The sequence below is a fragment of the Nonomuraea sp. B12E4 genome, assembly GCF_039871825.1.
In the GTDB taxonomy this organism is placed as follows: domain Bacteria; phylum Actinomycetota; class Actinomycetes; order Streptosporangiales; family Streptosporangiaceae; genus Nonomuraea.
The window spans coordinates 1-55,242 of the sequence record NZ_JBDPME010000010.1 but is presented as its reverse complement, the minus strand read 5'-3'; the positions used below and the strand labels follow the sequence as shown (position 1 = coordinate 55,242).

General features: G+C 69.5%; 56 protein-coding genes, 1 tRNA gene, 1 pseudogene and 1 riboswitch (1 of these 59 only partly in view). Of the genes and pseudogenes, 32 read left to right on the top strand and 26 right to left on the bottom strand.

Going from position 1 to position 55,242, the window contains the following annotated elements:
- Positions 1-195 carry the 3' portion of a hypothetical protein gene (locus ABGB18_RS23115; RefSeq protein ID WP_347697647.1) on the top strand. 33 nt of this gene lie to the left of the window's left edge, so only the last 195 of its 228 coding nucleotides appear in the window; the start codon falls outside the window, past its left edge; its stop codon occupies positions 193-195.
- Here ABGB18_RS23115 and ABGB18_RS23110 read toward each other — a convergent pair.
- Positions 161-976: a CPBP family intramembrane glutamic endopeptidase gene (locus ABGB18_RS23110; protein WP_347697646.1), complete on the bottom strand. Its 816-nt coding sequence runs from the start codon at positions 974-976 to the stop codon at positions 161-163. The genes ABGB18_RS23115 and ABGB18_RS23110 overlap by 35 nt on opposite strands.
- Before the next feature lie 659 nt (positions 977-1,635).
- On the opposite strand from ABGB18_RS23110, the gene ABGB18_RS23105 reads away from it, so the two are divergent.
- The 3 genes from ABGB18_RS23105 (at position 1,636) to ABGB18_RS23095 (ending at position 3,487) form a co-directional block, all read left to right on the top strand.
- Positions 1,636-2,658, top strand: a complete 1,023-nt coding sequence (locus ABGB18_RS23105) for an LLM class flavin-dependent oxidoreductase (protein WP_347697645.1) — start codon at positions 1,636-1,638, stop codon at positions 2,656-2,658.
- A 365-nt stretch (positions 2,659-3,023) separates the two neighbouring features.
- Positions 3,024-3,179 (top strand): hypothetical protein, encoded by a 156-nt coding sequence (locus tag ABGB18_RS23100; protein ID WP_347697644.1) that lies wholly within the window; start codon positions 3,024-3,026, stop codon positions 3,177-3,179.
- Positions 3,161-3,487 (top strand): LysR substrate-binding domain-containing protein, encoded by a 327-nt coding sequence (locus ABGB18_RS23095; protein WP_347697643.1) that lies wholly within the window; start codon positions 3,161-3,163, stop codon positions 3,485-3,487. Before ABGB18_RS23100 ends, ABGB18_RS23095 begins: the two co-directional genes overlap by 19 nt.
- Before the next feature lie 34 nt (positions 3,488-3,521).
- On the opposite strand, the gene ABGB18_RS23090 is transcribed toward ABGB18_RS23095, so the two are convergent.
- Complete coding sequence (locus ABGB18_RS23090; RefSeq protein WP_347697642.1) at positions 3,522-4,724, bottom strand: DUF1266 domain-containing protein; 1,203 nt, start codon at positions 4,722-4,724, stop codon at positions 3,522-3,524.
- A gap of 1,178 nt (positions 4,725-5,902) precedes the next feature.
- Positions 5,903-6,025, bottom strand: a complete 123-nt coding sequence (locus ABGB18_RS23085) for a hypothetical protein (protein WP_347697641.1) — start codon at positions 6,023-6,025, stop codon at positions 5,903-5,905.
- A 637-nt stretch (positions 6,026-6,662) separates the two neighbouring features.
- On the opposite strand from ABGB18_RS23085, the gene ABGB18_RS23080 reads away from it, so the two are divergent.
- The 7 genes from ABGB18_RS23080 (at position 6,663) to ABGB18_RS23050 (ending at position 13,779) form a co-directional block, all read left to right on the top strand.
- The gene (locus ABGB18_RS23080; RefSeq protein WP_347697640.1) at positions 6,663-7,478 is read left to right on the top strand and encodes a DUF899 family protein; all 816 of its coding nucleotides are present in this window, start codon (positions 6,663-6,665) and stop codon (positions 7,476-7,478) included.
- Positions 7,479-7,798: 320 nt separating this feature from the next.
- Positions 7,799-8,737 (top strand): STM4015 family protein, encoded by a 939-nt coding sequence (locus tag ABGB18_RS23075; RefSeq protein WP_347697639.1) that lies wholly within the window; start codon positions 7,799-7,801, stop codon positions 8,735-8,737.
- A 110-nt stretch (positions 8,738-8,847) separates the two neighbouring features.
- On the top strand, positions 8,848-9,786 hold the full coding sequence (locus ABGB18_RS23070; RefSeq protein ID WP_347697638.1) for an STM4015 family protein: 939 nt from the start codon (positions 8,848-8,850) through the stop codon (positions 9,784-9,786).
- On the top strand, positions 9,783-10,829 hold the full coding sequence (locus tag ABGB18_RS23065) for an STM4014 family protein (RefSeq protein WP_347697637.1): 1,047 nt from the start codon (positions 9,783-9,785) through the stop codon (positions 10,827-10,829). Before ABGB18_RS23070 ends, ABGB18_RS23065 begins: the two co-directional genes overlap by 4 nt.
- A complete protein-coding gene (locus ABGB18_RS23060) occupies positions 10,816-11,679 on the top strand; it encodes an STM4013/SEN3800 family hydrolase (protein WP_347697636.1) in 864 nt (287 codons plus the stop codon). The genes ABGB18_RS23065 and ABGB18_RS23060 overlap by 14 nt, the downstream gene beginning before the upstream one ends.
- The gene (locus ABGB18_RS23055) at positions 11,666-12,949 is read left to right on the top strand and encodes an STM4012 family radical SAM protein (RefSeq protein WP_347697635.1); all 1,284 of its coding nucleotides are present in this window, start codon (positions 11,666-11,668) and stop codon (positions 12,947-12,949) included. Before ABGB18_RS23060 ends, ABGB18_RS23055 begins: the two co-directional genes overlap by 14 nt.
- On the top strand, positions 12,943-13,779 hold the full coding sequence (locus ABGB18_RS23050; protein ID WP_347697634.1) for an STM4011 family radical SAM protein: 837 nt from the start codon (positions 12,943-12,945) through the stop codon (positions 13,777-13,779). The genes ABGB18_RS23055 and ABGB18_RS23050 overlap by 7 nt, the downstream gene beginning before the upstream one ends.
- 9 nt (positions 13,780-13,788) lie before the next feature.
- Here ABGB18_RS23050 and ABGB18_RS23045 read toward each other — a convergent pair whose 3' ends face one another.
- The 3 genes from ABGB18_RS23045 to ABGB18_RS23035 all read right to left on the bottom strand — a co-directional run bounded on the left by ABGB18_RS23045 (position 13,789) and on the right by ABGB18_RS23035 (position 16,811).
- The gene (locus ABGB18_RS23045; protein WP_347697633.1) at positions 13,789-14,871 is read right to left on the bottom strand and encodes a DUF6745 domain-containing protein; all 1,083 of its coding nucleotides are present in this window, start codon (positions 14,869-14,871) and stop codon (positions 13,789-13,791) included.
- Positions 14,871-15,167 (bottom strand): hypothetical protein, encoded by a 297-nt coding sequence (locus tag ABGB18_RS23040; RefSeq protein WP_347697632.1) that lies wholly within the window; start codon positions 15,165-15,167, stop codon positions 14,871-14,873. Before ABGB18_RS23040 ends, ABGB18_RS23045 begins: the two co-directional genes overlap by 1 nt.
- Positions 15,168-15,239: 72 nt before the next feature.
- Entirely contained in the window at positions 15,240-16,811 is a 1,572-nt protein-coding gene (locus ABGB18_RS23035) for a hypothetical protein (protein WP_347697631.1), read from the bottom strand.
- Positions 16,812-16,925: 114 nt separating this feature from the next.
- Here ABGB18_RS23035 and ABGB18_RS23030 point away from each other — a divergent pair, with 114 nt between their 5' ends.
- From ABGB18_RS23030 to ABGB18_RS23000, 7 genes are all read left to right on the top strand, one after another.
- The gene (locus ABGB18_RS23030; protein ID WP_347697908.1) at positions 16,926-17,717 is read left to right on the top strand and encodes an SDR family oxidoreductase; all 792 of its coding nucleotides are present in this window, start codon (positions 16,926-16,928) and stop codon (positions 17,715-17,717) included.
- Between the two features lie 263 nt (positions 17,718-17,980).
- Entirely contained in the window at positions 17,981-19,072 is a 1,092-nt protein-coding gene (locus ABGB18_RS23025) for an ABC transporter ATP-binding protein (protein ID WP_347697630.1), read from the top strand.
- Positions 19,065-20,171 carry an ABC transporter ATP-binding protein gene (locus ABGB18_RS23020; RefSeq protein WP_347697629.1) on the top strand — a complete coding sequence of 369 codons (1,107 nt, stop codon included), beginning with the start codon at positions 19,065-19,067 and terminating at the stop codon, positions 20,169-20,171. The genes ABGB18_RS23025 and ABGB18_RS23020 overlap by 8 nt, the downstream gene beginning before the upstream one ends.
- Entirely contained in the window at positions 20,168-21,133 is a 966-nt protein-coding gene (locus ABGB18_RS23015) for a sugar ABC transporter permease (protein WP_347697628.1), read from the top strand. The genes ABGB18_RS23020 and ABGB18_RS23015 overlap by 4 nt, the downstream gene beginning before the upstream one ends.
- Before the next feature lie 4 nt (positions 21,134-21,137).
- On the top strand, positions 21,138-21,956 hold the full coding sequence (locus ABGB18_RS23010; RefSeq protein WP_347697627.1) for a carbohydrate ABC transporter permease: 819 nt from the start codon (positions 21,138-21,140) through the stop codon (positions 21,954-21,956).
- Positions 21,957-21,958: 2 nt separating this feature from the next.
- Entirely contained in the window at positions 21,959-22,234 is a 276-nt protein-coding gene (locus tag ABGB18_RS23005) for a DUF2160 family membrane protein (RefSeq protein WP_347697626.1), read from the top strand.
- A gap of 18 nt (positions 22,235-22,252) precedes the next feature.
- Positions 22,253-24,022: an ABC transporter substrate-binding protein gene (locus ABGB18_RS23000; RefSeq protein WP_347697625.1), complete on the top strand. Its 1,770-nt coding sequence runs from the start codon at positions 22,253-22,255 to the stop codon at positions 24,020-24,022.
- Positions 24,023-24,166: 144 nt separating this feature from the next.
- Here ABGB18_RS23000 and ABGB18_RS22995 read toward each other — a convergent pair whose 3' ends face one another.
- The 5 genes from ABGB18_RS22995 to ABGB18_RS22975 all read right to left on the bottom strand — a co-directional run bounded on the left by ABGB18_RS22995 (position 24,167) and on the right by ABGB18_RS22975 (position 29,773).
- Positions 24,167-25,444, bottom strand: a complete 1,278-nt coding sequence (locus ABGB18_RS22995; RefSeq protein WP_347697624.1) for a Gfo/Idh/MocA family oxidoreductase — start codon at positions 25,442-25,444, stop codon at positions 24,167-24,169.
- A gap of 22 nt (positions 25,445-25,466) precedes the next feature.
- The gene (locus tag ABGB18_RS22990) at positions 25,467-26,756 is read right to left on the bottom strand and encodes an extracellular solute-binding protein (protein ID WP_347697623.1); all 1,290 of its coding nucleotides are present in this window, start codon (positions 26,754-26,756) and stop codon (positions 25,467-25,469) included.
- A 57-nt stretch (positions 26,757-26,813) separates the two neighbouring features.
- Positions 26,814-27,680 (bottom strand): carbohydrate ABC transporter permease, encoded by an 867-nt coding sequence (locus tag ABGB18_RS22985; protein ID WP_347697622.1) that lies wholly within the window; start codon positions 27,678-27,680, stop codon positions 26,814-26,816.
- Complete coding sequence (locus ABGB18_RS22980; protein ID WP_347697621.1) at positions 27,664-28,626, bottom strand: sugar ABC transporter permease; 963 nt, start codon at positions 28,624-28,626, stop codon at positions 27,664-27,666. Before ABGB18_RS22980 ends, ABGB18_RS22985 begins: the two co-directional genes overlap by 17 nt.
- A gap of 193 nt (positions 28,627-28,819) precedes the next feature.
- Positions 28,820-29,773, bottom strand: a complete 954-nt coding sequence (locus tag ABGB18_RS22975) for a LacI family DNA-binding transcriptional regulator (RefSeq protein WP_347697620.1) — start codon at positions 29,771-29,773, stop codon at positions 28,820-28,822.
- Between the two features lie 192 nt (positions 29,774-29,965).
- Between ABGB18_RS22975 and ABGB18_RS22970 the strand changes: the two genes are divergently transcribed.
- From ABGB18_RS22970 to ABGB18_RS22950, 5 genes are all read left to right on the top strand, one after another.
- Entirely contained in the window at positions 29,966-30,865 is a 900-nt protein-coding gene (locus ABGB18_RS22970; protein WP_347697619.1) for an NAD(P)-dependent oxidoreductase, read from the top strand.
- Entirely contained in the window at positions 30,862-31,734 is an 873-nt protein-coding gene (locus ABGB18_RS22965) for a 5-dehydro-4-deoxyglucarate dehydratase (RefSeq protein WP_347697618.1), read from the top strand. Before ABGB18_RS22970 ends, ABGB18_RS22965 begins: the two co-directional genes overlap by 4 nt.
- A complete protein-coding gene (locus tag ABGB18_RS22960; RefSeq protein ID WP_347697617.1) occupies positions 31,731-32,783 on the top strand; it encodes a mandelate racemase/muconate lactonizing enzyme family protein in 1,053 nt (350 codons plus the stop codon). The genes ABGB18_RS22965 and ABGB18_RS22960 overlap by 4 nt, the downstream gene beginning before the upstream one ends.
- Positions 32,783-34,702 carry a DUF6807 family protein gene (locus ABGB18_RS22955; protein ID WP_347697616.1) on the top strand — a complete coding sequence of 640 codons (1,920 nt, stop codon included), beginning with the start codon at positions 32,783-32,785 and terminating at the stop codon, positions 34,700-34,702. The genes ABGB18_RS22960 and ABGB18_RS22955 overlap by 1 nt, the downstream gene beginning before the upstream one ends.
- A gap of 298 nt (positions 34,703-35,000) precedes the next feature.
- Positions 35,001-36,074: an acyltransferase family protein gene (locus ABGB18_RS22950; RefSeq protein ID WP_347697907.1), complete on the top strand. Its 1,074-nt coding sequence runs from the start codon at positions 35,001-35,003 to the stop codon at positions 36,072-36,074.
- A gap of 450 nt (positions 36,075-36,524) precedes the next feature.
- On the opposite strand, the pseudogene ABGB18_RS22945 reads toward ABGB18_RS22950, so the two are convergent.
- Positions 36,525-36,698: pseudogene (locus tag ABGB18_RS22945) on the bottom strand (TetR family transcriptional regulator); the annotation flags it as partial.
- 519 nt (positions 36,699-37,217) lie between these two features.
- On the opposite strand from ABGB18_RS22945, the gene ABGB18_RS22940 reads away from it, so the two are divergent.
- Positions 37,218-38,441, top strand: coding sequence for an acyl-CoA dehydrogenase family protein (locus tag ABGB18_RS22940; protein WP_347697615.1), 1,224 nt, complete (start codon positions 37,218-37,220; stop codon positions 38,439-38,441).
- Positions 38,442-38,561: 120 nt separating this feature from the next.
- Here the strand turns inward: ABGB18_RS22940 and ABGB18_RS22935 are convergent, their stop codons facing one another.
- The 6 genes from ABGB18_RS22935 to ABGB18_RS22910 form a co-directional block, all read right to left on the bottom strand.
- Entirely contained in the window at positions 38,562-39,155 is a 594-nt protein-coding gene (locus ABGB18_RS22935; RefSeq protein ID WP_347697614.1) for a DUF6879 family protein, read from the bottom strand.
- Positions 39,156-39,436: 281 nt separating this feature from the next.
- Positions 39,437-40,252 (bottom strand): polyphosphate polymerase domain-containing protein, encoded by an 816-nt coding sequence (locus ABGB18_RS22930; RefSeq protein WP_347697613.1) that lies wholly within the window; start codon positions 40,250-40,252, stop codon positions 39,437-39,439.
- Positions 40,253-40,452: 200 nt separating this feature from the next.
- Complete coding sequence (locus ABGB18_RS22925) at positions 40,453-41,010, bottom strand: DUF4956 domain-containing protein (RefSeq protein ID WP_347697906.1); 558 nt, start codon at positions 41,008-41,010, stop codon at positions 40,453-40,455.
- Between the two features lie 88 nt (positions 41,011-41,098).
- Entirely contained in the window at positions 41,099-41,761 is a 663-nt protein-coding gene (locus ABGB18_RS22920; RefSeq protein WP_347697612.1) for a response regulator transcription factor, read from the bottom strand.
- Positions 41,758-43,158: a HAMP domain-containing sensor histidine kinase gene (locus ABGB18_RS22915; RefSeq protein ID WP_347697611.1), complete on the bottom strand. Its 1,401-nt coding sequence runs from the start codon at positions 43,156-43,158 to the stop codon at positions 41,758-41,760. The genes ABGB18_RS22920 and ABGB18_RS22915 overlap by 4 nt, the downstream gene beginning before the upstream one ends.
- A gap of 15 nt (positions 43,159-43,173) precedes the next feature.
- Positions 43,174-43,647, bottom strand: a complete 474-nt coding sequence (locus tag ABGB18_RS22910) for a hypothetical protein (RefSeq protein WP_347697610.1) — start codon at positions 43,645-43,647, stop codon at positions 43,174-43,176.
- A gap of 116 nt (positions 43,648-43,763) precedes the next feature.
- Here ABGB18_RS22910 and ABGB18_RS22905 point away from each other — a divergent pair, with 116 nt between their 5' ends.
- The 3 genes from ABGB18_RS22905 (at position 43,764) to ABGB18_RS22895 (ending at position 45,372) form a co-directional block, all read left to right on the top strand.
- Positions 43,764-44,576, top strand: a complete 813-nt coding sequence (locus ABGB18_RS22905) for an SDR family NAD(P)-dependent oxidoreductase (RefSeq protein WP_347697609.1) — start codon at positions 43,764-43,766, stop codon at positions 44,574-44,576.
- A gap of 62 nt (positions 44,577-44,638) precedes the next feature.
- The gene (locus ABGB18_RS22900) at positions 44,639-45,073 is read left to right on the top strand and encodes a hypothetical protein (protein WP_347697608.1); all 435 of its coding nucleotides are present in this window, start codon (positions 44,639-44,641) and stop codon (positions 45,071-45,073) included.
- Positions 45,070-45,372, top strand: coding sequence for a hypothetical protein (locus tag ABGB18_RS22895; protein WP_347697607.1), 303 nt, complete (start codon positions 45,070-45,072; stop codon positions 45,370-45,372). Before ABGB18_RS22900 ends, ABGB18_RS22895 begins: the two co-directional genes overlap by 4 nt.
- A 30-nt stretch (positions 45,373-45,402) precedes the next feature.
- On the opposite strand, the gene thiC is transcribed toward ABGB18_RS22895, so the two are convergent.
- The gene (gene thiC / locus ABGB18_RS22890) at positions 45,403-46,998 is read right to left on the bottom strand and encodes a phosphomethylpyrimidine synthase ThiC (protein WP_347697606.1); all 1,596 of its coding nucleotides are present in this window, start codon (positions 46,996-46,998) and stop codon (positions 45,403-45,405) included.
- A riboswitch (TPP riboswitch) is annotated at positions 46,991-47,103 on the bottom strand. (Overlaps the previous gene by 8 nt.)
- A gap of 160 nt (positions 47,104-47,263) precedes the next feature.
- On the opposite strand from thiC, the gene ABGB18_RS22885 reads away from it, so the two are divergent.
- The 4 genes from ABGB18_RS22885 to ABGB18_RS22870 all read left to right on the top strand — a co-directional run bounded on the left by ABGB18_RS22885 (position 47,264) and on the right by ABGB18_RS22870 (position 49,672).
- A complete protein-coding gene (locus ABGB18_RS22885; protein WP_347697605.1) occupies positions 47,264-47,611 on the top strand; it encodes a hypothetical protein in 348 nt (115 codons plus the stop codon).
- A gap of 11 nt (positions 47,612-47,622) precedes the next feature.
- Entirely contained in the window at positions 47,623-48,453 is an 831-nt protein-coding gene (locus ABGB18_RS22880) for a universal stress protein (RefSeq protein WP_347697604.1), read from the top strand.
- A gap of 162 nt (positions 48,454-48,615) precedes the next feature.
- The gene (locus ABGB18_RS22875) at positions 48,616-49,236 is read left to right on the top strand and encodes a GDSL-type esterase/lipase family protein (protein WP_347697603.1); all 621 of its coding nucleotides are present in this window, start codon (positions 48,616-48,618) and stop codon (positions 49,234-49,236) included.
- Positions 49,193-49,672 (top strand): cellulose binding domain-containing protein, encoded by a 480-nt coding sequence (locus ABGB18_RS22870; protein ID WP_347697602.1) that lies wholly within the window; start codon positions 49,193-49,195, stop codon positions 49,670-49,672. Before ABGB18_RS22875 ends, ABGB18_RS22870 begins: the two co-directional genes overlap by 44 nt.
- Positions 49,673-49,683: 11 nt before the next feature.
- Here the strand turns inward: ABGB18_RS22870 and ABGB18_RS22865 are convergent, their stop codons facing one another.
- From ABGB18_RS22865 to ABGB18_RS22855, 3 genes are all read right to left on the bottom strand, one after another.
- Positions 49,684-50,175: a YbaK/prolyl-tRNA synthetase associated domain-containing protein gene (locus tag ABGB18_RS22865; RefSeq protein ID WP_347697601.1), complete on the bottom strand. Its 492-nt coding sequence runs from the start codon at positions 50,173-50,175 to the stop codon at positions 49,684-49,686.
- A gap of 110 nt (positions 50,176-50,285) precedes the next feature.
- Positions 50,286-50,954, bottom strand: a complete 669-nt coding sequence (locus ABGB18_RS22860) for an AIM24 family protein (protein ID WP_347697600.1) — start codon at positions 50,952-50,954, stop codon at positions 50,286-50,288.
- An 84-nt stretch (positions 50,955-51,038) separates the two neighbouring features.
- Complete coding sequence (locus tag ABGB18_RS22855) at positions 51,039-51,425, bottom strand: response regulator (RefSeq protein WP_347697599.1); 387 nt, start codon at positions 51,423-51,425, stop codon at positions 51,039-51,041.
- Positions 51,426-51,541: 116 nt separating this feature from the next.
- On the opposite strand from ABGB18_RS22855, the gene ABGB18_RS22850 reads away from it, so the two are divergent.
- A tRNA-Arg gene (locus ABGB18_RS22850) sits at positions 51,542-51,616 on the top strand.
- A gap of 34 nt (positions 51,617-51,650) precedes the next feature.
- On the opposite strand, the gene ABGB18_RS22845 is transcribed toward ABGB18_RS22850, so the two are convergent.
- From ABGB18_RS22845 to ABGB18_RS22830, 4 genes are all read right to left on the bottom strand, one after another.
- Positions 51,651-51,845 carry a hypothetical protein gene (locus ABGB18_RS22845; protein WP_347697598.1) on the bottom strand — a complete coding sequence of 65 codons (195 nt, stop codon included), beginning with the start codon at positions 51,843-51,845 and terminating at the stop codon, positions 51,651-51,653.
- A gap of 131 nt (positions 51,846-51,976) precedes the next feature.
- Entirely contained in the window at positions 51,977-52,792 is an 816-nt protein-coding gene (locus tag ABGB18_RS22840; RefSeq protein ID WP_347697597.1) for an AAA family ATPase, read from the bottom strand.
- A gap of 32 nt (positions 52,793-52,824) precedes the next feature.
- A complete protein-coding gene (locus tag ABGB18_RS22835) occupies positions 52,825-54,228 on the bottom strand; it encodes a DDE-type integrase/transposase/recombinase (protein ID WP_347697596.1) in 1,404 nt (467 codons plus the stop codon).
- A 50-nt stretch (positions 54,229-54,278) separates the two neighbouring features.
- Positions 54,279-54,680 (bottom strand): hypothetical protein, encoded by a 402-nt coding sequence (locus tag ABGB18_RS22830; RefSeq protein WP_347697595.1) that lies wholly within the window; start codon positions 54,678-54,680, stop codon positions 54,279-54,281.
- Positions 54,681-55,242: the final 562 nt, after the last annotated feature.

Below are 55,242 nucleotides of genomic sequence, written 5' to 3'. Positions count from 1 at the left end.
CTGCTGTCCCCCCTCCGCCTGGCCGACTACGAGCACCGCTGCGGCGGCGACCCGGTCGCTGCGCTTCGACTGCACTGCTGGAACACCGAGATCAGCGAGGCGTTCTACGGGCCGCTGCAGTACCTGGAGGTGGCCCTGCGCAGCGCCATGACGCGCGGTCTTACATCGAGTAGGCGCCGGAGGCGAGGGCGATGACGCCGCCTACGCTCAGCAGCAGCGTCGAGCCGGGGTGCATGGCGATCGAGATGCGGATGTCCTGCTTCTTCCAGGCGAGCCAGACGCCCGGGTAGATGAAGACGAGCTTCGACAGGACCGTCCAAGGGGCCCAGAAGTGGTACACCGAGAAGAAGAAGGTGTTGAAGAACGGGGCCCACTTGCCGAGCTGCGGGAGGCGGGGCAGCAGGAAGCCGCGGAAGTAGTACTCCTCGATCAGGGGCAGGGTGAAGCCGGTGAACGGCGCGCAGATGAGCAGCGTGGTGAGCACGAGCTCCTGCGGGTAGCCCTGGAGGTAGGTAGTGCCGTCGGGGCCGGCGCCCTGGTAGTCCACCCAGGTGAAGAACCAGTCGTAGACGATGTTGTTCAGCGGGGTCAGCGAGAGCGAGACCACGGTCATCCACACCAGGCACGCGGCCCCGAGCCAGAAGACCTTGCCGCGCGAGACCGGCTTGTCGCGGTAGCGGACGACGCCCTTCATCGTGAAGCGGCCGGTCTGTTTCTTGCCCAGCCACAGCAGGAAGAGCTGGAGCGGGAAGAGCACAACCGCGAGGGCGATGGCCCAGGCCAGGAAGATCGGGAAGTCCATCGCCCGGACCAGGGGGGCGGCGATGAACGCGTACACGGCGACAATGACCGCGCCGGGCACCAGGTGCAGTGCGATGGAGAACGGGACGGAGTGACGGTCGGCGAGGAGCTTCGCGACGAAGCCCTTCGGCTGGCCGCCTTGGGTGTCGGCCGGGGGCCGCATTGCTACATCCATGCCGAGAATCGTGGCCCCCCGACCCAACACGGAGCTGACATCGCGCTGACACGGCTTCGAGTCCCCGGGAAAGGCGTAGGTCACGGCCCGTGCGGACCGCGCGGGAGCTATCGGGTCGCTCCGCGTCGCGGGTTCGACGGAGATCGGAATTATCTCCAGGAGCTGCTGTACGGCGACGCCGCCCCCGACGCCGAGACCGTATGGCAGATCACCGCAGACGACAGCGCTCCGGTCACTGACCTTCAGATCCGTGCGAGCCATAGACATTCTGTCCGCGCCGCGCTCAACAGCTGGGACATGGCTGGGGCTGATCGGAGCCGCAGGACCTCCTTCGTCGGGCCCACGGCATCGAAACGCGGCATGCTGCTCTCCGTGGAGTTGTTGATGGCGGTGCGGGTCGATGATCAGCCAGCCTCGTCTGAATCGGCACCCCAGCGTGCAAGAGGCCGTCGTGTACTGCAGAAACAACAAGTGCAGCATCCCGTTCCCTCACATCTCCCTCGGCGATCGGCACATCATCGCACTCGTTGATCCATTTTTTGAAACAGGCCCAAAGATGATTCACGTTGGCTGGATCGCCAGGCCGTGTTCACCGTGTCGGAGCCGCCTGCCGTCTGGAGTCGCGGAATGTCCTTGACGCCAGAAAAGTTGACGAGCGTATGAAGAAGATCGGTTTCCTGAGCTTCGGGCATTGGTCGTCGTCGCCGCATTCGAAGGCACGAAGCGCGTCCGACACCCTGCTGCAGTCGATCGAACTGGCGGTGGCCGCCGAGGAACTCGGTGCCGACGGCGCCTACTTCCGCGTCCACCACTTCGCCCGGCAGCTCGCCAGCCCGTTCCCGCTGCTGGCGGCCGTCGGCGCGCGGACGAGCCGGATCGAGATCGGCACGGGCGTCATCGACATGCGCTACGAGAACCCCCTCTACATGGCCGAGGACTCCGGCGCGGCCGACCTCATCGCGGGCGGGCGGCTCCAGCTCGGCATCAGCCGCGGATCACCCGAGCAGGTGATCGACGGCTGGCGCTACTTTGGCTACGAGCCGGCCGAGGGTGAGACGGAGGCGGACATGGCGCGCAGGCACGCGGAGGTCTTCCTCACGGCGCTGGAGGGCGAGGGGTTCGCCCAGCCGAACCCGCGACCGATGTTCCCCAACCCGCCCGGCCTGCTGCGCCTCGAACCGCACTCGGAAGGACTGCGACAGCGCATCTGGTGGGGTTCCAGCTCGAACGCCACCGCCAAGTGGGCCGCCGGGCTCGGCATGCACCTGATGAGCTCCACCCTCAAGAACGACGAGAACGGCAAGCCGTTCCACGTTCAGCAGGCCGAGCAGATCGCGGCCTACCGGGAGGCGTGGAAGGAGGCCGGTCACGAGGGCGAACCGCGGGTGTCGGTGAGCCGTTCGATCATGCCGATCGTCAACGAGACGGACCGCGCCTACTTCGGTCACGAGCGCGCCGGCTCCGACCAGATCGGCTTCATCGACGCCACCACCAGAGCCATCTTCGGGCGCACATACGCCGCCGAGCCCGACGTGCTCGTCAAGGAACTGGCCACCGACGAGGCGATCGCAGCGGCCGACACGCTCCTGCTGACGGTGCCCAGCCAGCTCGGCGTGGACTACAACGCCCACCTGCTCTCATCGGTCCTCACCCACGTCGCCCCCGCACTCGGCTGGCGCTGACGGCGACGCCTGCCGCCGGCGTCGCACCGTCGACGCACGTTCAACGTTTCCAGTCGCCCTCGAGTGTTGTCATCGTCAGCGGCACCCGTCCTTCGCCGCGGGCCGACGTAGCGGAGGATCCACAGTCCCTGGCCGCCCTTCTCCTGGCCGGGGACCCGCCAGCGGCCTGCCTCGACCGGGTTGGCTGGGTCGGTCACGTCGACGACACTCCAGCCGGGGTCCCAGAAGTGACCATGTAGAGGTACCAGCGGCCGGCCTTCTACCGGATCGCCATCTTGAACCCTGGGTGCTCGTCGAGATCGCAGTAGCCGACCACTGCGACGTTGCGGGCGTACGCGCCCTTGGGCGGGCTGACCTTCACATCGGTGTCAGCGCTCGCTGGGTTCGTTCATCCGCCGGTCGATCATCCCGACCTGGCTGTGGAGGACGTCCACCACCAGCCGTTCGTGCTCGCCGTGCCCGAGGGACAACCGCTGGCCGAGGACGTAAGCCTCGCGCAGGCGTGCGCGCTCAATCGCTGATCCAGCCGCCCAGGGAACTGAACCCGATCGGGCACGACAGCCTGCTGGCCGCCTGCCACCAGCACGGGGTGTACCCGGTGATCGCCCGCGAGGCGTCGCCCGAGCAGACGATCATCGCGCTGGTGGCCGCGGGACTTGGCTGCTCGGTGCTGCCGGAGGCGGTGCGGAACTCCGGCTATCCCGGCGTGGTCTACCGCCCGGTCGGAGGCGGGCGCTTCGGCATCACCACCTCGTCATCTGGTCGCGGCACACCCTCGAACCGTCCGTCCGTCCGGCTCTTCCTCGAACTGTTCCGTCAGCCGGTGTAGCGCAGGGTGTGAACGAGGAGCGACCGGTCATCCCTCACTGCGGGCCGCCGTCGAGCGCGAACGGGATGTTACGCCATGGGCTGCCAGGGACATGGGTGAGAATGCGATGCGGGGTGAGCGCAGAGGCGTACATGTGACCGAACGCCTCCTCATCGAAGCGCAGCACTCGCCCCAGGATGTATCCTGCGGAATATTCCCCCCACGTGCGGTAGACCCGCCGGGCCAGCTCGCCAGCCTTGATCACCACCTGCTCTGTCTCGTACGGCTCGGCGAAACGGGCGCTCAGCCCCCAGCGCGCGAAGTTCACCGCTCGTCCGAAGTCGTAGGCGAGTGCTGAGGCCACGAGGCCGTCAGGTGGCAGGATGCCGTCCGCGCGGAAGCGCTCCTCGTACCGCGTGATCTTCCCGATCAGCTGCATCAGGGCCTCGATGCCGGGCCCGCCCACGCCCCGCTGGGCGAGCACGTCTGCCGCCGCCTGCCGCCAGAACGACGGATCCCGGTGTGAGCCCGGATACTGCCGGGCGAGATCGCTCCTCAGCCGCAGCAGGAACTCGGGCTCGGGCGGGCTGTTGCGCCCCTCAAGCAGCGCCGTCACCTGCGCCTGCCAGTTGGGCCGATCGGTGACCCCCCAGGACTCGCGAAGCGTCTCGACGTCCGCTTCGTAGCTGGTGTAGATGTCGCCGACCTCGTTCCAGATCACCCCGTTGTGCACGGCGAGATGCCCGCCGCAGGCCAGCCCGTGGGCGAGGCTCCCGTTGAGCGGTCCGGTGTACTTGGTGAGCAGCAGGTCGGCGTCGTGCCCTTTCTTGAGCACGTTCTTCTTCAGGGATTTCCAGTGGCGGCGGTTGCGCCTGGCGTCGGGAAAATACGTCCCCGACGGGCTGCCCGGGTTGACCAGCAGCCCCTGCAACTCGCCGCCCCACCATTCCTCGGGCGGGAAGGGCAGCGAGACCGCGCAGGCGACGACGTCGGGCCGTCTCCTGGGCAGTTCGCCGCGCGTGTAGACGACCAGGCAGTCCTTGCCTTCCGGTCCTTGTTCGGTCAGCCAGTTCACGACCAGCTTCCTGCGGTCGACCCTGTCCTTCGGCTTGTAGGAGAACGTGTCCACGCTCAACAGGACCTTCACGTAGCCGTCCCAGTCGCCGCGCGACTTGGCGTCGAACAGCACGCGTTCGACATCCGTGGACGGCACCCAGGTCGACCCGTCGCCTGCCGCGTTCTTAATCGACATTCCCATGAAGGCACACCTTATTGGCTGATTTCAACCGGCACCGGCCCAACTTCGCTGGTCGCCGGTCACTCGATGGCTCCGGCGACCTGCTCCCAGCGCTTGTCCAAGGCAGTTGCGAACGCCTCACCGGCGCAGCGCCTCGGCCGCCTTCTGCACGGCCCACCTTGACGTATCCGCCGAGATCCACCCGTGCGCCTCGGCGCGGCCGGGCGGTCGGCCAGGGCGATGCTTCGTGTGCGCTTCCAAACCGATGTAGAGGCAATGTCAAAGAACTGTGCATCACACGACAATAGGCTTCCCTGCTGCTTGATTAGGCTTGCGGCAGTTGTTTCGAGTTGAACAAGCAATGAAGGGAAGCGGCATGAAGCTCGCATTATTTGCGACTGTCGTAGCGGCAGCGGGGATTGTTGCCCTTACACCTGGCGCGGCCCACGCCGACCCTCCGCCGACTGGGTGTAGCAGCGGGTTCCTCAGCGGCTTCGAAACCTGGGCCGTGTGTACTCGTGGGGCAGGGTACTACCGTGCCGTCGCCGTCTGCACTAACTCCCTCGGGGATTCGATCCCGATCGCCAGCTTTTGGATGGAGGTCGGCGGCCCCAGGGTATCGGCCAAGTGCCCTGGCAACTATCCGAGGGCCACTGGCCACAAATACAACGTCAGAACGTACTGATCACCAGATCGGTGAATGCGAGCATCGCCGCTGGTGGCGCCAGGTGCGGCCTGGTGGTCACGCGCCCTGTGCGTGACCACTCGCGGCGGGTGTACTCCACTCGGACCGCGGAGTACGCCGCTGGCCGCTACCAGGACCCATACCAGTGATTACGCGTGGTGCGGCCGATGGACCGGGTCGGCTGCACGCTCGGCAACGTGGCGGCAGAGGCGTTCAACAGCGGCCCGTTCGCCGCCTCAACGTCGCGGGTGGCGGCGTCACCGGCGAGGTACACCGCCGGCACCGCGCCGCCGAATTCAAGAAGTTCCCGGCCACGATCGATCAGACGGTTCCGGCCGAGCTGGACGTCCGCCTGATCCCGCCGCGAGGTTCACAAGAGCGTCCAAAGCGGACATGGCCATTCCCATGCCGGAAGTCGGCGCGGGCCCGGACCTCGATATCCGCCACACGACGCAGTTGCTCCGTGTCGGCAGACTCGTCTGTCGTGCTGGATCGCGACCTGCGGTGTGCCCGGTCACGCCTTGGCCGCCAGGGGTCGCCATGCGTTCCAGGTGTCGAGTCGCTGCCGGTAGGCGGCTTCGACGACGGGATAGGGATAGGTGCCGAGGAAGAGCCGCAGGGGCGGCTGCTCTGACACGCGCCGCCCTTCGGCGAGCATGGTGAGTGCCCGCAGGCGATCTTGCTCCGGGCCAGTGCGACGCACCTGCCGGTTACCGGTGACGGAGCGTCCCCGGCCTGCGCAGCCGATCGGGTGAACGGCCGGCTGAGAACCTGTCGGGTAGCGGCGGCACGTTGCCGTGCCGCCGCCCCCTCAGAATCGGGCGAGCAGGCTTTCCCCGCACCACGGCTCAAGCAGGCCCCGAGGGCTCGACGGGTGAGAATGTGGCCGGTCTCCCGCGGTTGCGTGACCGGAGGCTGTGGTAGCGGGAGGTGTGCACCATGCGTGTTCGCTTGCTGTCCGGCGTGCGGTGCCGCTCGTGGGTGAGATAGTCGGCGGCAATCGCCCGCCGAGCAACACCCAGCCACCAGCGTTCCCATTGGTTCGGGGACTGTGGCGGCTGGTCAGCGGTCAGAAGATGCTCCCCGCTGACTCCCCTGGCGCTCGCGACATCATTCCAAGGCCCTGAGACTTGTCAGCCCGGCGTGATCCGTACAGGCTCGGGCGAGGGCGCCCCTGCCGCGATGAGTTCAGGCCGGGTCGCGAGTCTGTTCTGCTAACCGTCGGAGGACGGTCGTACGACGCTGCCCGGCAACGAGACACCACGGAGGACACCATGACGACCACGCCGGACGACCCGACCACCGCTCTGCCCGGCCGCCCGCCTGTCGTTGACCTGGCCACCTGGCAGGCCGCCCGTGACAAGCTCCTGGTCCGCGAGAAGGCCCACACCCGTGAGGGCGACGCCCTCGCCGCGGCCCGCCGCCGGCTGCCGATGGTGGAGTTCGACGGGACGGTCGAGGTCGTCGGACCCGACGGCCCGGTCCCGTTCCTGGACCTGTTCCAGGGCCGCGAGGAGCTCCTGGTCTACAAGCACATGTGGTACGACGGCGCGCCGCACCAGGGGCAGTGCGAGGGCTGCACCAACGCGGCCTGGCACCTGAGGGACGCCGTCTACCTCAACGCCCGCGGCATCTCGTTCGCCATCCTGACCACGGGCCGGTGGGACGAGGTGGCCTCCTATGTCGAGTTCATGGGCTACACCCAGCCCTGGTACTCGGTGCGCGACGTGGACGCGCCGGTCGGCGACAGCATGGGCTCCATCACCTGCTTCCTGCGCGACGGCGACCGTACGTTCCTCACCTACTCCACGACGGGCCGTGGCAACGAGCCGACCAACGGGTCCTTCGGCCTGCTGGACATGACGCCCTACGGCCGCCGCGAGGGGTGGGAGGACAACCCCGAGGGCTGGCCCGAGGCCCCTCAGGCCGGCTCGCCGGTCGGTGGGCATGGCGCGCCGATCTGCTGGTACTGGCGCTCCGACGCCGACGGGAACGCCACCTGGGGCCCGACCAGCCGCCCCGTACCGCAGTGGACCCGCCCCGGCGCGACCCCCGTGGAGACCCTAGGCCGGCAGGGCCATCACCACTGACGTCCCCTGCCACCGCCGTGCCGCCCCCGCCGGCGTACTTGTCGGCCTCGGGCTTGCCGGGCTTGATGGGCTCGTCCTTCTTCCCGCCCGCATGCTTCCCGCCCACGCGTGCCCCTCATCTCAGGTGATCGCCTACCGTGAGGGTAAGGCTACGCAGAGACGGGCAAGGTGAGGTCGCGTACCCGCCCGCTGACGACCGTCCAGCGACGGGTTCGTCCCGGATCAGCCCCGCTGGGGCGGGGGATTTCGCGACATGATCCGAAAATGTCGGGTGGATCTGGTAGGACAGGAGCCCCGACCCCCCGACATGAGGACCTCTCATGACCGCTTTGGAGCTCTACCAGCAGTACGCCGGGATGCCCTCGGCCTCCGTGCCGTGGGAGGAGCAGTCGGAGCCGCAGCCCGAGGCGGGCGCCGTCGTGTGGACGTTCGGTGCCGGCGACTGGTACGACGACAGCTTCGAGACGATCGGTGAGTGCTTCGACTGGTTCTTCGAGCACGTGGACACCGCCAAGGTCCGGGCCATCAAGGTCGAGGACTGGGGCGAGTGCTACTCCGAGGACAGCGCGCCGGTTGTCAGGCGGCTGGTGGAGGAGGCGGCCAGGCTGCCTGAGCTGCGTTATCTCTTTCTCGGCGAGATCGCCTCCGAGCAGGCCGAGATCTCCTGGATCCAGCAGTCCGACGTCACGCCGCTGCTGGAGGCGTACCAGGGGCTGGAAGTGTTGATGGTGCGCGGCGGATCGGGGCTACGGCTCGGGCCGGTGCGGAACGAGTCGCTGCGGATGCTCGGCATCGAGACCGGCGGCCTGCCCGGAGAGGTGGTGCGCGGGATCGGCGATTCCGATCTGCCCGCGCTGGAGCATCTGGAGCTCTGGCTCGTCGTCAGCCACTACGGTGGTGACACCACAGTCGGCGACTGCGCCGGGATTCTGAGCGGCGAGCGCCTGCCCAAGCTGCGCTATCTGGGGCTGCGGGACAGCGAGATCGCCGACGAGATCGCCGCCGCCGTGGCCGCCGCCCCCGTCGTGGCCAGGCTGGAGACGCTGAGCCTGGGGATGGGCACGCTCGGCGACGACGGGGCGGAGGCGCTGCTCAGCGGCCAGCCTCTCACCCACCTGCGCACGCTCGACCTCCAACACCACTTCATCAGCAAGGCCATGAGGGCCCGCATCACGGCGGCGCTGCCCGAGGTGGTGGTCAACCTTTCCGACGCCCTGCAGGAGCAGTATCACTCGCCTTACGTCGCGGTGAGCGAGTGAGTGACCGACCCCCTACCCGCCCGGGGTGAGGACTTTTCGGGGGGTGATCCGGAATGTCGGGTGGATCTGGTAGGACAGGACCCACCGATCCCCCGATATGAGGACGTTCCATGGCCTACGACGGCGACGAGCCGCCCCACAAGCGCTACGCCGGTTTGCCCACAGCCCATGTGCCACGGCGCCGGACCGACGCGGGTGCCGTGGCGTGGTATCTCAGCGCCAGCGAGTGGAGTCCTGATGGTCCCACGGCCATCGCCGAGTCCTTCGACTGGTTCTTCGAGCACGTGGACACCGCCAAGGTCAAGGCCATCGTGATCGGCGGTTGGGAGGAGTGCTACTCGCGGGACAGCGCGCCGATCGTCAGCCGCCTGGCCGGCAATGCCGACCGGCTGCCCGGGCTGCGCTCGCTCTTCCTCGGCGACATCGACTCCGAGCAGGCCGAGATCTCCTGGATCCAGCAGTCCGACATCACGCCGCTGCTGGAGGCGTACCCGAAGCTGGAGCGCCTGGAGGTGCGCGGCGGCACGGGGCTGAAGATGCGGCCCGTGCGCCACGAGTCGCTCAAGAATCTCAGGATCGAGACCGGCGGCCTGCCCGGAGAGGTGGTGCGCGCGGTCGGAGACTGCGATCTGCCCGCGCTGGAGCACCTGGAGCTCTGGCTCGGCGTGGACGAGTACGGCGGTGACGCCACGGTCGCCGACTGCGCCGCGATCCTGAGCGGCGAGCGCCTGCCCAAGCTGCGCTATCTGGGGCTGCGGGACAGCGAGATCGCCGACGAGATCGCCGCCGCCGTGGCCGCCGCCCCCGTCGTGGCCAGGCTGGAGACGCTGAGCCTGGGGATGGGCACGCTCGGCGACGACGGGGCGGAGGCGCTGCTCAGCGGCCAGCCTCTCACCCACCTGCGCACGCTCGATCTCGAATACCACTACCTCAGTGAGGCCATGGCGGCCCGCGTCAAGGCGGCGCTGCCCGGGGTGGCGGTGGACCTCTCCGACGCCCAGGAGGAGGACGGCGAGGACGACTGGCGTTACGTCGCGGTCAGCGAGTGAGCGTGCGTTTCGCCGTGGTCGGCACGCCCGGTGACCGGCGGGTCGGCCTGTTCCGTGACGCGGTGGTCGGGCAGGGGCTCGCCGAGCCGTACGTGGTCCCGTGGGTGGACGTGCTGGCCGGGTGCCCGCTCGGGGTGCCCGAGGGGGCGCTGCTGCGGATCGACTCGCCCGGGGAGGACGCCACGGCCGACGAGTTGCTGCGCGGGCCGGGTGATCCCGCGCGGGTCGGCGGGGGCGCGGCCTGGTACAAGGCGTTCACCGCCGGGCTGGAGCGCCTCGCCACGCTCCCGGGGGTCCGGTTGCTGGGGGACGTGGGCGAGATCGGGGTGATGTTCGACAAGCGGCGCTGCCACGCGGCGCTGGCGGGGGCAGGCGTGCCGGTGCCGCCCGCGTTCGAGGCCGGTTCGTACGCGGACCTCCGCGAGGGCATGGCCGGGCCCGGCTGGGCCAGGGTGTTCGTGAAACCGGCGCACGGCTCGTCGGCCTCCGGGGTGATCGCGTTCCAGACGCACGGCGGCCGGGTCAAGGCCGTCACGTCGGCCTCCTGGATCGACGGGGTGTGGTGCAACTCGCTGCGGGTGCGGACCGTCACCGACGAGGCGGAGGTCCGGCGGCTGGTGGACTTCCTGGGGGCCGACGGGCTGCACGTGGAGCGCTGGTTCCCGAAGGCGTCCGTCGGCGGCGCCGCGTTCGACCTGCGGGTGGTGACCGTGGCCGGGACGCCGACGCATGCCGTGGTGCGCGTCGGCCGCGCTCCCATGACGAACCTGCACCTCGGCGGGATGCGCGGGGATCTGGACGTGGTGCGGGGGCGGGCGGCGCTGTGGAAGCGCGTGCTGGACGTGTGCGGTCAGGCGGCGGCGTGTTTCCCGGGCAGTCTGAGTACGGGGGTGGATGTGCTGGTCGGGGCGGACTGGCGGTCGGTGGTGGTGGCGGAGGTCAACGCGTTCGGAGACCTGCTGCCCGGTTTGACGGATTTTTCGGGACATGGGCGCGACACCTATGCCGAGCAGGTCAGGGCGGTCCTCGATGGCCGGCACTGACAACGCGACGGCCGGCACGGCACCCGACCTCAACACGACGGCCGGCGCCCAGCTCGACCTCAACCGCATTGTCGGCACCCACGACCTCCTCCTGGTCACGCTCGACACGCTCCGCTACGACGTCGCCGCCTCCCTGGCCGACGCGGGCCTGCTGCCGAACCTCCTGCCCCCCGGCGTGCGCTGGGAGCGGCGGCACAGCCCCGGCAGCTTCACCTACGCCGCGCACGCCGCCATCTTCGCCGGCTTCCTGCCCACCCCCGTCGCCCCAGGCCCACACCCCCGCCTGTTCGCGGCCACGTTCCCGGGCAGCGAGAGCACGGCGGGCGGCACCTGGGTGTTCGACGCGCCCGACCTGCCCACCGGCCTGGCGCGAGCCGGCTACCACACCGTGTGCGTGGGCGGCGTCGGGTTCTTCAACAAGCTGACCCCGCTCGGCTCCGCCCTGCCCGGCCTGTTCGCCGAGAGCCACTGGGAGCCGGAGTTCGGCGTGACGGACCCGGCCTCGCTGGAGCGCCAGATCGACCGCGCCGGCGAGGTGCTGCGTGACCGGCCGGAGCCGGTGTTCCTGTTCGTCAACGTCTCGGCCCTGCACCAGCCGAACCACTTCTACCTGCCCGGCGCCACCGGCGACTCCCTGGAGAGCCACGCCGCCGCGCTGCGGTACGTCGACCGGCACATCGGCCGGCTCTACTCCCTCATGAGCAGCCGCCGCCCGTGCCTGGTCATCGTCTGTTCCGATCACGGCACGGCGTACGGCGAGGACGGGCACGTCGGTCACCGCATCGGCCACGAGGTCGTGTGGACTGTCCCCTATGCCGAGTTCATCCTGGAGTGCAATGCGGCCGCCTGAAGGGCCCTACACAAGCTACGTCTACGCCTACCCGCACAAGACCGCCTACCGGCCGCTCGACCCGCGCCCGCACCTCAAGGAGGTCTGGGCCGGGGAACGCCCGGGAGCGCTGTACGTGCACATCCCGTTCTGCGAGATGCGCTGCGGCTTCTGTAACCTGTTCACCCGCACCGGCGCCCCGGAGGAGCTCGTCACGGCCTACCTCGACGCCCTGGAGCGCCAGGCGACGCAGGTGCGCGACGCGCTGGAGGAGACCGCCTTCGGCACGGCCGCGTTCGGCGGCGGGACGCCGACGTATCTCAGCGCCCGCGAGCTGACCCGGCTGTTCGACCTCACCGAACGCACGATGGGGGTGGACCTGGCACGGATCCCCCTGTCGGTGGAGACCTCCCCCGCCACCGCCACGCCCGACCGCCTGTCGGTGCTGGCCGAGCGCGGTACGACCCGGGTCTCGATCGGCGTGCAGAGCTTCGTGGACGCCGAGGCCCGCGCCGCCGTACGCCCGCAGAAACGCGCCGAGGTGGACGCGGCGCTGGACGCGATCAGGGCGGCGGGCGTGCCGGTGCTGAACATCGACCTGATCTACGGCATCGACGGGCAGACGCCCGAGTCGTGGGCGTACTCGCTGGACGCCGCGCTCGGCTGGCGACCCGAGGAGCTCTACCTCTACCCGCTCTACGTCCGCCCGCTGACCGGGCTCGGCAAGCAGGGGCGGGCGTGGGACGACCAGCGGCTGGAGCTGTACCGGGCAGGGCGCGACCACCTGCTGGCCGCGGGGTACGAGCAGGTCTCGATGCGGATGTTCCGCCTCCCAGGCTCGCCGGCGACGACCGGTTACTGCTGCCAGACCGACGGCATGGTGGGGCTGGGCTGCGGCGCGCGGTCGTACACGAGCGGGTTGCACTACTCCTTCGACTACGCCGTCGGGGCCCGGCCCGTGCGGGCGATCATCGACGACTACGTGGCCGGCACCGAGTTCGGCACGGCGGATGTGGGCTTCGCGCTTTCGGCCGAGGAGCGCAAGCGGCGCCACCTCATCCAGTCGTTACTGCAGGCGGAGGGCCTGTCGCGGCAGCTCTACGCCGAGCACTTCGGGAACGACGTGCTGGCGGACTTCCCCCTGGACGAGCTCGGCGAGCGCGAGTGGCTGACCGTCTCGCCCGCGACGATCTCGCTCACCCCCGAGGGGCTGGCCCATTCCGACGCGATCGGGCCCGCCCTGTTCTCACCGGAGGTCAGGCGGCTCATGGACGAGTACGCCGCATGCTGACCATCCTCTATCGCGGCCCGCTCGCCAGTTGCGACTACGACTGCTCGTACTGTCCGTTCGCCAAGCGGCGCGACACTCCCGAGCGGTTGCGGGCGGACCGGGCCGCGCTGGAGCGGTTCGCCGGGTGGGTGGCGGCGCAGGACTTCGAGGTGTCGGTGCTGTTCACGCCGTGGGGCGAGGGGCTGGTCAGGTCGTGGTATCGGCGGGCGCTCGTCGAGCTGTCCTGGCTGCCGAACGTGGCCAGGGTCGCCATCCAGACCAACCTGAGCTGCCGCACGGAGTGGCTGGCCGAGGCGTCGGACCGGGCCGCGTTGTGGGTGACGTATCACCCGACGCAGGTCCCCTACGAGCGGTTGCTGGGCAAGCTTCGTTCCTTGCCGGTGCGGCACAGCGTCGGCATCGTCGGCGACCCCGCGCACCTGGAGGACGCCCGGCGGCTCAGGGCGGATCTGCCCCGGGAGACGTATCTGTGGGTCAACGCCGAGGAGGGCCGCCGCTACACCGACGCGGAGGCGGCCGAATGGTCGCGGATCGACCCGCTCTTCCGCCACAGCCGCTTCGCCCACCCGAGCGCGGGGCTGCCGTGCCGGACCGGGGACAGCGTGATCTCGGTGACCGGCGACGGCACCGTCCGCCGCTGCCACTTCGTCCCCGAGGTGCTGGGCAACCTGTATGACGGCTCATACAGGGAGGCGTTGCGGCCCAGGCCGTGCCCCGCGACGGCGTGTGACTGCCACATCGGATATGTCCACCTGGAGCCGCTCGGTCTCTACGACGTCTTCACCGGCGGGATCCTGGAGCGGATCCCCGCCGCCTGGCCCGGAGCCTGACCCGGAGGCTCAGGTCTCGCGTTCGGGCCGGTAGTCGGCCTCGGCCACGCCGAACGTCCACGCGACCCCCTCCCGCGCCCGCCGGACCCACGGCGGCACCCGCAGGAAGTAGGTGCGGCGGGTGCCGTCGGGCTCGGGCGTGGAGTTGACCACCTCCACCATGACCAGCGGCTCGTCATCGGGCAGCTCGACCCGCCACAGCTTGCCGGTCTCGTCGGCGTGCACGGGCCGCGCACCCGACGCGGCGAGGTAGCGGTCGAGCCCGAAGTGCTCCAGCATGACGCGGCGCAACTCGGCGTTGGACTCGGCGCGGATGCGCTCCGGGGTGAGGTCGCCCATCGAGGCCACGAAGTCCGCGGGAACGGGCATGCCGTGCCAGGCGTGCAGGCCGAACCCGTCGGAGTAGGCCACGGCGGGCCCGCCGGCACGATGCAACCGCCCGAGCTCGTCGAGGTGCAGCTCGGCGGGCCGCTCGGTGACGATCGCCAATCGCTCGAACGGCCACCACCAGCCCGCGCGCTCCGCCACCCGCTTGAGCCCGTCGAGCCCGTCGAACGCCGACAGCCAGGGGGCGTCGTGCTGCCCGAGCACCGCGTCGAGGGTCGCCTCCCGCGCCGACCGCCCGGCGAGCTCCCCGCCGGGCAGTTGGGCGATGGCCCGGCGGAGGTCGGTGACCAGCCGGTCGACCCCCGGCCACAGCCGCCCGCCCGTCTCCGCCCAGAACGCCGGCCACCCGGCGGCCCCGAGCTCCTGCTGTGCCGCGGCCCTGGCCCGCTCCCAGGGCACGGTGCGGACCTCGTTACGCACTGACCGCCCGGGCTCCCCGAGTGCCTCCGCCGCTCGGATCGCCGGCCCGATCCCCGCAAGCTCACCGCCGGTCCCCGCGCGCCCGGCCTCCTCCAGCGCCTTGCGCACGCGGTCGCCGCCCGTCAGCCAGGCCGCCGCGACGGCTCCCGCCAGGGGCGAGGCCAGCACCACCACCCGCTCGGGCTCGGCCAGCCCCGCCTCCCGGTAGGCCTGCCGCACCGCGGGCTCCGCGTCCTCACCCGGGCCGGTGCAGTAGGCGAGCCGCTCCCACGTCAAGGTCTCCATCAGTCGGCCACCACCCGGTAGGAACCCGGCACGTATTCACGCTGGCGGATCACGCGATACCACCCCTTGGGCAACGAGATCGCGTCGTGCTCCTCGTGCACGAGCCTGCCGCCCTCGGGCAGGTGCAGGAAGCCGCCGGAGAGCGTGCCGGGGCCGGGAATCGCATGGCAGTGCCCGGTGGCCTCACCATGGGCCAGCACGAGCCGCCCGCGGGCGTCGCGCGGCTCGGGCCGCACCGCACGTGGCGCGGACTCTTCCGGCACGGGCACGATCAGAATGTCGCCCTGTCGGTACATCGACCTACCTCCGTCTCGGGGATGATCGCAAGCTATCGCCGCCGACCGACAATTCCCGGGCCGCGGCGGCTGTCAGGGAAGCACGTACGGGCTTGTGCTGGTTTGACCGGTGCCGTTCGTGGCCGTGATGGAGGTCCAGGGGCCCGCCGGGGTGTACGGGGCCCAGGCTGATTCGAGCCGCCCGCGCCCGTACCACTCCTGCCGGACGACCATTCCCTGCGGGTCGAAGCGGAGGGTACCGCCGCGCAGGTTGTGGCCCTCGACCAGGATGCCCGGCCGGCCGTTCATGTCCTTCCTGGAGGCGCCGACGATGATCGGCTGCCGCGCGCCGTTCACGATGTCGTCGGCCAGGGAGGGGGTGTCGAAGCGGGACTGGCAGGTGAAGAAGGGGTCCCAGCCGTAGGAGATGACCTTCCCCGCCCGGGTGCCGGCGGCCATGATCTGCTGGTCGAGCCGGGCCTTCGTGGTGCGCCCGCGCAGGGGTAACGGCTCCACCCGTCCGCACTCCCCGGCCGCCGGGGCGGGCTCGAAGCCCTCCACGTTCACCCACAGCTCCACCCCGGGTGGCACGTTCCGGGCCGCCGCCTCGACGTAGTCACGGGTCGCCCCGTAGTACGCCTGCGCGTTGCTCACGTCCCCCACCACCGGCACCAGCCGCGGCGCGACCCTCGCGGCCCGCTCGTTCGGCGCGTGGACCGGCACCTTGCCCGTGCCCCGCCCGTCCTGGACGGCGATGGCCATGGGCGCGCCCGCCCGGGTTCCCGCGATGTCGGCCAGGCCCGCCGCCACCTGCTCGGGCGGGAACCCGCGCCCCCTGCGGGCGTCGATGTACGGGCTGACCAGGATCTTCCTGCCGGGCAGGGTGGCGGCGACGACCGCGTGCTGGGCCGCGTACAGGGCGATGATCGGATCGTCGTCCGCCCGGTCCCGCGCCGCCAGCTCGAACGACTGGTAGACCCCGCCGAACGCCGCCGACCCCGCGAACCGCGCCCGGTAGTCGGCCAGCACCCGCGCGGTGAAGGCGTTCAGCGCGGCGAGGTGCGCCTGGTCGGGCTCCCACGTCTTGTCCGGCCGCTGCGGCGCCGCCGGCAGGCCCGGGAAGACCCGCATCCCGTACGCCGCCGCCTCCGCCATGAGGTTGCCCAGCCCGTCGCCGTCGGTCGAGACGAGCACGAGATCCTGTACGCGGTCGGCGCACGATGCCCCGAGCCCGACCCGGTAGAAGATCCGCCCCCGGCTCTCGATCCGCCGGTCCAGCCCCTGGCACCGCAGCAGCCCCGGCCCGAACTCCTCGCTGGTCGTGTACGTGTACACGTGCCGGACCTCCTTGCCCGGCACCTGGGCGCACGGGTGCCCGTCCACCACGCAGTCGGCGAAGTCGGGGTCCGGGCTCGCGTTGAAGCGCGGCCCGAAGGAGATGAGCGTGTCGGCGCCGATCGAGTGGATCGCCTCGACCATGCGCCTGGTCACGCACGCGTCGGCCCTGGGCATGACCCAGTAGCCGGTGATCGGGTACGGCGCGATCACCCGGGTGTCCCGGGCCGCGCACTCATCCACCTGGGAGTCGTCGGGCACCACCAGACCCACCACGAAAGCAACGACCACGATCAGCCACAGGATCCGGTGCACCCGCGCCCCTTCCACGCCACCCCCACCCTACGCATCGAACCCGATCTCGGGCCGAACCCGGCCGGATCGACCCCCGCCGTGATCCGCCGCCGCCGTACCACGGACAATGGCTGGAGGGGGTGGAACACCGTGCACATCGACCTCAGCGGTAAGACCGCGCTGGTGACGGCCTCGACCGGAGGGATCGGCGGTGCCATCGCCGCCGGGCTGGCCCAGGCCGGGGCGAGTGTCGGGATCAACGGCCGCAGCGTGGGCTCCGTGGCGGCGGCCATGGAGCGGATGGGCTCCGCCTGGCAGGGAGCGCTGCTCGCGGCGCCGGGAGACGTCACCACGGACGAGGGGCTGGAGCAGGTGGTGTCGGCGCTGCCGCACCTGGACATCCTGGTCAACAACCTGGGGGTCTTCGAGGCCCGGCCGGCCCTGGAGATCGACGACGCCGAGTGGCGGCGTTACTTCGAGATCAACGTGATGAGCGCGGTCCGGCTCACCCGCGCCTACCTGCCCGGCATGATCGAGCAGGACTGGGGCCGGGTCCTGTACATCGCCAGCGACTCCTCCGTCGCCATCCCCGCCGAGATGATCCACTACGGCATGACGAAGACCGCGCTGCTGGGCGTCTCCAGAGGGTTCGCCAAGGCGGCGGCGGGCACCGCGGTGACGGTCAACTCGGTGCTCGCGGGGGCGACGCACACGGGGGGCGTCGAGGACTTCGTCTACCAGCTCGTCGACAGGCAACTGCCGTGGGAGGAGGCGCAGCGGGCGTTCATGCGCGAGCACCGGCCTCTCTCCCTGATCCAGCGCCTGATCGAGCCGGAGGAGATCGCCAACATGGTGGTGTATCTCAGCTCGCCGCAGGCCTCGGCGACGACGGGCGGCGCGCTGCGGGTGGACGGCGGATACGTGGACGCCATCCTGCCCTGACGGAGCCCTCCAGCGGTCGCTGTTCACCGCCCGACCGGAATGCCGGGAGGCGGCCCTTTCTCGGCCGGGTCCCGGCCGTTGACCACGACCCGCGCCGACCAGGCGATCATTCGGCGTGGCGATAGGTTAATCCGTTCACCTGCGCCCCCGGCCGGCGCTCCTCGGGAAATCAGCAGCCACATTGCTCACTGGCACCACACATCCCCTCTTTGCACGCAGTTGCGGATCATGTTAGATGGAGGGAAGCAGAGAGGACCGCCACAGTGACGCTGATTCTCGATGGCGTCTCCGTACGGCAGCGCGGGGAGACCTGGCTCGACGACATTCGCCTGGAATTACCGAATGGAATGACCACCCTCGTCGGCCCCATGACCGCGGGAAAGACGACTCTGATGCGTGTCGCGGCCGGATTGTCACCGCCGGACTCCGGCCGGGTGCTGGTGGCCGGAAAAGACGTCACCGGGATTTCGGTGCGGAAAAGGTCGGTCGCCTTCGTCTACCAGCAATTCATTAATTACCCGTCATTGACGGTCCACGAGAACATCGCCTCCCCACTGCGCCTGGACCCGGGGTTCCACCGCGACGGGATCGACCGGCGGGTCCGCGAGGTGGCCGAACTCATGGGCATCGCGGACCTGCTCGGCCGCCGGCCCGCCGAGCTGTCGGGCGGCCAGCAGCAGCGCACGGCCATCGCCCGCGCGCTGGCCCGCCCGGTGGACCTGCTGCTGCTCGACGAGCCCCTGGCCAACCTGGACTTCAAGCTCCGCGAGCAGCTCCGGGCGGACCTGAAGGCCATGTTCGCCCGGTCCGAGAGCGTGGTCCTCTACGCCACGGCCGACCCGAACGAGGCGCTGACGTTCGCCGCGCCGACCGTGGTGCTGGGCGAGGGCCGGGTGCGGCACGTGGGTGACGTGGCGGAGATGTACGCCCACCCGCCCACGCTGGCCGTGGCCGCCACGCTCAGCGACCCGCCGCTCAACCTGCTGCCCGGCGTGGTCCGCGACGGCCGGATCGAGTGCCTGGGCACGTCCTTACCGGCGCCCCGCGCGCACGCCTCCGGCACCGGGGTCATGCTCGCCGTACGCCCCCACCAGGTGAGCATCGCCCGCGACGCCCCCGGTGCGCTGGAGTTCCCCGCCGAGATCAGGCTCGCCGAGGTGACCGGCAGCGCGACGTTCCTGCACCTGCTGCTGGAGGGGCGCCGCCACCTGGTCGCCCACCTGCCCGGCACCCAGCTCTTCACCCCGGGCGAGTCCACGGTCGCGTACGTGGACCCGGCCCACCTCTTCGTCTTCGACCAGACCGGGGAACGCCTGCTCGCCACCGGCGCCGCGGAGGTGGACCTGCGTGGCTGACATCCGGCTGGAGGGCGTGGGCCACAGCTACGACGGGGGCGCGACCTGGGCGCTCAAGCCGATGACGTGGACCTGGCGCGGCGCCAGGGCGTACGCGCTGCTCGGCCCGAGCGGCTGCGGCAAGACGACCCTGCTGAACATCATCTCGGGGCTGCTGACCCCCACGGTGGGCCGGATCTGGTTCGACGACCGCGAGGTGACCGACGTGCCCACCGCGGGCCGTAACATCGCGCAGGTCTTCCAGTTCCCGGTCCTGTACGAGGAGATGTCGGTGTACGACAACCTCGCCTTCCCCCTCCGAAACCGGAAATTTCCCAAGAAAGAGATAGACCAGCGCGTCCGCCAGGTCTCCCGCCTCCTCGGCCTCGACGACCTCCTGCACCGCAGGTCACGCCGCCTCGACCCGGGCCGGCAGCAGATCGTCAGCCTGGGCCGCGGCCTGGTGCGCTCCCAAGTCGCGGCGGTGCTGCTGGACGAGCCGCTCACGGTGGTGGACCCGGCGCTGAGGTGGACGCTGCGCAGCAAGCTCAAGGAGATCCACCGCGACACCGGGCACACGCTGATCTACGTCACGCACGACCAGACGGAGGCGCTGACGTTCGCCGACGAGGTGGTGGTGCTCAACGACGGGGAGATCATGCAGGCGGGCGAGCCGGCGGAGCTGTTCCTGTCGCCGTCCCACGAGTTCGTCGGGCACTTCATCGGCTCGCCCGGCATGAACATGCTGCCCGCCGAGATCGTCGGCGGCGTCGTACGGGTCGGGCAGGCCGAGGTCGGGACGGCGGCGACGGGCGCCGGGGACGGCCTGCCACCGGGGCCGGTGCGGATCGGGGTGCGGCCGGAGTTCGTGCGCATCACCGGCACGCGCACCTCCCCCGGCGTGGCCGCCCGGGTGACCGGGATCGACCGCATGGGCGCCTACGACCTGGTGCACGCCCAGGTCGAGGGGCATCCGGTGATCGCCAGGACCGCGGCGGGCTCCGCCTGCGTGCCGGACACGGTCGCGTTTCTGCACTTCCCGGAGGAGCGTACGTTCCTGTTCCGCGACGAGGTCCGGTGCGGGTCCCTCGCACCCCTGAACGGAAGGGGGCAGGCGTGAGCGAGCAAACCGCTGTCGCGGGCAGCCAGGTGGGCGGCGAGATCGTCCCTGCGGCGTCCGCGGGCGGACCCGCGGCGGCTCCGGACGAGCCGCGGGCCGACCCGAAACCGCGGAACAACCGGGCCTGGTGGCTGGTGCTGCCGGTGGTGGTGTCGGTGGCGTTCACGGCGGTGATCCCGCTGATGACCGTGGTCAACTTCTCCGTGCAGGACGTCTTCAGCCCGAGCGACCGGCTCTTCGTCGGGCTGGAGTGGTTCCGGTCGGTCGCCCGCGACCCGGAGGTGCGCGCGGCGTTCGTACGCACGCTGCTGTTCTCGGCGCAGGTGCTGCTGCTGGAGATCCCGCTCGGGGTGGCGCTGGCGGTGGTGATGCCGCGCCGCGGCCTGGGGATGTCGGTGGCGCTGGTGCTGGTCGCGTTGCCGCTGCTCATCCCGTGGAACGTGGTGGGCACGATCTGGCAGATCTTCGCCCGCGGCGACATCGGCCTGGGCGGCTGGACGGTCAACAACGTGCTGGGGATCAACTTCAACTACACCCTCGACTCGACCGACGCCTGGATCACGGTCCTGGTCATGGACGTGTGGCACTGGACGCCGCTGGTGGCGCTGCTGGCGTACGCGGGGCTGCGCTCGATCCCGCAACCGTACTTCCAGGCCGCGCAGATCGACGGCGCCTCGGCGTGGGCCACGTTCCGGCACATCCAACTGCCCAGGCTGCGCGGGGTGCTGACGATCGCGATCCTGCTCAGGTTCATGGACAGCTTCATGATCTACACCGAGCCGTTCGTGGTGACGGGCGGCGGGCCCGGCAACGCGACCTCGTTCCTCAGCATCCTGCTGTCGAAGATCGCGGTCGGCCAGTTCGACCTGGGGCCGGCGGGCGCGTTCTCGCTGCTCTACTTCCTGTTCGTGCAGATCCTCTGCTACGTGTTCTTCACCGTGCTCACCAGGTCGGGGAGGTGACGCGATGTCGCGATCCGGACAACGGCTCCCGTGGGCGCGTACGGTCTTCTGGCTCTACGTGGCCACCCTCATGCTGCCGCTGCTGTGGATGTTCGGCATGTCGATCCGGCCGAACGAGGACATCCTCGGCAGTTTCTCGCTCATTCCGCAGCGTGTGACGTTCGACAACTACGCCACTTTCTTCGGCGACTCGGCGTGGTATTCGAGCTATCTGAACTCCATCATCTACACCTCGCTGAACGCCGTGATGTCGCTCGTCGTGGCGCTGCCCGCGGCCTACGCGTTCTCGCGTTTCCGGTTCGCCGGGGACAAGCATTTGTTCTTCTGGCTGCTGACGAACCGCATGGCGCCGCCCGCGGTGTTCCTGCTGCCGTTTTTCCAGATCTACCAGAGTGTCGGCCTTTTCGACACCCACCTCGGCGTGGCCATCGCGCACATGCTGTTCAACGTCCCGCTGGCGGTGTGGATCCTGGAGGGCTTCATGTCCGGGATCCCCCGGGAAATAGACGAGACCGCGGCGATCGACGGCTATTCGCTGCCCCGTTTCTTCATCAAGATCTTCCTGCCGATGATCCGCTCCGCGATCGGCGTGACGGCGTTCTTCTGCTTCATGTTCAGCTGGGTCGAGCTGCTGATCGCCCGGACGATCACGTCGGTGAACGCCAAACCCATCGCGGCGACGATGACCCGGACGGTGAGCGCCGCGGGCGTGGACTGGGGACTGCTGGCGGCGGCCGGCGTCCTCACCATCGTCCCGGGCGCGATCGTGATCTGGTTCGTCCGCAACTACATCGCCAAGGGCTTCTCCCTGGGGAGGGTCTAGCCATGCTCGACTGGATGGTCTGGACCGTCCCCACGGCCCTCGTGTTCGCCGGGCTGGCCCTGCTGCTGATCGTCATGGCGGTCTGGGCGCGCCTCTCGCCGCCCGTGGCCCGGCGAGGTTTCCTGCGCATCGAGACCGACCGGGGCGACCGTCTCTACATCGGCCTGATCAGCGCCGCCGTCGTGCTGGCCGGCTGGATCGCTGTCACCGACCTGTCCATGTGGCTCGCCCTCGGCTGCGCGCTGCTGGTGACGGTCGTGATCGGGATATGGGGTTAACAGGGAGAGGAGCCCACGATGAGGCATCGGGCAGGCAGGTCCGTGGCCGTTGGTCTGGCCGCGCTCGTCCTGACGGCGGCCGGCTGCACGCAGGGCGCGGAGCGGCCGGCGAGCGACTTCAGGGAGGCCGACGGCAAGGCCGCGGCACAGAGATGGGTGTCGGAGGAGTTCACGCCGAGCACCCTGTCCAGGGACCAGCAACTAGCGGAGATGGACTGGTTCATCAAGGCCGCCGCGCCCTACCGGGGCATGCAGATCAACGTGGTCTCCGAGACGATCACCACGCACGAGTACGAGTCGCGGCAACTGGCCAAGGCGTTCACCGAGATCACCGGGATCAAGATCAAGCACGACCTGATCCAGGAAGGTGACGTCGTCGAGAAGCTCCAGACCCAGATCCAGGGCGACCAGAACATCTACGACGCCTACGTCAACGACTCCGACCTCATCGGCACCCACTCGCGCGGCGACTACGTGGTGCCGCTGTCGGACTACATGGCCGGCGAGGGCAAGGCCGTCACCTCCCCCACGCTGGACCTGAACGACTTCATCGGCATCAGCTTCACCACCGGCCCGGACAAGAAGATCTACCAGCTCCCCGACCAGCAGTTCGCCAACCTCTACTGGTTCCGCTACGACTGGTTCACCGACCCGGAGATCAAGCGCCAGTTCAGGGACGCCTACGGGTACGACCTGGGCGTCCCGGTCAACTGGGCGGCTTATGAGGACATAGCCGACTTCTTCACCAGCAAGGTCAACGGCAACGGCACCATCGACGGCAAGAAGGTCTACGGCCACATGGACTACGGCCGCAAGGACCCCTCGCTCGGCTGGCGGTTCACCGACGCCTGGCTGTCCATGGCGGGCAACGGCGACCCGGGCATCCCCAACGGCCTGCCGGTGGACGAGTGGGGCATCCGGGTGGAGAACTGCCGCCCGGTCGGCTCGTCGGTCAGCCGCGGCGGCGACGTGAACGGCCCGGCCTCGGTCTACGCGCTCACCAAGTACGTCGACTGGCTGAAGCGGTTCGCCCCCCAGGAGGCCGCGGGCATGAACTTCAGCGAGGCCGGCCCGGTGCCCGCGCAGGGCAACGTCGCCCAGCAAATCTTCTGGTACACCTCGTTCACGGCCGACATGACCAAGGAGGGTCTGCCGGTCGTCAACAGCGACGGCACGCCCAAGTGGCGCATCGCGCCCAGCCCGCACGGGGCGTACTGGAAGGAGGGCAACAAGCTGGGCTACCAGGACGCCGGCTCCTGGACGCTGCTGAAGAACACGCCGCAGGACCGCAGGGCGGCCGCCTGGCTGTACGCGCAGTTCGTCACGTCGAAGACGGTGTCGCTGAAGAAGTCGATCATGGGGTTGACGTTCATCCGCGACTCGGACATCAGGAGCGACTACTTCGCCGACAACGCGGCCAAGTACGGCGGGCTCATCGAGTTCTACGGCTCGCCGGCGCGCGTGCAGTGGACCCCGACCGGCACGAACGTGCCCGACTACCCCCGGCTCGCCCAGTTGTGGTGGCAGAACGTGGCCACCGCGGTGACCGGCGAGACGACGCCCCAGCAGTCGATGGACAACCTGGCCAAGCAGCAGGACGACATCCTGTCCCGGCTGGAGCGGCGCGGCTACGGCGGCAACTGCGCGCCCAAGCTGAACCCGGAGCGCCCCGCCCAGTACTGGTACGACCAGCCGGGCGCGCCCGCGCCGAAGCTGGCCGACGAGCGGGGCAAGCCGGAGACCCTGGACTACGACAAGCTCATCGCCACCTGGAAGCAGGGCAACTGAGCCCGGGCCCCGGGCGGCCGACGGCGGGAAAGCCGCCGCCCGGGGCAGGTCCGGACGGCGGCCGCTCGTACCGCGCCGACCCCACACCGGGCGGCGGTCACTCGTGCCACGCCGAACCCGCCTCGGGCGGCGGTGTCTGCGGGCTCAGCGAAGGCGCGTGCCGTCGTCCGTGAGGCGCACGGCGTCGCCGGTGCGTGCCGAGGTGGTGGCCGCGACGCCGGTCAGCACGCTGCGGATCCCGTCGCGGTAGCCGGCCTGCCGGGCCAGCGGGTCGTCGCCGGGCCCGCGGAAGACGTCGTTGAGCAGCAGCCGGTCACCGCCGCCGTGCCCGCCCTCGCCCACCTCGATGGGCACCTCCTCCGGCCGGCTCCAGTGCCGGTGCAGCGTGAGCCGCTCCCAGGACCCCTTGGGCTCCTTGGCGGCGGCGCTGGGATCGATGGCGGCGTGCGGCGGCGTCCACTCCCGCTCGACCACGTCCAGCTCCAGCCGCCCCGCCGTGCCGTTGAAGGCGACCCGGTAGCCCTCCCAGGGCGCGTGGGCGTGCAGGGAGTAGGTCATGACGGCGCGGTTGGCGTAACGCACCAGCACCGACATGTTGTCGTCGATGTTGATGCCCTCGCCGAAGACGTCCTGGTCGCGGAGGTAGCCGTCCTCGTGCTCGGCCTCCAGATAGAGCGCCTTGAGCCTGGGGTCCTTGGAGATGTCGAGGATGAACGGGTCGGTGCCCAGTCCGGGAGCGCCCTGCCCGCGCCCGGGGCGCTCCCCCAGGCCTCGCTTCCTGGCGTTCTCCGCGCCGTAGAAGCGCAGGTCGGTCTGGGCGAAGACGGTCTCGGGAGCGGATCCGAGCCACCAGTTGACCAGGTCGAAGTGGTGGGTGGCCTTGTGCACGAGCAGCGAGCCGGAGTTGGCCCGGTCGCGGTGCCAGCGGCGGAAGTAGTCGGCGCCGTGGATGGTGTCCAGCGTCCACTCGAAGTGCACCGTGGTCACCTCGCCGATGGCGCCCTCCATCAGCAGGCGGCGCACGGCGGAGTTACGCGGCGAGTAGCGGTAGTTGAAGGTGACGATGAGCCGGCCGGTGCTGCGCTCGGCGGCCTCGGCGATGGCCGCGCAGCCCTCGGCGTCGATGGTGAGCGGTTTCTCCACGATGACGTCGCGGCCCGCGTCCAGCGCCGCGCAGACGTAGCGGGCGTGGGTGGCGTCGACCGTGGTCACGATGACCGCGTCGGCGAGCTCGAGCAACTTGTCGAATTCGGCGGGCGCGAAGCGCGGTACCTCGTTACCGATCCGCTCGGCGTAATAGTCCATGCGGGTCCGGTTCGTGTCGCACAGGGCGACGATGGTGCCGGCGTCGCGCCACTCGCCGAGCAGCGCGTTGACGTACATCTCCGCGCGGTGCCCGAGCCCGACGAACGCGTACTTCATATTTCTCCTTCGTGGCGTGCGGTCAGCCCGCGATTGAGGCGTTGGCCTCGGTGATGAACTTCTGTGCGGCGTCGTCGGGGGTCATCCGGCCGAACATGACCTCCTCCGAGTACCGCGTGAGGATGTCCTCCATGGCGCTGGCGCCCTTCGGCGGGGCGGCCGGCGGGTCGGCCAGCTCGCTCTTGACCTTGTCGAGGAACTCCAGCGTCTTGACGTCCGCTTCCGGCAGCTTGTCCCGGACCGCCGCCAGCACCTTGGAGCTGGCCGGCAGGCCGCGGTCGCTGAGGATGATCGCGCCCGCCTCCGGGTCGTTGATCATGAAGTCGATGAACTTGGCGGCCTCGGCGGCATGGCTGGACTTGGCCGAGGCGGTGAGGAACATCGCGGGCTGCAGGAACATGCCACCGGTGGTGGCGCCCTGCGCCTTCGGCATGCGCAGCAGGTCCATCTTCTGGCCGGACGCCTTGGTGACCGCGCCGAGCTGGTTGCTCCACCACATGCCGAACGCGCCGGTGTTGGTGGCCAGCAGCGACTGGTCCACGCTGGTCGCGCCGATCTCGGCACTCTTGGCGGCGTCGGGGGAGCCCTTGGTCTTGATCAGGTTCTGCATGACGGCCCACCACGCCTTGATCGTGTCGGGCGTCAGGCCGAGCTTGTTGCCCTGGTAGAAGGGCTCGCCGCGCTGCGCGGCGAAGATCTGGAGGTAGGCCGGGTTCCAGCTGAGCTGCGTGCCCGTGACCTTGCCGCCGCTGCCCGAGCTGACCTTGGAGGCCAGGTCGACGTAGTCCTCCCAGGTCCACTTGGTGTCGTCGGGCAGCTTCGCGCCGGACTGTTCGAGCAGGCCCGGGTTGACGACTAAGGAGAAGGCGTTGACGCCGGTGGGAACGGCGAACTGCTTGCCGTCCACGGCGCCCGTGGTCAGCACCTTGGCGTCGATGTCGGCGGTGTTGACCTTGCCGTTGAGGTCGGCCAGGGTGCCGCGGTCGGCGTATTCGCGCAGGCCGCGGATCTCAATCGTGATGATGTCGGGCGCGTCACCGCCCGCGACCTTCGTGGACAGCGTCTCGTAGTAGCTGTCGAAGTCGGAGAACTCGCCCTCCACGTCAATGGTCGGGTTCTTCGCCTCGAACTTCTTGATCACCTCTTCGGTCATCTTCTGCCGGGCGTCGCTGCCCCAGTAGGAGAAGCGCAGCTTGATCCTGCCATCGGCGGTCTCGCCCCCGCCGCCGCTGCCACTGCCGCACGCCGCGGTGACCGCCAGCACAGCGGTGGCGAGCAGTGCCGCCGACCACATCTTCTTGCCAGAGCTCACGGCTCTACCTCCTATGGGTGCTCTTCTTGTTGGGGGGTGCCTTGCTCTTCGGGGTCGTTACTTGAGGCCCGTGGTGGCGACACCACGGATCAGGTATTTCTGTCCTGCCAGGAAGAACCCGAAGATGGGACCGAGCGCGACGATCGACATGGCGAACATCGGGCCCCACGACGAGTCGCTGCTGGCGTCGAGGAACGTGCGCAACGCTACCGGCACGGTGAAGTTGTCGGGATTGTTGAGATAAAGGAGCTGGCTGAGAAAATCGTTCCAGGTCCAGATGAAGGTGAAAATAGCCGTGGTGGCCAGCGCCGGCAGGCAGAGCGGCATGACGACCCGGATGAAGATGCGCCAGTAACCCGCGCCGTCGATCTCGGCCGCCTCGTCCAGCTCCCGCGGCAGGGTACGGATGAACTGCACCATGAGGAAGACGAAGAACGCGTCCGTGGCCAGGATCTTGGGCATGACCAGCGGCCAGATGGTGTTGATCAGGCCGAGCTCGGAGAACATGATGTACTGCGGCACGATCGTCACGTGGTGCGGCAGCATGATCCCGCCCAGCATGATCGCGAACCAGAACTTCTTCAGCGGGAAGTTCAGCCGGGCGAAGGCGTAGGCGGCCAGCGAGCAGGCCACCAGGTTCGCCACCACCGACAGTCCGGTGACGACCGCCGAGTTCCACAGGTAGTAGCCGAAGGGATGCTTCAGCGCGTACCAGCCTTCGCTGTAGTTCTCCAGCGTGACCTGGCTCGGCCACAGGCCGGGCTGCCGGAAGATCAGCTCCTCCGGTTTGAGCGAGCTGGAGACCATCCAGAACAGCGGGTAGAGCATGACCAGGCCGAACCCGATCAGCAGTACGTGCTTGACCATCTTGCCGCCCCTGATCGGGCGGAAGAGGAACGGGACCGGCCTACTTGGTGTCGCCATAGAAGACCCAATACTTGGAAGCGAGGAAGTTCACCCCGGTGAGCCCGGCGATGATGACCAGCAGGACCCAGGCCATCGCGGCCGCGTAGCCCATGTCGTAGCTCTTGAACCCCTTCAGGTAGAGGTAGAGCGTGTAGAAGAGCGTGGAGTCGGCGGGTCCGCCGCTGCCACTGCTCACGATGAAAGACTGCGTGAACGACTGGAACGACTTGATGATCTCCAGGACCAGGTTGAAGAAGATGATCGGCGTCAGCAGCGGCACCGTGATCGACCTGAACTGGCGCCACGTGCCCGCGCCGTCCACCGCGGCCGCCTCGTAGTAGCTGCGCGGGATCTGGCGCAGCCCGGCGAGAAAGATGATCATCGGTGCGCCGAAGGTCCACACGTGCAGCAGGATCAGCGTGCTGAGCGCGTAGTCCGGATGGCCCACCCAGCCGGGTCCCTGGATGCCGAAGACCGCGAGCACCGAGTTGACCAGGCCCTCGGCGCCGAAGACCTTGCGCCACAGGATCGCGATGGCGACGCTGCCGCCGAGCAGCGAGGGCAGGTAGAAGATGGAGCGGTAGAGCGACAGGCCGCGCAGCCCCCGGTCGAGCACCAGGGCCAGGGCGAGCGCGAAGGCCAGTTGCAGCGGGACCGAGACGACGACGTAGATCGTGGTCACCTTCAGCGAGGACAGGAATCTCGGGTCCTCGGTGAACATCGTGACGTAGTTGTCGAACCCCACCCACTTGGCCTCCTCCAGGAGGCTGTAGTCGGTGAACGACAGGTAGAGGGAGGCGAGGATCGGGCCGATCGTGATGACGAGCAGGCCGGCAAACCAGGGCGCCAGGAAGAGGTAGGCCGCCCGTGCCTCACGGCGGGAGCGTTTCGTGGAGCGGTGACCGCCGCGCCTGGGTTCGGCCGGCGTGCCCCGAGGTTTCACCGCCACCGAAACTTCAGTCATCACGGACCTTCCGGCGAGAAGTGAATGGATAGCGCTTTCCTATAGCTGACGGGAAAGTTACGTCAACCCTTTGCAGGCGTTACATAGCCGTTACCGATATATCGAGACGACGTTTTCCCAGCTAACACTCTTGCTCACCGAATAGGTCGGATCAATTTGTCACGCTATTGGTACAACCGTTTGCAGCCTGGCGCTATCGCGGCGGGGCCGTGGAGTCCCGGACCACCAGGCGGGTCTCCAGTGAGGTGGTCGCGGTGACCTCCTGGATGAGCAGATCGACCGCCAGCCGCCCGGCCGCCGCGGTGGGCATGGCGACGGTGGTGAGCTTGGGGCGGTTCAGCCTCCCCGAGACGATATCGTCGATCCCCACGACGCTGACGTCCTCGGGCACGCTCAGGCCGCAGTCGGCCAGCCCCTCGATGAGCCCGATCGCCACCAGGTCGTTGTAGGCGAGCACGCCGGTCACCCCGCAGTCGCGCACCCGCCCCGCCGCCGCGAACCCGCCCCGCTCGGTGGGCGCGTTGGGACCGATGACGACGAGCTCGACGCCCGGCACCCGCTCGGCGGCCGTCCGGATCTCGGCGCTCGTCCACGAGCCGGCCGGGCCGGACACCAGCGCCACCCGGCGGTGCCCCAGCCCCGCCAGGTGCTCCACCGCCAGCCTGGCCCCGTGACCGACGTCCATCAGCACCGTGGCGGCGCCGCGCAGCCGCCGGTTGATGACCACGAACGGCACCCGCTCGGCCAGCCGCTCCAGCGCCTTGTTGGAGGAGCGGGGGCTGCACAGCACCACCCCGTCCACCTGCTTGGAGAAGGCCTGCACCAGCTCCTCCTCGGCGGCCGGCTCCTCGTCGGTGTCGGCCACGAACAGGTGGTAGTCGCGCTGCCGCGCGGCGGCGTGGGCCGCCTTGATCAGCGGAGGGAAGAACGGGTTGGCGATGTCCGCCACGATCAGGCCGAGGTTGTGCGTCCGGCCGGTCGTGAGCGCCCGTGCCGCCCGGTTGGGCCGGTATCCGAGCTCCTCGGCCACCGTCAGCACTCTCGATCGGGTGGCGGCGTTCACCATGTGCGGCGCGGAGAACGTCCGCGACACGGTCGATACATGCACACCGGAGGCCCGGGCCACATCACGAATCGTCACTGTCACAGTCGCCCACCCTAACGCAACCGCTTGCAGGCACCTCGTGCACGCTGAAAGCGCTTGCCGCGCCGACCATTCCGAACAATTCAAGGGAAGCCGCAGCTAGACGGGCGGTGACGAAATCACCCCTTGACGCTTCGGCCTTTCGGACACAAAGGTTTAGTGCAACTGTTTGCAGTCTTGAAGGAGCCTTTTACGGTGAGCAGAGTCCTCGTCACCGGAAGCGCAGGACGCCTCGGCCGCAGCGTGGTCACCACGCTCGCAGCGGCCGGGCACGAGGTCGTCGGTGTCGACCGCGTCCCGGGCACGCCCGGGGAGGCGGCCGTCGCCCAGCCCGCGGACCTCACGGACACGGGCGAGGCGTTCGAGGTGATCGCCAGATTCCGGCCCGAGTCCGTGATCCACCTGGCGGCCATCGCCACGCCGTTCAGCTTCCCAGAATCGGTGATCTACAAGGTGAACACCCAGATGGCGTTCAACGTCTGCGAGGCGTCGGTGGCCCTGGGCGTACGGGGCGTGGTGGTGGCCAGCAGCCCGACGGTGATCGGGTACGGCGCCCCGGGCGGCTGGGCGCCGGCCTACCTGCCGATCGACGAGGATCACCCGGTACGGCCGTGGAACGCCTACAACCTGTCCAAGGTGGCCGCCGAGCAGACCATGAAGGCGTTCGCCCTGGCGGGCACGACGCGGTTGGCCGCCGTCCGGCCCTGTTTCGTCATCCCGCCCGAGGAGTGGGCGGGCGCCCCCACGCAGTCGGGCCACACCGTGCGCGAGCGGCTGGACCGGCCGGACCTGGGCGGCGTCTCGCTGTTCAACTACATCGACTCCCGCGACGCCGCCGACCTGATCACCGTGCTCGCCGAGGCGCTGCCCGAGCTGCCGGGCGGCGAGGTGTTCTTCGCCGGGGCCGCGGACGCGCTGGCCAGGAAGCCGCTGGCGGACCTGCTGCCCCAGGTCGTGCCGGGCACCGAGCCGTTCGCGGCCGCGCTCACCGGCACCACCCCGGCCTTCTCGGCCACCAAGGCAGAACGTCTGCTCGGCTGGCAGCCCAAGCGGAGCTGGCGCACCGAACTCAAGGAATCCAAGGAATTCGCATGAATCTCAGCGGTGTGCTGTTCTTCCCCGTGACGCCCTTCGACGCCGACGGCACGCTCGCCGAGCACGTGCTGGCCGAGCACATCGAGCGGGGCATGCGGCACGGGCCCGGGGGCGTGTTCGTGGCCTGCGGCACGGGCGAGTTCTCGGCCCTGTCCGAGGCCGAGCACCCGCGGGCGGTGCGGGTGGCGTGCGAGGTGGTGGCCGGGCGGGTGCCGGTGTTGGCGGGCGCGGGCGGCCCGCTCGGCACGGCGCTGAACCAGGCCCGGGCCGCGCGCGCGGCGGGCGCGGACGGGCTGCTGCTGATGCCGCCGTACCTGGCCCAGGGGCCCGGGTACGGCTACGCCGCGTACGTGGCCGCGGTGGCCGCCGAACTGCCGGTGATCGTCTACCAGCGCGGCTCCGTGGTGCTCGAACCGGAGGCCGTGGTCGAGCTGGCCGGGGTCCCCGGCGTGATCGGGCTCAAGGACGGGCTGGGCGACATCGACCGGATGCAGTGGACCGTGCTGGCGGTGCGGGAGGCGTACCCGGACTTCCTGTTCTTCAACGGGTTGCCGACGGCCGAGCTGACCATGCCCGCCTACCGCGGGATCGGGGTGGAGCTGTACTCCAGCGCGGTGTTCGCGTTCGCGCCGGAGATCGCGCTGGCCTACCTGCGGGGGGACGAGCGGCTGCTCACCGCGTTCTACGCCCCCCTCGTACGGCTGCGCGGCAAGGTCCCCGGCTACCCCGTCTCCCTGGTCAAGGCCGGCGTACGGCTGCGCGGCCTGGACGTGGGCACCGTGCGCCCGCCGCTGGTCGAGGTGACCGGCGAGGACCTCCAGGAGCTGGACACCCTGATCAAGGCCGGGCTCGACCTGGTGGCGTCATGACGATCGCCGACCTGCGTACCGAGCTGCGCACCGCCCCGCTCCCCCGTCCCTGGGGCGCGGACGTGCCGGCCAACCACGTGATCGTCACCCACGTCACGCTGAAGGACGGGCGCACCGGCACCGGGTTCGCCTGGACGCCTCAGATCGGCGCGCACGCCGTGCGGGCGCTGCTGGAGCACGACCTGCGGGAGGCGCTGATCGGCCTGCCCGCCCACCCCGAGGTGGTGTGGGACCGGCTGTGGCGGCACCTGCGCGAGGCCGGGCCCGGCGGGATCACCACGATCGCGCTGGCCGGGATAGACCTCGCGCTGTGGGACCTGCGCTGCGGCGGCGACGGACTGGCCGACGTGCTGGGCCGGCGCCGCGGGGAGGTCCCGGTCTACGGCAGCGGCGTCAACCTGCACTACTCCCTGGACGACCTGGTCGAGCAGGCCCGGCGCTGGGTGACGGCGGGTTACCGGGGCGTCAAGATCAAGGTGGGCCGCCCCGACCTGGCGGAGGACGTGGCCCGGGTGGCCGCGGTCCGCGAGGTGATCGGCCCCGACCGGCTGCTGATGATCGACGCGAACCAGCGCTGGGACCTGCACCGGGCCCGGCGGGCGATCGCCGCGCTGGCGGAGTTCGGCCTGCACTGGATCGAGGAGCCGCTGCCCGCCGACGACGTGGCGGCGCACGTGGAGCTGCGCCGCTCCATCGACGTGCCGGTCGCGGTGGGCGAGAACGTCTACACCGTCTACGGCTTCCGCGACCTGCTGGCGGCGGGCGCCTGCGACGTGGTGCAGCCGAACGTGGTGCGGGTCGGCGGCATCACGCCGTTCCGCCGGATCGTGGAGCTGGCCAGGACCTACGACGTGCCGGTCTACCCGCATCTCCTGAGCGAGATGTCCGGGCAACTGGCGCTGACCCTGCCGCTGCCGGTCATGGTGGAGGACGTGGAGGACGCCTCGTTCGCCGCCCTGGGGCTGCTGGCGGAGCCGTACCCGGTGGAGATCTCGGACGGGGTGCTGCGCGCGGGAGAGCACGCCGGACTCGGGCTGAGGTGGTCGTGATGAAGGTCGTTCTCGCCGGGGCGCACGGCCACGGCCGGCACCACCTGCGCAACCTGCGCCGGCTGGCCGGGCAGGGCGTGATCGAGCTGGCCGGGATCTGCGACGTGCGGCCGGTGGAGGTGGACCCTCCCATCGCGGCTCCCCCGCAGTCGCCCGACCTGGGCGCCCTGATCGCCAAGACCGGGGCGGAGGTCACGATCGTCTGCACGCCCATCCAGACCCACGCCGACCTGGCGGTGACCGCGCTGCACGGCGGGTCGCACGTGCTGCTGGAGAAGCCGCCGGCGGCCGGCCGGGAGGCGCACCAGAAGATCGCCGCGGCGGTGGCCGAGACCGGCCTGGCCTGCCAGGTCGGGTTCCAGTCGCTCGGCTCGACGGCCATCCCGGCGCTGCGCGACCTCATCGCGGGCGGCACCCTGGGCCGGGTACGCGGCATCGGCGGCGCCGGCGCCTGGGAGCGCCATTCGTCGTACTTCACCCGCTCCGCCTGGGCGGGCAGACGCCGCATCGACGGCGTCGACGTCGTGGACGGGGCCTTGACCAACCCGTTCGCGCACGCCGTGGCGACCGCGCTGGCGCTGACGGACGGGCCGATCGCGAGCATCGAGACCGAGCTCTACCGGGCCCACCCGATCGAGGCGGACGACACGTCGTGCGTGCGGATCCGGATGGACGACGGATTCGTGATCACGATCGCGGTGACGTTGTGCGCGCCCGAGCGGCACGAGCCGTATCTGGTCGTGCACGGTGACGCGGGGGTGGCCACGTTCGTCTACACCGAGGACCGGCTGCGGGTCGAGCTCCCGGACGGCTCGGTCACGACCACCGTCTACGAGCGCACCGACCTGCTGGAGAACCTCATCGACCACGTCCGCACCGGCGCCGACCTGCTGGTGCCGCTCTCCCGTACGGAGACGTTCACGCAGGTGCTGGACGCGGTGCGGCTTGCCCCCGAGCCGCTGCCGATCCCCGAGCGGCACCAGATCGTCCAGCGGGACGAGGACGGCGGGGTCGGATTCCGCATCCTGCCCGGCGTCGTCGACCTCACCGACCGCAGCGCGCGGGAGCTGGCGCTCTACTCCGAGCTGGACGTGCCGTGGACGCGGGTGGAGCTGCTGGTCGCGGCGCGGCCGGTGGCCTCCTACGAGTGGCGGCCCGACCTGCCGGCGACCGACGCGCCCCGGCCCTACCTGCACCCGGTACGCACGCTCGACGGCGTCGAGGTGACCGAGTTCCGGCCCGCGGACCACGTCCACCACCTCGGCGCCGGTGTGGCGATCTCCGGCCTCGGCGGCGTGAACTTCTGGGGCGGCCGCACCTACGTCAGGGATCGGGGGCCGGCCTGGCTGGACGACCACGGCACGCAGCGGCACCTGGAGTTCACCCGCCTCGGCGACGAGGGGTTCGCCGAGCGGCTGGAGTGGGTCGGGCCGGATGGGCGCGCGCTGGCCCGCGAGGAGCGGACCGTGGTCGCGCGGCCGCTGGAGCGGGCCTGGGCGCTGGACCTCACGTTCACGCTGACCAACCTGACCGGGGCTCCCCTGGAGATCCACAGCTCGGCCACCAAGGGCCGCGCGGGCGCGGGCTACGGCGGCTTCTTCTGGCGGGCCCCGGGCACCTCCACCGCCAGGACGACCCTGCCGGGCGACGAGCAGGCCGTGCACGGCAGCCGTGACCCGTGGGTGGCCCTGTCGGGCACCGCGCCGGACGGGCGGGAGTGGACGCTCGTGTTCGTCCAGACGGACGGCGACCCCTGGTTCGTCCGGGTGGCGGAGTATCCGGGCGTGGGCCAGGCGCTGGCCTGGGACCGCCCGCTGATCCTGGAGGACACCCTGACCAGGCGCGTCGTCACCGTCGTCGCGGACGGCCGGCTGGACGCCGAGTCGGCCTCCGTCCTGGCGGCTTCCATGCGGGAGTAGTGCGCCACCAGGACCAGGCCCACGTCCGGCCTGGTCCTGGTGCCATCACGGCGCTCGGCACAAATAGCCGGCGAGCTCGCCCATGATGGGCCCGCGAGAGTCGGAATGACCGCGAACCGCCAGGAGCAACGCCGACGACGAGGCCACCGCGGCCGGCCGACCTCCGACGTTTCGTGCCGTCCGGGGATTGCCAGCCGACCTTCAGTAACGTCCTGCTGGCGACACCCACCCTTCGGTAATCCCTAACTCCGCGTTTCCTGGCGGTTACTCGATCGTTGGCTAAAGTTCGTGATCTGTGATGGAGCGCAGCGACAACCAGCGAACCCGGCGGCAGGCTCACAGGGACGATGAGGGCGGGCTTGCGGGCGCATCCGTCACCACCAGGTCCAAGTCCTTCGCCAAGTCCGCCAGGGACCCGTTCTTCGACAACGCCAAATACCTGGCCATCCTGCTGGTGGTGACCGGCCATCTCGTCGAGCCGCACCGGGACTCGCCCCTCGTACACGCGCTCTACTTCTTCGTCTACCTGTTCCACATGCCGCTGTTCATCCTGCTCACCGGCTATCTGTCGCGGAACTTCACGTTCGGGGCGGGCAAGGCGCGCAAGCTCATCGCCACGCTGGCGGTGCCGTACCTGATCTTCGAGACGGCGTACTCGCTGCCGTCGCTGATCCTGTACGGGGAGTTCAAGCTGACGATCCTGGAGCCGTACTTCCTGACCTGGTTCCTGCTGTCGCTGTTCCTGTGGCGGCTGTCGACGCCGGTGTGGCAGCAGCTCAGGTGGCCGCTGCTGGTGGCCCTGGGGTTGTCGCTGCTGACCGGGACGAGCGCGCTGCCCGACGAGCTGTCCATGAACCGGACGTTCGGCCTGCTGCCGTTCTACGTGCTGGGGCTGATGCTGCGGCCGGAGCACTTCCAACTGCTGCGCCGCCCGTACATGCGGCTGGCCGGGGCCTGCACGCTCGGCATCGGACTGGCGGCGGCGCTGCTGGTGCACACGTCCGTGCCGACGGAGTGGATCCGCTGGCGGCACTCCAACGCGCAGATCGGCGTGGACGACCTCACCGGCACCGCGATCAGGCTCGCGCTGCTGGTCGCGGGGGCGGTGCTGGTGGCGGCGTTCCTGGCGATCACGCCGGCCCGGCACACGTGGTTCAGCGGGCTGGGCTCGGCCACGATGTACGCCTACCTACTCCACGGCTTCGTGGTCAAGATCGCCGAACGGCTGGAGCTGGGCCTGTTCCTGTCCACCGTGGTCGGCCTGGTCGCCGCCACCCTCCTGTGCACCCCACCGGTGCGCCGGCTCTTCCACTGGGCGGTCGAGCCCCGCATGTCCTGGGCCTTCACCTCCCTGCGCCGCCCCGCCGCCTGAGGTGGACCTGAGCAGCCGGAGCGCGCCCCTCGACAGCGCGGTCAGGATGTCGGCGCACTCCTCCAGGTCGGGATAGCGGCCCTCGAGGTGCCCCATGGCCAGGGCGTTGGTGGCCGCGTCGATCCCCTCGGCGATCATCTCCAGGCGGCGCCGGTCGTGCTCGTTGTCGGCGGTGTAGCCGAGCGCGGCCAGGTCGGCGGCGTGGTGCTCGCGGTAGGCCGCGGCCGTCTGCCGGGCGAAGTCGCGCAGGGAGGACGACGGGTCGTGCCGGGCGCGTAGCTGGATGCGCAGCAGCTCGGGGTGGCGGCAGATGGCCTCCAGGGGGATCCGGAAGGTTTCCCGATGGCGTTCGAGGTCGCCGGGGGCCTCCCGGGCCTTGCGCCGCGCCTCCCGCATCGAGCCGCGCAGCCGCGCGCCGCCCTCCTCCGCGAGCACGCCGAGCAGGGCCTGCCGGTCCTTGAAGTGCACGTAGAAGCTCGACTGCGCCAGGCCCGCCGCCTTGGCCACCTTGGTCGTGGTCAGCCCCGCCTCGCCTTCCTCGTCGAGGATGGCCAGCGCGGCGCGGATCAGCTTGCGCCTGGTCAGATCCTTGGCCTGGCTCCTGGTGAGCGGCGTGTTCGTCACGGCTTCCCTCTGGTGCTTGTGCGCAATTTCACCGATAGTACTATCGGTGAAATTGCTCTCGGGGGCGAACCGGGAGGAGGCGAGGACCAGATGCTTCGGTCTGCTGGAGGACCTCAAGGACCGCTACCGGCTCATGATCGTCTTCATCGCCCACGACCTGGCCGTCACGTCAGTGATCGGACCTGGTGATGTACCTGGGCAAGGTGTGCGAGCTCGCGCCGAGCGCCGACCTGATCGGTTCCGTACGCGCTGTCCGCGAGCGGCAGCCCGATGCGCCACCGAGGAGCCCCAGATCAGGCAGATCGGCGAGGACCACTGGCTCGCCTGCCACTACCCGGCCACTTCGGAATCTTGGAAGAGACCCGACAGGACCCCGAGCAGGAGCCCCCGCGACATCCAGCCCCCTACAACGCGTCCCACAGGAGGCCCCAGTGAAGCGACCGGATGATAACAACCCTTCTGGCGGAATAACCCCTTATAACCACCTTTAATGCCTGATGCGCTAGGAGCGATGTCAACATGGCCATCGATTTCACCCTCGCCCCCGAGCACGAAGAGATCCGCAAGCGCGTCCGCGCCTTCATCCAGGGCACCGTCATCCCCGCCATGGAGGAGGTGAAGGAGAGCGACCGCGACGAATACCTCCGGACGATCTTCCACCTGCGTTCCCAGGCCAAGGAGGAGGGCCTGTGGCTGCCCCACATGCCGAAGGAATGGGGTGGCATGGGCCTGGGCCACGTGGAGTTGGCCATGGTGCAGTCGGAGGCGGCCAAGACCCGCATCGGCCCATGGGTCCTCAACTGCAGTGCCCCGGACGAGGGCAACATGCACACCTTGCTGCACTGGGCGACGGACGAGCAGAAGGAGAAGTATCTCCGCCCACTGCTGGAAGGCCGGCAGATGTCCTGCTTCGCCATGACCGAGCCGGAGGTGGCGGGTTCGGACCCCACCCTGATCCGCACCACGGCCGTACGCGACGGCAACGAATGGGTCATCAACGGCCACAAGTGGTTCATCTCCAACGCCCGCCGCGCCAACTTCGCCATCCTCCTCGCCAGGACGGAGCAGGACGTGCCGGAGGGCTCGCGCGGCGCGAACACCGCCTTCCTGGTGGACCTGCCGCAGGAGGGCTGGAACGATGTCCGCGAGGTCGAGACCATGCACGGCTCGACGGGACACAGCGAGATCGTCATCACGGACCTGCGCCTGCCCGACAGCCAGATCCTCGGCGGCCGGGGCAACGGCCACCGCCTCGGCCAGTATCGTCTGGGCCCGGCCCGCCTCGCGCACTGCATGCGCTGGATCTCGCAGGCGGAGACGGCCCTGGACATGATGGTCGACCGCGCGCTCAACCGCTTCAGCCACGGCTCCCTGCTGGCCGAGAAGCAGGGCGTGCAGTGGATGATCGCCGACTCGGCCATGGAGCTCTACCAGTGCAAGCTGATGGTGCTGCACGCCGCCTCCAAGATCGACAAGGGCGAGGACTTCCGTACGGAGGTGTCGATGGCCAAACACTTCGTCGCCAACAGCCTCAACCGGATCGTGGATCGGGCCATCCAGGTACACGGCGCCCTCGGCTACTCCACGGACACGCCCCTGGCCGGCATGTTCCAGCACGCCCGCTGGGCCCGTTTCGCCGACGGCGCCGACGAGATCCACCAGATGCGCATCGCCGAACGCACCATCGCCGCCTACCAGGCAACCGGCTCCACCAGCACAGCCACAGGCGACCTCCCCCTCTAGTCCGACCCCCGCGAAAACCACCCACCCCCGCAACCCACCGCCGCGACTGCGGTGTCCGGCGACGCGGAAAATGCGCCCCCAGCCGCCCCTGGGACGGCCTTCCCCTCCCTCCCAGCAACCTCAGCCGGTCAGTGAGGGGGCGGGCAGGGGCACGATCTCCCGCTCGTAGTAGTCCCGGAAGCCCTCCGCGACGGCGTACAACTTGTCCAGTTCGCCACAGCAGGCCGCGATCACGTCATGGTCGTCGATGCGCCGGGCGCCGCTGTGAGTGCCCTCGGCGTCGTAGGTCACCTCGTACATCACAGAGGTGCCGAGCACCACCAACTCCGGGAGGCGCCGGCGGACCTCAAGGTCGGCGACCTCCCCGGCGTCGAGCACCCGCACCTGCTCGACGCCCGGATCGCGCAGCGCCAGCACGTGCATCTCCCACTGCAGGTAGGGCGTGACAGGCTGCTCAACGACACGGATGCGCCGGCGAACGAAGCGCTCGGCCCGTCGCGCGGCCACGGGCTCATCGTCGATCAGCTTGAGCGACCGCTCCCAGTCCCCCTCCATCATCGCGACCAAACTCGGCTCCCCCGCCTCGCGAAAACTCTGAATACGCTCAAATTTCCAGAACACACCATCAATCTTCCGAAAGTTCGGCCAAAAATCATCAAAATAACCATCCGCACCCAGCCGAACAGCGGATATCTCCCTGATTCTCTCAAGCATCCAAAAGCCCCCTTTTACAAAATGCTCCCCGCCCCCCTTATCAAGGTTTAACCCGAAACAACCACCCACATGCCTGAGACCCAAAAGACAACGGCAATCCCAGCCCCACACAACCACAACCAACAACCCCCACCCCCGACGCCCGCCACGGACCGCCCCCACCGATGACCTCCCGCCAAGTGGTGATCACGATCTCAACGTGCGCCCGCTCACCGGGGCAACAGCGCCGAACAGCACCAAACGAGACACGGCCCGATGAAGACGTGGTGGTCCCACTGGGCTCAGCACCCAGCCCGTGAGTGCGTTCTGCATGCGGCGCGGGGGAGCACCTTCGGGTCGAGGTAGTGGTGCAGCACCGGGTGCCAGCGGTTGGCCCGCAGTTCCCGGAGCGCAGCGACCGCCAGGCAGTATTTGCTCACGCTCACCGGCCGCACCCCCATCCCGCGCAGCACCTTGTCGACCATGGCCTTGCCGTCCGCCGACTTGGACTCCAGCAGCACCAGGTCGCGACGGGCAGGCGCACTGCGTCGGCCGTCGTGGCAGAGCAGCCCCGTGTCGCAGGTGACCCGGGCAGCGCCGGATCGGTCGATGAGCGTCACCCGCCGGTAGTCGGTGGACAGCACCGGCCCCAGCCCCTCCGGCGCCATGATGTGCAACTCGCTGACCAGGGTGTCACGCACGAAGTCGAGCGCCTCCCTGGTGAGCAGCCGACCGGGCGCGTCATCGTAGGGAATGCGGTGCTTGTCCGTGCTCCCGCGCGCCCCGCTGAGCTTCAACTCCAGCCACCGCCCCCCACCGTCCAGATAGGTACGGGTACGCAACTTGAACCTCCGCCGCCGACCCTGCCGATGCTGATGGAAGGTGAGCAACTCCGGCGTGTCAAAGTACGTCGAGGTGTAGCGGAACTGCCGCAACCCCCCGATCTCCAGCACCTGGAACCGATCCCCCACCTCCGCCGCCAGCCGCGCCATCGTCGCGGCCGTCACCAGGTATTTGTTGTCCACCCGGCTCATCAGCGCAGGAACCTCCCCCAGCCCGATCGGTGAGACCACCGCCCCCACCCCAGCCAGCAGCACCCCGGCGTCCCTCCCCGACATCCCCACACACTCCCCGCACACCGTCGACCCCTCGCCGTCGCCGAACCCCCCACCACACACCTTCGACCTCCTCGCCGTCACCGAGCCCGCCCCCACCGCACCCCGGACCACCGCCACCGTGCCCCGAGTCGCGACACGCTCGCACCCACCGCGCACCCGGCCGGATCGCCATCCGTGGCTCCCGCCTCACATCCGGGCCCTCACCGTGCCCCCGCCCGCGGCCGCGTCCCCGCTTGTGCCTGTGGCGCCACATAGCGCACATCCACCACCGTCACGTCCCGCACGTAGTCCACCTGCGTGACCACGCAGTCCAGCACCCGCCCCCGCAACCGGCTCTCCAGGTCCACCCGCAGCAGCTCCGGATCCGCGTAGACCACGTCCAGGGTCACCATCTGGTGTCGGGTGCGGCCGAGGAGGCCGGGATGGCCGGCGACATACATCACCGCCAGCAGGACGCCGTTGAGCAGCAGCGCGGTCGCCGGCCACGACGCCGCGACGCCGTTGACCAGGCCCAGCACGATCGCGACGAAGTAATAGGCGATCTCCTGCTGGGTGATCTCGCTGGAGCGGAGGCGGATGATCGACAGCAGGCCGAACAGCCCGAAGCCGACCGCGATGTCCACCCGCTGGACGAGCAGAAGCGACACCACCGCGAAGATGCCCACGTTGAGCGCCACGTAGGCGAACAGCAGGTCTCGACGGTGGTGCCGCCGGTAGTAGAGCCCGTAGGCCAGCAGAATGATCGCGGCCAGGTCCATCACCAGTCCGACTATCACGGTCGCTCCTCCCCTAGTGCCGTTGATGAACAGCTTGTAGGAGCGGAGTGAAGCGTCTGTGAGCTGATGATTAGGCAATTCTCATGCGATAGCCCGTCCCGCGGACGGTCTCGATGCGCTCCGCGCCGATCTTGCGCCGCAGGTAGCGCACGTAGACGTCCACCACGTTGGATCCGGGGTCGAAATCGAACCCCCAGACGTGGCTGAGCAACTGCTCACGCGTCAGCACCTGGTCGGGATGCCGGCAGAAGATCTCGGCCAGCGCGAACTCCCGGGTGGACAGGTCCACCGCCCGCGCCCCGACATAGGCCCGCCTGGTCCGCAGGTCGAGTGACAGATCCGACACCCGCAGCACGGTCACCTCCGGTGTGCGGTCGGCCCGCAACCGCAACCGCACCCGGGCCAGCAGCTCCTCGAAGGCGAAAGGCTTGGCGATGTAGTCGTCCGCGCCGCCCTCCAGCCCTGCCACCGTGTCGCTCACGCTGTCACGGGCGGTCAGGATGATGACCGGGATGGAGACCATCGCCTCCCGCAACCGCCGCAGGACGGTGAACCCGTCGCTCAACGGCAACCCGATGTCGAGGATGAGCAGGTCGAACCCGCCCGCGCAGGCCAGGTCGTAGGCTCCGATCCCGTCCCCGACCACGGCGGTCACGAAGCCGTTGGCCCGCAGCCCCTTCTCCACGAAGGAGGCGATCCTGGCTTCGTCCTCGGCGATCAGAATGCGGTTCACCGCACCTCCCACATCTCCCACAGCGGGATGGACATGACAAAGCAGGCTCCGCCCCCGGCTGCCTCGGTCACTTTCACGTTGCCCCCATGGGCCTCGGCGATGGATCGGACGATGGCCAGCCCCAGCCCGGCGCCGTCGTGGGCACCGGTGCGCCCGGCGCCGCGCATGAACCGACCGAAGATCCGCTCCCGGTCGGCGGGCGCCACCCCGGGGCCGCTGTCGCGCACCCAGAACACGATCCACGAGTCGCGTACGGCCGACCCCACGGCGATCAGGTCGTCGTCCGTGGTATGCCGCACGGCGTTGGCCACGAGCTGCATGAGTGCCTGCGTGAGCCGCTGGCGGTCCGCGGGCACGCGGGCCTCGGCCACCTCGTCGACCCGCCACTGGCGCCGCCCGAGAGCGCGGGCCTTGGCGACCACGCTGACCGTGAGATCGGCCACCTCGACGTGGTCCAGCGAGAGGAACCCGGGCTGCTCGGCCTTGGCGAGGGTGATGAGGTCGTCGACGATGCGGTTCATTCGGTCGAGCTCGTCGGTCACCAGGGCCAGGGTCTCGGCGCGGTCCTCCGGATCGTCGCTCATCAACTCCAGGTGGCCGCGGATGACGGTGATCGGGGTGCGCAGCTCGTGCCCGGCGTCGTCCATGAAGTGCCGTTGCACGACGAAGGCCTTCTCCAGCCGGTCGAGCATGTGGTTGAACGTCGCGGCGAGCATGGCCACGTCATCGTCACCCGGCACGTCGAGCCGGCGCGTGAGGTCGCTGGAGTCGCTGATCTGCTCGGCGGTCTGGCTCATCATCCGGACCGGCGCCAGCACCCGCCCGGCCACGAACCACCCCGCCGCCCCCGCCAGCACCATCCCCGCCAGCGCGGACAGCCCGAGCACCCGCACCGCGTCCGCGATCTCCTCGCGCTGCGGGTCGTAGAAGATCGCGATGACGAAGTGGCCCTGCCGGGCGTCACCGACGACGGTCACCGGGATGACCGCATAGGAGACCGTGCCCTGGGCGGTCTCGATCGTCCGGTCCTCGACCGTGGTGACCCGGGCGATGCGGGCGACCAGCTCCTCGTCGGCGTCGAGATTCACCGGCGGCTGGGTGAAGGTCCTCATGTCGACCTGGCCGTCCACGATGCTGAAGAAGTCCTCCCACTGGTCGGGGGTGTTGAACTCCAGGTATTCCTCAAGCAGTTGCCCGACGTCCTTCACCGACTGCTGAGCGCGCGCGGATTCGGCATAGCGCCTGAGCTTGTCCACCTCCTTCATGAGCTCGGAATCCACCCGGCGGTCGAGCTCGGAGAGCAGGATGGCGGCGGTCACGAAGATCGCGACGGACAGGGCGAGGCCTACGACGGCCAGCATCCAGCCCACGATCCGGGCACGGGCGCTCACCCGCATGCGGCGGCTTCCTCATCAGTCATCGTCGTCCCCAGCGCCGTCGTCATCGTCACCGTCGTCATCGTCATCGTCGTCATCATCGCCGCCTGCCGGCCTGGGCGAGGGCGGTTTGACCGGCTCGGCCTTCTTCTTGCGCGGCGTGTGCCCGGCACTCGGCGCCGCACTCCCCCCGGGCGTGGGCTCGGCGCTCGCGCCCGGCGTGGACGCCGCACTCCGGCCGGGCGTGGGCTCCACGTTGCTCGCGGGCGAGCGGCCTTCGCCTTCACCCTCGCCCTCGCCCTCGCCCTCGCCCTCGCCCTCGCCGGGGACGATCGGCCTCCTCTCCCCCACCGGCTGGGTGCGCTGACCACGATCGCCGGAGGACGGCGTGACCACGATCGGCTCACCCAGATGGAGGCCCTGGTCGGACGCCCGGACCAACTCCATCGTGGTGAAACCCGCGACCACCACGCCCAGGATCAGGAAGATCACCACTGCCCGCTGCTTCATGGCTAGACCCTGACGCCCTTCGAGGAGACCACGCTGAGGCGCAGATGAGAAACCTCTCATCTGAAGCTCCCCCACCCGTAGAATCATGTTCTGGTAGCGGCCGGGGAGGAACGCTCATGCGCGTACGAGACAAAGTCGTGGTCGTGACGGGGGCGGCCGGCGGGATCGGCCGGGCGCTGGCCCTCAGGTTCGCCGCCGAGGGCGCCGCCGGAGTCGTGATCGCCGACCTCGACGAAGGCGGCGCGCGGGCGGTGGCCGAGGAGATCGGCGACCGCGCCACGGCCGTCCGGGCGGACGTCTCCTCGGAGACCGAGGTGGCCGAGGTGGCCGAGGTGGCGAAGGCCAGGTTCGGCCCCGTCGACCTGTTCTGCTCCAACGCCGGCATCATCGGCGGCCACGGCCTGGACGCCCCCGACCAGGAGTGGAACGCCCTGTTCGGGGTGAACGTGCTGGCCCACGTGTACGCCGCCCGCGCCGTCATACCGTCCATGGTCGCCCGCGGCGGCGGCTACCTGCTCAACACCTGCTCCGCGGCCGGCCTGATCGGCTGCCCCGGCGACGCGCCCTACGCGGTGACGAAGACGGCGGCCGTCGCCTTCGCGGAGTGGCTGGCCATGCACTACGGGCCCGAGGGCATCAAGGTGAGCGTCCTGTGCCCGCAGGGCGTGCGGACGGCCATGCTGGAGCGCGGCCTTGAGGAGGGCCACCTGACCGCCCGGGCCGTGGCCGCCTCGGGCACCATCCTGGACCCCTCGGACGTGGCGGACACGGTCATCGAGGGCCTGGACGCCGAACGTTTCCACATCCTCCCGCACCCCGAGGTCACCGAGTTCGTACGCCGCAAGGCCGACGACCCGGACAGATGGCTGGCCGGAATGTCGCGCCTCGTGGCCGCCCTGGAATCCGAGCCGTTCCAGGATCCGGGGTAATCCGAACCCCACAGCCTTCTCCGCCCGTACACCCCTGTGGACCCCCACGGCGGGAGAAGGCCATGAAGCGTAAATGGGTGCTGGTCGCCGCGTCAGCCGCGCTGGCCGGCAGTGGCGCCGCCGTCGTATTGAGCGGCGCGACGGCGGGAGGCGGCCCGACGGCCGCCATGCCCATCATCTACGGCAGCTATCCGGAGGCCGGGCACGCCCACGTGCCGGCCGAGAGCCTGCGGAACGACCGCAGACCGAAGATCCTCGCCTCCTCGCCGGGCCGGCCGCTGACGCTGACGGGACTTCTCGGCAATCCCAAAGGCGCGGAAACGGTTTCCGCCGCCCGGTTCCGGCGGGGCTGGGGCGAATACGTGGTGACGCAGGCCGAGATCGACGCGCGCCAACTGGCCAAGGCCGAGTCGATCGCCCCGGGCAGGGAGGAAGCCGCGTATTTCCTGCGGGCCCGGTTCATGGGGTCGATCAAACTTCTACGGATCATCAAATGACCGTGCGCGCCAAGGTCTCCCTGCGGGCCCCCGGCCTGCGGCAGCCCATGCCGCTGCCCACGCGTTCCCTGCTGGCCTGGATAGACACCGAGCCGGACGGCCGCCCGCGCCTGCTCGGGTTCGAACTCGACATCCCGGAGCGGGTCACGCTGCGCCCCGACGACAACGACGTCCACGCCGAAGCGGAGTTCTGGTACGCGGACGCCGTCCGTTACGTCCGGCCGTCGGCCGAATACCGTCTCTGGCACGGCGGCGAGGTGGGCAGCATCAGAATCCTCGAAGTGCTGCGGGGGCGCTGACCGGCAGGCGCCCCCGCGCACGCCGACCGGCTAGTCCACGACAGGCAGATAGATCGAGGCGCCCCGGCGGGTGAACTCCTCGGCCTTCTCCGCCAGCCCCGCCTCCAGCGCCGCCTCCTCGCTCATCCCGTGCTCGGCCGCGTACCTGCGTACGTCGTGGCTGATCCGCATCGAGCAGAACTTGGGCCCGCACATCGAGCAGAAGTGCGCCGTCTTGGCGGGCGCGGCCGGCAGGGTCTCGTCGTGGAAGGACCGGGCGGTGTCGGGATCCAGCGACAGGTCGAACTGGTCCTCCCAGCGGAACTCGAACCGCGCGTCCGACAGGGCGTCGTCCCGCGCCTGCGCCCCCGGGTGCCCCTTGGCCAGGTCCGCCGCGTGGGCAGCGATCTTGTACGTGATCACACCCGTCTTGACGTCGTCCTTGTCCGGCAGGCCCAGGTGCTCCTTGGGGGTGACGTAACAGAGCATGGCGGTGCCGTACCAGCCGATCATGGCGGCCCCGATGCCCGAGGTGATGTGGTCGTACCCCGGCGCGATGTCCGTCACGAGCGGCCCGAGCGTGTAGAACGGCGCGTCGTCGCAGAGCTCGCGCTGCAGGTCCACGTTCTCTTTGATCTTGTGCATGGGCACATGACCGGGACCCTCGATCATCACCTGCACGTCATGGGCGCGCGCGATCCGGGTGAGCTCCCCGAGCGTCCGCAGCTCGGCGAACTGAGCCTCGTCGTTGGCGTCCGCGATCGACCCGGGCCGCAGTCCGTCGCCGAGCGAGAACGACACGTCGTAGCGGGCCAGGATCTCGCACATCTCGTCGAAGTTCTCGTACAGGAAGCTCTCGCGGTGGTGCGCCAGGCACCAGGCGGCCATGATCGAGCCACCGCGCGAGACGATCCCGGTCTTGCGGCGGGCGGTGAGCGGCACGTACGCCAGGCGCACCCCGGCGTGCACCGTCACGTAGTCCACGCCCTGCTCGCACTGCTCGATCAGCGTGTCGCGGTACACCTCCCACGACAACTCCTCCGGCCGGCCCTTGACCTTCTCCAGCGCCTGGTAGATGGGCACGGTCCCGACCGGTACCGGCGAGTTGCGCAGGATCCACTCGCGGGTCTCGTGGATGTCCTGTCCGGTGGACAGGTCCATGATCGTGTCCGCGCCCCACCTGGTCGCCCAGGTCATCTTCTCGACCTCCTCCTCGATGGAGGACGTCACGGCGGAGTTGCCGATGTTGGCGTTGATCTTCACCAGGAAGTTCCGGCCGATGATCATCGGCTCGGTCTCGGGGTGGTTGACGTTCGCCGGGATGATGGCCCGACCGGCCGCGACCTCCTGGCGTACGAACTCAGCCGCGATCCCCTCGCGCACCGCCACGAACTCCATCTCCTTGGTGACCAGCCCCCGCCTGGCACAGGCGACCTGCGTGACGGGCAGCCCCGCCGCCCGGCGCTCGGCGATCCAGCCCTCGCGCAGGCGCGGCAGGCCCCGCCTGACGTCGGTCTCGACGTCAGGGTCGGTGTACGGGCCCGAAGTGTCGTACAGCCTCACAGCAGAGCCGTCGGACAGGCGGACCTGGCGCATCGGCACACGCAGGTCACCGGTGTAGATCTTGGAAAAGCGCGCGCTGCTCATCGCGCAAACTCCCTTCGCCGGCATTACCCGGAGCAGGTTCTGGCGGTCGGCGGCTGTCAGCCGTCCTCTCAGCCCGGTCCGCACCGGGCTCCCGCGTTGGACGGCGGTGATCGTACCCAACCCTCACTGCGCCCGAAACATGGGCATTTCACGAAATAACAGGATTTAGCGCCGCGAGCCTTCTCGGATGACGGCCCGGGCAGCGGGTCCGGGAGCGCTCAGGTTTGACGATCACCCTGGGCGGTACGGTCCCGTCAGGGGGAACATGAAAGATATCGCCGCGGTCGCAGGCCTGGCGGTGTTGGCCACGTTCAACGTGTCCGCCGCCTCCGGGGGTGGGATCGAACAGCATGAAGTGAGCAAGGAGCAGTACGCCGTCCTGATCGCTCAGTGCCGCTACTCCAGCATGGGAATGACACGCTGCCGTGCGGCGGTCAAGGCGGACTACCGCATCGGCCAACCCGACAAATCACTCGACTGCCGCACCTACTCCGGCGTGACCGTCTGCGGCACGCTATATCTCAGCAAGGCCCAACGCACGTGCGCCCAGGAAGCCGTAGGCAGAGGGCTGTCATACCGCCGCGCCGAGGTCGAGTGCTACGCCTTCGGCTGAGGAGCTGAACCTTGATCATCGCTGGGGCGGACGGCTCGCGCACCGGACTGGAAGCCGTCGGCTGGGCCGCCACGGAGGCGGCGCTGCGCCAGGCGCCGCTGATCGTGGCGCACACCGTGCCGAAGTGGGTGTGCGAGGAGACCGCCGGATACTACGCCGAGGTGGGCCGGTGGATGCGCGAGGGCGCGGAGTCGGTGCTCGTCTCCGCCAGGGACCGGGCGCTGCGCGAGCGGCCGGGCATCACCGTGGAGACCAAGCTACTGCCCGGCGACCCTCGCGCGGCCCTGATCAAGGCCGCCCAGGGGGCCGAACTGCTGGTCGTGGGCAGTCGCGGCATCGGCGGCGTACGCGGGCTGTTGATCGGCTCGGTCGCCTACGGGGTGGCCGCGCACGCCCGTACGAACGTGGTCCTGGTCCACGAGCGGCCCTCCGCGCCGCGGGCCGAGGTGGTGGTCGGGGTCGACGGCTCCACGGGATCCATGCGGGCGCTCGACTTCGGCTTCACCGAGGCGGAGCTGCGGGGTGCGCGGCTGCGTGCCGTACAGTCCTGGGCCTGGCCGCATCCGGGCGGCTTCGAGCCGGCCGACCGCGACGGCGAGCAGAGGCACCTGCGGGCCCTGCAGGACCTGCTGGCCGGGCACCGGGGGCCGCATCCCGGCGTGGACGCGGTGGCGGAGGTCGTGCACGGCCACCCCGTCGAGGTGCTGAGGGAGGCGGCGGCGGGAGCCGAGCTGCTGGTCGTGGGGTCGCGCGGGCACGGCCAGCTCGCCGGGATGCTCATGGGCTCGATCAGCCAGGCCATGCTCCACCACGCACCCTGCCCGCTCGCCGTGATCCACTGAAAGTTACACGCCACTCCCGCCGTCCCCGCAGGTCACCAGCCTGCGAACAGCGCCCTGCCTTTCCCCCGCCCCCAGGCGATCCTACGATTCGCGCGAAGACCAGGACGCGTGAGCCCCTCCGTGCGACGGCGCGGCGAGGCGAGGCGACGACGGGAGCAGACGATGCGCAGGACCACCGCCGTGCTGGCGGCGATGCTGGCTCTGGCCGCGGCGGTGCTGATCGCGACCACTTCGCAGGCCGGCGCCGCGCCCATCAGGATCATGCCGCTGGGCGACTCGATCACCGGATCCCCCGGCTGCTGGCGGGCCCTGCTCTGGAACAGGTTACAGAGCACCGGCCACACCGACATCGACTTCGTCGGCACGCTCCCGCCGCAGGGCTGCGGGGTCTCGTACGACGGCGACAACGAGGGCCACGGCGGCTTCCTGGCCACCAACGTGGCCAACCAGAACCAGTTACCCGGCTGGCTCGCCGCGACCAGGCCGGACATCGTCCTGATGCACTTCGGCACGAACGACGTGTGGAGCAACATCGCACCGGCGACGATCCTGAGCGCGTTCACGACGCTGGTGAACCAGATGCGGGCCAGCAACCCCAACATGAAGATCCTGGGTCGCCAAGATCATCCCGATGAACCCGTCCACCTGCCCCGACTGCGCCCAACGTACCGTGAACTTCAACAACGCCATCCCCAGCTGGGCCGCCACCACCTCCACCCAGCGGTCGCCGATCACGGTGGTGGACCAGTGGACGGGGTTCAGCACGAGCACGGACACCTATGACGGCGTGCACCCGAACGCCGCCGGCGACCAGAAGATGTCCGACAAGTGGTATCCGGCGCTGGTGAGCGCCCTCTCCAGCACCTCCACCCCCACAGCCACCGTCACACCCACCATCACACCCACCGTCACGCCGCCGCCCGGCGGGTGCACGGCCACCTACCGCAACACCGGGCAGTGGCAGGGCGGCTTCCAGGGCGAGGTCACCGTCAGGAACACCGGCACCGCCCCGCGGAGCTCGTGGACGGTGCGGTGGACGTTCGCGGGCGGCCAGCAGATCACCCAGATCTGGGGCGGCACGCTGAGCGCCGGCGGCTCGGCGGTGACCGTGCAGAACGCGAGCTGGAACGGCCTGCTGACCCCTGGGGCGTCGACCACGTTCGGCTTCCTGGCCTCCTGGAACGGCACCAACCCCGCCCCCACCCCCACGTGCTCGTAAGCGCGGTCGCCCTAGCCAGTGATCGCGGCCATCCTGGGCTCGGCCAGCCGCACGTAGTCCACGGTGGCCAACGCGACCGACCGATCGAGCCGGGCGGCATTGAAGTACAGCTCAGGCCGCTCCAGCAGCGACGGATCAGCGACCAGTTCGAGCCGGGAGTCATAGCTGAACGGCAACACGGTCCCGCTCATGCTCCCGGCCAGTTCCTCGGCCTTCTCCTTGCCGGCGAAGGCCACGTACGTGCCGTCCAGCAGCGCCTTGACCGCCTGCAGATCGAGCCGAGCATCACCGGGCACGACAGCCAGCACGTGCCTGGTCTGCTTCTTGCCGATCTTGACCATCACCACCAGGCACTTGGCCGCCTGCGCGACATCGTGCCCGCGCAGCGCGCTGACCAGCTCGGTACGCCCCTCAGGCGCATGGTCGATCAACCGGTATCGCGCTCCCGCGCCGTCCAGGTCGGCGATCAGCCGCTCGTAGAGCCCGTTCGGCTCACCAGTCACTCCAACCCACCCGTCCAAGGCACCACGCCACCACCGACCGAGACCCGAGGAAGCGCGGGGAAGGACCCACGGAAGCACAGGAGAACCCAGCACCACCCACCCTGAGCCAATCAGCTCCTAGCCGCCACCACAGGAGCACCTTCACTGGCCTGCACCAGCACAAACCCTTGCCCCTGGAACGCCAGCTGCATGGCCTCCCCGCTCCCCCGCCCGATCAAAGCCCCCGCCTTCAACGTCCGGTTGATCCCCACCTGCAACCCCGCGCTCCAGCAGACGGCGGACTGCCCATCGGCATAGGTGGGCATCCGGGCGACATCGAGCAGCACCGGCGTCCCGTGCGTGGTCACCGCCACCCACCCCGTCCCCGTGACGGTGGTGTTGAACAACCCCCCGGCCGCGACCCCGGCCCCCTGAACCCGCTGGATGTCCCACGTGAGCTGCGGCTGAAACGCCAGCAGATTACGCCCGTTGATCGTGAGCCCCTCGTTCTCCAGGAAGAACAGGTGAATGTCGTCGGCATTGTCGGCGAGGTAGAGCAGCCCTTCACCCCGCACCCGCATGAGCGAGGCCCCCTCGCCCGTCACAGCCTTCTTGAACAGCTTCCCGAGGCCCCCCGACCCCTCGTAGTCGAAGTCCATCTGCCCCTGGAAGGCGACCATCGACCCCTGCTTGGCCAGCACCTCACCAGGTAGCTGCGCCCGCAGCATCTTGCCGTTCTCCAGAGCGAAGCCGGGGGGCAGTTGCCGGGCGTCGAGGTTGCCGAAAATCGAGCTGCGCACGTGTCCAACCCTTCGAAGAAGCCGATGCTGCCAGCGTACGAAGAACCTTGCCCCGGCACGCGCCCCTACCCCTCCCCTAAAACCTCACCCCCGGCCATCAGCGGCCAGATCCCGCACCACCTGAATGAGTTCGGCCGGATCAAACGGCTTGGTCAAATAGGCGTCAACCCCGATCCCCAGCCCCCGCCTCCTGTCGTCGTCCTGCGCCCGAGCAGTGATCAACACCACCTTGATATGGCTGGTCGCCTCCTCAGTACGCAACTTCTCCGCCGTCGCCCACCCATCCAGGAACGGCATCATCACATCCAGTGTGATGACGTCCGGCATGACGTCGAGCACCCGATCAAGACAATCCTGCCCATCAGTAGCGGTCGCGACCTCGAACCCCTCCAGGTTCAGGTTGACCGCGATCAACTGCCGGATGACCTCGTCATCATCCACAACCAATACTTTGCCAAGAACCTCGCTCACGGGCGCCAAGCTAACCCGTAGCGGGCCGGTCACGGGAGGTTTTCGCAGGATGCGTCCGAGGCACTTCGCCCGGTGCCGAGCAGTCCCCAGATACTGATAGCCTTGTCACTCGTCGAGCCCCCTTAGCTCAGGGGATAGAGCACCGGCCTCCGGAGCCGGGTGCGCAGGTTCGAATCCTGCAGGGGGCACCACTGTGATGTCTCAGGACATCGGAAACCCTCGAACCTACGGGTTCGGGGGTTTCGTCGTGTTGGGGTTTGCCTGGGGTTGGTAGTCGCGGGTGGGGTCGATGGTCAGCTCGCGCAGGAGTTCCCCGGTGACGGCGTTGACGACACGAACGTGCAGATCATCGACCAGCAGGACGACGTGGGTTCGGGCGTGGGTTCGGCCGATGCCCAGGTGGTGCAGCCGGCCGTTCACGCGCAGGGTTGTAGGACGACACTGAATCTGTCCATGTAGACGACATTCGCGGTGTCTATATGGACGACATGGAAGACCCCGCCAGGCGGTTGCCGGACAGGGTCGTCGTGGTCAGGGTGTCGGTGTGGTGGTCATTCTGTCGCGATTACCTCGCTGACGGCGGCGCGGGCGGCGGACTCGTCCACGATCTTCTTGCCCGCGGCGAAGGTGGCCACCAGTGCTGCGGTGGCCAGGTTGTTGACACTGCGGGGTCGTCCGCGGGCTGATTCGTGGATGAGGCTGACGGCGTCCTCGCTGAACAGCGGCTCGGAGCGGCCCTGCTGGGCCAGGTGGTGGGTGATGTAGCCGGCGGTCTCGGCTTCGGTCATGCCGGTCATGTGCCAGCGGACGCTGATCCGCTGGTCGAGGGCGGTGAGCACGCCGAGTTTGATCTGTCGTCGGAGCGTGGGCTGGCCGACGAGCAGGATCGCGGCTGGTGAGCGGGAATCCAGGTCGTGGTTGGTGAGCATGCGGATCGATTCGAGTTGGTCGTGTTCGAGTAGGTGCGCCTCGTCGATGATGACCACGGGGGTGCGGGCGCGTTCGGCCTGTTCGATGGCCAGGGCGTCGGCGGCCTGCGGGATGAGGATCGCGCGGTGGAGGTGGGGTTTTCCGCCGAGACTGACCACGATGTGGTGGCAGATGCCGCGGGTGCCGACGGCGGGGTTGGCGATGTAGATGATGGTGTGCCGGGTCGGGTCGAGACCGGCGAGGGCGGCGCGGATGGCGACGGTCTTGCCGACGCCGACCTCGCCGGTGAGCACGCCGATGGCTTTGTCGGCGATGGTCCAGGCGAGGCGGGCGCAGGCTTGGGTGTGGTCGTCGTGGCGGTGCAGGGCGGCGGGGTCCAGGTCGCGGCGGAAGGGCATGCCCTTGAGCGCGAAGTGTTTGATCAGCGTTTCGTGCATGGTGATCCGTGGTCCTTGTCAAGCGATGTCGGTCAGGCGATGTCGGCGTGGTGGCCGGGCTGGGCATCGGGGTCGGTGGTGGCGAGCAGGGCGGTGTAGTTGACGCTGCCCTGCAGGTGCCGGGTGCGGGCGTCATCGAGTAGGCCCAGGTAGTCGATCCCGGTCGGCTCGGGCGGGGCCTGCCCGGTGATCTCGGGGCGGGCCTTGGGGTGGGCGTGCCGCACCCGGCGGAAGACACCGCTGGTGCCGTAGCTGCGTCCGTTGTGGCGGATCTCGATCTCGTCCAGGTTGAACGGGTCGAACAACACCTGGACGCGTTTGCGGCGCAGGACCGGGTCGACTTGGTAGTAGTTGCCGAGCAGGCTGATCAGCGCGGTCTTGTCCGCGGTGCGGCGTTCTTCCCAGAGGAAGGCCTCGGCCAGCGCGGCGGCCGAGGGCAGCGGCAGGGCCGCGGGCAGGCCGCCGCGCCATCTGGTCAGCGGTGGCATACCGGTCTCGGAATGCTCGCGCAGGTGGTAGACGGTCTCGACCCAGGAGTTGAACAGCCGGTTCAGCTCGGCCAGGCTCTCGACCTGGCGCGGGTGAGCTCCGTCGAACTCCACCAGGAACTGATCCCGGACGGTCCGGAAGAAGCGTTCGATCTTGCCTCTGCCCTCGGGCCGGTTCGGGGTGGAGTGGATGAGTTTGACGCCCAGCGAGGCGCAGGCCCGCAGCAGCCAGGAGTCCACGAACGCGCTGCCGTTGTCCAGATAGACCGCCTGCGGGACACCGCGGCAGGCCAGCGCGGGCCGCAGCGCGGTGGCCAGGCGGACCACGTCCTCGGCAAAGCCGAAGCGGGCGGCCATCACCGCGCGGGAGTGGTCATCGAGGAAGCAGAACAAGATGGCCCGGCGCCGCTCCGGGCCGATCCGCGGCCCGTGCAGCGCGTCACCCACCCACATCTCGTTCGGTCGGGTGGCTTCGAACCGGGAGAACACGCTCCCGCCCATGGCATCGGCGGGCAGGGCACCGGTCAGTTCCAGCCGGGCGAAATGCCGCTGCAGCGTCCGTTCCGACGGGGCGGCCACCCCGTGGCGGAGCATGATCTGCCGTACTTGGACGGCGGTGCGCAGCGGGTTCTCCTTCTTCAACGCCACCGCCAACGCCAGAGCCTCGGCGCAGCTGCGCGCCTGGACCTGCCGGATGGACGGCAAGAGCGCCTCGAACCCCCCTTGCTGCCAGGCGCGGATCCACCGGTCCAGGCTCTTGCGTGAGACGCGGACGGGCTTGCCGTCCGGTCCGTCGTGCATCTGGGCGGCGATCTGCCGGACCAGGCGTCCGCGCTGGCGCGTGGACAACTCCCGGCTGACCACGTCCTGGATCAGCCGGTATCGAAACAGCGCGAGCTGGCGGGCCTGCTCGGCCTGCCGGCGCGCCGCGGCTTCTTCGGGTGTCACCGTTTCGTCCCCCTTCGAGATGACGACACACAGTCACCTCAAGGGTCCGATCAGTGATCAAATGCTGCCAGAGGCATGTTCGTGTTGACCACCCGGACCGTCAACGCCGGGGCCAGCAGGCTCCCGTTCGTCGTCACCACCGCCACCTGCCAGAGCGACACCCTGTCCACCAGATGCGGCCAGCGGACCAGCAGCGCCCGATGCATCGCGGCCAGCACCACCACCGCCTCACCCCACACGCCCGCCGCTGGCGGAGCCGCGGCGAGCGCGGGCGGATCGGGATCCAGCGCGACAATCCACTCGGCCATCGCCGAACGCAGCACCCCTGCCCGCCCGCGGGCCCGGCGCACCCAGGCACGCACCGTCCACACCGACCGGTTCACCGCCGCGGCGATCCGCCCATAGCCCTCACCCGCCGCCGCTCGCCCGAGTGCCTGGCCGATCACCAGCACGTCATCACCCCGGCGCGGCAGCACATTCGCCGACAACAACACGTGCGTCGCCCGACACGAGCGGCAGCGCGCCCGTCGGGGACGCAGGATCACCCGCGCCCCGCAGGCCAGACTCCGCAACACCCGCCGCCTGCCGAAACTCCACGGCCGCAACTCGCCCCCACAGCCGGGGCAGGCCAACACGCCGGATGTCAGCTCAGACTCGACCAGGGCCGGGCAGCCGCCTACGGTGAGCACCGCAGTGCGCTTCGTGCACTCATGACGGCTCTCCTCGGCGGCTGGCCAAGTCCATCCGGGGAGAGCCGGTCCCCATCTTCGTGCTCACGTTGTCGCCGGGCATCAACAGCGACGGTCTTCACAACCACACTCAAGATCATGGACATCGGCGATGTCGCCGTACGTCATCTACGTGCTCAAACGGAGTGTCGTCCTACAAGGGTGACGACGCCGGAGGGGTCGATGCGGTCGTGGCGTACGCGGGCGTGGGTGTCGGCGTCGCGGCTGCCGTCGGGCAGGGCCTTGGGGGAGGCGGCGTAGACGGACGCAGGGGTGGCGCGGTGCG

Excerpts from the sequence above, each read along its gene's own strand:
- thiC (WP_347697606.1), bottom strand. The coding sequence starts at position 46,998 with ATGAGCAGCGCGCGCTTTTCCAAGATCTACACCGGTGACCTGCGTGTG.
- ABGB18_RS23075 (WP_347697639.1), top strand. The coding sequence starts at position 7,799 with ATGACCGCTTTGGAGCTCTACCAGCAGTACGCCGGGATGCCCTCGGCC.
- ABGB18_RS22965 (WP_347697618.1), top strand. The coding sequence starts at position 30,862 with ATGAATCTCAGCGGTGTGCTGTTCTTCCCCGTGACGCCCTTCGACGCC.
- ABGB18_RS22895 (WP_347697607.1), top strand. The coding sequence starts at position 45,070 with ATGACCGTGCGCGCCAAGGTCTCCCTGCGGGCCCCCGGCCTGCGGCAG.
- ABGB18_RS23005 (WP_347697626.1), top strand. The coding sequence starts at position 21,959 with ATGCTCGACTGGATGGTCTGGACCGTCCCCACGGCCCTCGTGTTCGCC.
- ABGB18_RS22950 (WP_347697907.1), top strand. The coding sequence starts at position 35,001 with ATGGAGCGCAGCGACAACCAGCGAACCCGGCGGCAGGCTCACAGGGAC.
- ABGB18_RS22885 (WP_347697605.1), top strand. The coding sequence starts at position 47,264 with ATGAAAGATATCGCCGCGGTCGCAGGCCTGGCGGTGTTGGCCACGTTC.
- ABGB18_RS22915 (WP_347697611.1), bottom strand. The coding sequence starts at position 43,158 with ATGCGGGTGAGCGCCCGTGCCCGGATCGTGGGCTGGATGCTGGCCGTC.
- ABGB18_RS22900 (WP_347697608.1), top strand. The coding sequence starts at position 44,639 with ATGAAGCGTAAATGGGTGCTGGTCGCCGCGTCAGCCGCGCTGGCCGGC.
- ABGB18_RS23105 (WP_347697645.1), top strand. The coding sequence starts at position 1,636 with ATGAAGAAGATCGGTTTCCTGAGCTTCGGGCATTGGTCGTCGTCGCCG.
- ABGB18_RS23010 (WP_347697627.1), top strand. The coding sequence starts at position 21,138 with ATGTCGCGATCCGGACAACGGCTCCCGTGGGCGCGTACGGTCTTCTGG.
- ABGB18_RS22995 (WP_347697624.1), bottom strand. The coding sequence starts at position 25,444 with ATGAAGTACGCGTTCGTCGGGCTCGGGCACCGCGCGGAGATGTACGTC.
- ABGB18_RS23050 (WP_347697634.1), top strand. The coding sequence starts at position 12,943 with ATGCTGACCATCCTCTATCGCGGCCCGCTCGCCAGTTGCGACTACGAC.
- ABGB18_RS23080 (WP_347697640.1), top strand. The coding sequence starts at position 6,663 with ATGACGACCACGCCGGACGACCCGACCACCGCTCTGCCCGGCCGCCCG.
- ABGB18_RS23045 (WP_347697633.1), bottom strand. The coding sequence starts at position 14,871 with ATGGAGACCTTGACGTGGGAGCGGCTCGCCTACTGCACCGGCCCGGGT.
- ABGB18_RS23090 (WP_347697642.1), bottom strand. The coding sequence starts at position 4,724 with ATGGGAATGTCGATTAAGAACGCGGCAGGCGACGGGTCGACCTGGGTG.
- ABGB18_RS22840 (WP_347697597.1), bottom strand. The coding sequence starts at position 52,792 with ATGCACGAAACGCTGATCAAACACTTCGCGCTCAAGGGCATGCCCTTC.
- ABGB18_RS22905 (WP_347697609.1), top strand. The coding sequence starts at position 43,764 with ATGCGCGTACGAGACAAAGTCGTGGTCGTGACGGGGGCGGCCGGCGGG.
- ABGB18_RS23040 (WP_347697632.1), bottom strand. The coding sequence starts at position 15,167 with ATGTACCGACAGGGCGACATTCTGATCGTGCCCGTGCCGGAAGAGTCC.
- ABGB18_RS22960 (WP_347697617.1), top strand. The coding sequence starts at position 31,731 with ATGACGATCGCCGACCTGCGTACCGAGCTGCGCACCGCCCCGCTCCCC.
- ABGB18_RS22925 (WP_347697906.1), bottom strand. The coding sequence starts at position 41,010 with ATGGACCTGGCCGCGATCATTCTGCTGGCCTACGGGCTCTACTACCGG.
- ABGB18_RS23000 (WP_347697625.1), top strand. The coding sequence starts at position 22,253 with ATGAGGCATCGGGCAGGCAGGTCCGTGGCCGTTGGTCTGGCCGCGCTC.
- ABGB18_RS22985 (WP_347697622.1), bottom strand. The coding sequence starts at position 27,680 with ATGGCGACACCAAGTAGGCCGGTCCCGTTCCTCTTCCGCCCGATCAGG.
- ABGB18_RS23060 (WP_347697636.1), top strand. The coding sequence starts at position 10,816 with ATGGCCGGCACTGACAACGCGACGGCCGGCACGGCACCCGACCTCAAC.
- ABGB18_RS22940 (WP_347697615.1), top strand. The coding sequence starts at position 37,218 with ATGGCCATCGATTTCACCCTCGCCCCCGAGCACGAAGAGATCCGCAAG.
- ABGB18_RS23070 (WP_347697638.1), top strand. The coding sequence starts at position 8,848 with ATGGCCTACGACGGCGACGAGCCGCCCCACAAGCGCTACGCCGGTTTG.
- ABGB18_RS22955 (WP_347697616.1), top strand. The coding sequence starts at position 32,783 with ATGAAGGTCGTTCTCGCCGGGGCGCACGGCCACGGCCGGCACCACCTG.
- ABGB18_RS22930 (WP_347697613.1), bottom strand. The coding sequence starts at position 40,252 with ATGTCGGGGAGGGACGCCGGGGTGCTGCTGGCTGGGGTGGGGGCGGTG.
- ABGB18_RS23110 (WP_347697646.1), bottom strand. The coding sequence starts at position 976 with ATGGATGTAGCAATGCGGCCCCCGGCCGACACCCAAGGCGGCCAGCCG.
- ABGB18_RS22875 (WP_347697603.1), top strand. The coding sequence starts at position 48,616 with ATGCGCAGGACCACCGCCGTGCTGGCGGCGATGCTGGCTCTGGCCGCG.
- ABGB18_RS22910 (WP_347697610.1), bottom strand. The coding sequence starts at position 43,647 with ATGAAGCAGCGGGCAGTGGTGATCTTCCTGATCCTGGGCGTGGTGGTC.
- ABGB18_RS22980 (WP_347697621.1), bottom strand. The coding sequence starts at position 28,626 with ATGACTGAAGTTTCGGTGGCGGTGAAACCTCGGGGCACGCCGGCCGAA.
- ABGB18_RS22935 (WP_347697614.1), bottom strand. The coding sequence starts at position 39,155 with ATGCTTGAGAGAATCAGGGAGATATCCGCTGTTCGGCTGGGTGCGGAT.
- ABGB18_RS23055 (WP_347697635.1), top strand. The coding sequence starts at position 11,666 with ATGCGGCCGCCTGAAGGGCCCTACACAAGCTACGTCTACGCCTACCCG.